The sequence below is a fragment of the Acinetobacter johnsonii ANC 3681 genome, from assembly GCF_000368805.1.
GTDB classification, from domain to species: Bacteria; Pseudomonadota; Gammaproteobacteria; order Pseudomonadales; family Moraxellaceae; genus Acinetobacter; species Acinetobacter johnsonii.
This window is the reverse complement of the sequence record NZ_KB849705.1, coordinates 1,384,218-1,441,888: the sequence shown is the minus strand read 5'-3', so window position 1 is coordinate 1,441,888 and position 57,671 is coordinate 1,384,218. Positions and strand designations below refer to the sequence as shown.

Below are 57,671 nucleotides of genomic sequence, written 5' to 3'. Positions count from 1 at the left end.
CCATACCAATAATCGCGGCGGCAGCGGCAGCACGATAGTCCATATTCAGTTCTTTGCGTTTAGCTAACGCAATCACCAGCAGGGCAGTCAGTACCGTACTCATGGCCCAGTTAATCAGCGAAATTAATAAACTGACCGTGGCAACAAGAACGATTGCACCGCGACCACTATGGGGAATTCGGGCCATTTTTTGAATCAGCAGCTCTACAGGCTTTGAAACAGAAACCACATAACCAACCACAATCAGCATACACATTTGTAAGGTAAAAGGGATCAGACTCCAAAAACCATCTCCGAAGGAAACCGCGACATCTTTGGCAGGCGCACCAATACTGATAGAGGCAATCGCAACAATCACGACACCCAATAGGGCAAAAATATAAGAGTCTGGGAACCATTTCTCCGACCAATCACTGACGCGTAGTGCAAAACGTTGCAAAATATTTTGAGAGTTTTCCATGCATTAATTCCATTTTTATCTATGAGGTATGAATTTTTGATTCAGCCTATCCGTGCTGATAGAAATGCCTTTAAAACAGGATCGCTGCTTTAAAGGCATTGGATTATTTTTCTATTGTATAAATGATGTCGGATTAGCGGATCAGAGCAACACCCGTCACTTTTTGAATGTCTTCAAAACTGACATCTTTCGCCAGTTCAACCAATTTCACACCTTCCTGCGTAATGTCCATGACACCGAGATCAGTAATTACACGATGTATGACATTTTTGCCTGTAAGGGGAAGGCTACATTGCTCGACAATTTTCGGCGTACCATCTTTTGCAGAGTGTTCCATGAGCACCACCACTTTTTGTACTCCAGCCACCAAATCCATCGCACCGCCCATGCCTTTGACTTTTTTACCCGGAATCATCCAGTTGGCCAAGTCACCATTTTGTGAGACTTCCATGGCCCCTAAAATGGCGATATTGACATGACCTCCACGGATCATGGCAAAAGAATCTGCACTAGAGAAAAATGCGGCGCCCTGACGTGCGGTAACAGTTTGTTTTCCAGCATTAATTAAGTCGGCATCGACCGTTTCCGCCGTTGGAAACTCGCCAATACCCAATAATCCATTTTCAGATTGCAACCAGACGTTGACATTTTCAGGAATATAGTTGGCTACCAGTGTGGGTAAGCCAATACCTAAATTGACATAAAAACCATCTTCCAGCTCAAGCGCTGCACGTTGTGCCATTTCATTACGAGACCAAGCCATGGGTTTAAGCCTCCTCTTTTAATGTGAGTTGTTCGATACGTTTTTCAGGGTTTGCATTCAGCACAATGCGATTGACATAAATACCCGGCAGGTGAATCTGGTCTGGGTCTAAAGCGCCAATTTCAACAATTTCCTCAACTTCGACAATGCAGACTTTTCCAGCCATCGCACATACTGGATTAAAGTTTTGTGCGGTTTTACGGAAAATTAAGTTACCTGCAGTATCGGCCTTGTATGCCTTCACGAGTGCAATGTCAGCGGTGAGCGAGTTTTCTAGAATATATGGTTTGCCATTAAACTCACGTTCTTCTTTGCCTTCAGCGATGAGCGTACCTACGCCTGTTGCGGTAAAGAAGGCAGGGATACCTGCACCTCCAGCACGGAGTTTTTCTGCCAGCGTGCCTTGAGGGGTAAGCTCCACTTCAAGCTCACCACTTAAGAACTGACGTTCAAATTCTTTGTTTTCACCTACATAGGAAGCAATCATTTTTTTGATTTGTTTGCTTTCTAATAAGAGACCTAAGCCGAAACCATCGACGCCTGCATTGTTTGAAATACAGGTGAGGTTTTTCACGCCCGTTTGTTTTAAGGCGGCAATCAGACTTTCTGGAATACCGCATAAACCAAAGCCACCAACCGCTAAGGTTTGACCATCTTGAACCACATCTTGCAGTGCATCCTTTGCACTTGAATAAACTTTATTGACCATAGTGTTCTCGTTATCAATTGAATGGCTTAGGCACAGCGCTTTTGCCAGTAGGCATTGGCATAATTAGATGGATTGGTGCGTTGTAGTACTTGGCTGATGTTTTGGCTGGCAACCATCAGTGCATCAAGATCAATCCCTGTGTCATAACCCATGTTGGAGAGTAGGTAGTAAAGGTCTTCTGTGGAGACATTGCCCGATGCGCCTTTGGCATAAGGGCAGCCGCCTAAACCTGCAATGGACGAATCAAATACACGAATGCCTTGTTCTAAAGACTGGTAAATATTGGCAATGGCCATACCATAGGTATTATGAAAATGTCCTGCTAGACTCGCGGCATCCATTTCAGCTAAACATGCCTGCCAGACTTTTTTCACGCGGTCTGGTGTCGCCGTGCCAATTGTTTCACCTAAGGACACTTCATAGCAGCCCATGTTGAGTAAACGTTGACTGACGTGTGCAACTTTGCTCGGTGCAATTGCGCCTTCATAGGGGCAGTCGACAATACAAGACACATAACCACGCACTTTGATGTTATGGGCTTTCGCCGCAGTCATGATGTCTGCAAACTTTTCAAAGCTTTCATCAATGGAGCAATTGATGTTTTTTTGGGTAAAGCTTTCGGAGGCTGCGGTAAAAACTGCAACCTCCTGACAGCCGACTGCCAAAGCAGACTCAAATCCTTTCAAGTTCGGGGTCAGTAAACTAAAATTGATATTCGGATCTTTGGGTAAGCTGGCAAAGAGTTCGTCACTTTGTGCCATTTGTGGAACCCACTTTGCAGAGACACAAGAGCCCACTTCAATGGCACTGAGTCCCGTCTGCATTAAATCTATAATCAGTTTACGACGGTCATCCAAGGTGAGCGGTATCTTTTCATTTTGCAAACCATCTCGCGGCCCGACTTCGACAATTCTGACAAATTCATTCATGCGGCACCTTCCAAGCTTGAAAACTCAACCAATTCATCGCCTGCTTTGACCTGATCACCGACTTGGAAGTAAGCTGCAGAGACAATGCCATCATGTGGAGCACGAATTGAATATTCAATTTTCATCGCTTCAAGCGTGAGGAGGACATCATCTTTTTTCACTGCGCTGTTGTTTTGTACCAAGACTTGCGTAATCACACCCGGCATTGGTGCTTTTAAGTTGTTGGCATCAGAAGCATCATCTTCAGTATTAAAGTTAGGCTTAATATGTGCAAATTTATAGCTTTGACCGTCTGCATACAGGGTTAGGCCCTGTGCATTCGAACTATAGGCATAGGTCTTTTTGCTTGTTGCATATTCAATTTTAGCTAAATGTGCCTCTAACAATTCACCCTGAATGAAAACGCTAATTCCATTGTACTTTGCTGTAAAGCCTTTTGCCGCTGGGCTGAAATAGACTTTATGTTCTTCATCGTTTAGTGCCAGTTTAATGGCATAGCTAGCATTAATATTTAAACGCCATAGAGACTCGGCTTGCCATACAGGATTTGCAGCTGTTTTATTGCTGGCAAAACGGGACAAGAGTTCAATCAATGCTGCCGTAATGATGAGCTCTGAAGAGGCTGTTTCATTATGTTGCAATAAAAACGCTTCTTCACGTTGAATTAAGTTGGTGTCTAGATTGGCGGTTTTAAAAGACTCTGAACGGACCAAACGGTCTAAGAATGCAATGTTATTGCCCAAGCCATCGACATGGAATTGACTCAGTGCATGGTGCATTTGGGTGAGTGCGGCTTCACGATTCTTTGCCCAAACAATTAATTTGGCAATCATTGGGTCGTAAAAGGTCGTGATTTCATCCCCTTCAACAATGCCACTGTCTACGCGGACATGCTCATTTTGCTGAGGGTAGTGCAGGTAGTGGATTTTACCAATTGCAGGTAAGAAACCTTTTTCAGGTTCTTCAGCATAGACACGTGCTTCTAATGCATGACCATGAATACTGAGCTCGTGTTGTTGTTTAGGCAGTGGTTCACCAAAAGCTACACGTAGTTGCCATTCCACCAAATCCTGCCCTGTAATCATCTCTGTTACAGGATGCTCAACTTGCAGGCGAGTATTCATTTCCATGAAATACGCCGTGCCGTCTTGTTCCACAATAAACTCAACTGTCCCTGCACCGACATAATCCACTGCACGTGCTGCATCAATAGCGGCTTGGCGCATGGCTTCGAGTTTTGGCTCTGCCATTTTGGGTGCAGGCGCTTCTTCTAGTACTTTTTGATGGCGACGTTGTACCGAACAATCGCGTTCAAAGAGATGCACATAGTTACCATGTGTATCACCAAAAACTTGTACTTCAATATGGCGCGGTTGTACCACATAGCGTTCAACCAGAACATCGTCATTGCCAAAGCTTGAACGCGCCTCACTTTTACATGAAGCTAGATGGCTTAAAAAGTCTTCGCCGCGATCAACCAAACGCATGCCTTTACCCCCACCGCCAGCACTGGCTTTAATCAGTACAGGGTAGCCAATGGCATCGGCTTGTTGTTTTAAAAAATCAGGATCTTGGTTGGTGCCATGGTAGCCCGGTGTCAGCGGTACACCTGCTTTTTCCATTAAAGATTTAGAGGTGGCTTTTAGGCCCATGGCTAAAATGGCATCTACAGGTGGACCAATAAAGACAATGTTGTTTTTTTGGCAGGCATTGGCAAATTGGTCATTTTCAGATAGAAAGCCATAACCTGGATGAATTGCTTCTGCGCCTGTATCTAAGGCAGCTTGGATAATACGTTCAATTTGTAGATAGCTTTGTGCAGCAGGGGATTCGCCGATATAAATGGCTTCGTCGGCTTGTTGCACGTGCTGTGCTTGAGCGTCAGCATCTGAATAGACTGCAACGGTGGCAATGCCCATTTTTTTTGCAGTTCGGATCACACGACAAGCAATTTCACCACGGTTTGCAATTAAGATTTTATTAAACATATCGATATCCTTTCTTGTTGTTATACCGTCGTCTTGATCCAGACTGGACTGTGTTTATTTAAAAAAGCATTTAAGCCATTTTTCGCCTCTGATCCTTGGCGTATATGGGCAATATGTTGTGCTGTTTGCAATAACAATGCTTCGGTTAACACTTGCTGATCGACCATTTGGATAAGTTGTTTTGAAGCCGTTTGTGCTTCTGGCCCACCCAAAAGTAAGGCATCGACTATTTCTGCGACTTTTTCATCTAACTGTTCAGCATCGGCCACCACATGCGCCAGACCAATCTGTAGGGCTTGTTCCGCGGAAATACGTTCTGCGGTTAAAAAGTAGCGTGAAGCCTGACGTGCACCAATCGCACGAATCACATATGGGCTAATGGTTGAAGGGGCTAAACCTAAGCGCACTTCAGAGGTCGCAAACTTAGCATCACTGCTTGCGACACAAATATCACAGGCAGAAGCCAGTCCCATGCCACCACCAAAAGCAATGCCTTGTACGCGGGCGATGGTCGGCTGTTTTAATGTTGCTAAACTTTGTAGCATTTTCGCTAGTTTCAATGCATCGGCTTCATTTTCAGCCTGTGAGGCTTGTCCTGCTTCTTTCATCCAGTTCAGGTCAGCACCCGCCGAGAAGCTTTTGCCACGTCCTGCTAAAATCACCACACGGACATCATCACGCGTATTGAGTTCGCTAAAGCAGCGGTGCAGTTCTTCAATCACTTGAGTATTGAAGGCATTATGCATTTCTGCACGATTAATCCATACCGTTGCCACTTGGTCGCGTTGTTCGAGTTGTAAATATTGAAAGCTCATCGCTCATCTCCTACATGCGGAACACGCCGAATTTGGTCGGTTGAATGGGTGCATTTAAGGCTGCAGCTAAACTTAAACCGAGCACCTGACGGCTTTGTGCAGGATCAATCACACCGTCATCCCACAAACGCGCCGATGCATAATATGGATGGCCTTGGCGTTCAAATTGGTCACGGAAGGGTTGTTTAAAATCATCTTCTTCTGCCGCAGACCAAGACTCGCCACGTTTTTCGATTTGATCACGCTTTAAGGTCGACAATACACTTGCCGCTTGTTCACCACCCATGACCGAAATACGCGAGTTCGGCCATGTCCACATGAAGCGTGGAGAATAGGCACGACCACACATTCCGTAGTTGCCTGCACCAAATGAACCACCAATCACAAGGGTAAGTTTCGGGACATTTGCGGTTGCAACAGCCATGACCAGTTTGGCGCCATTTTTGGCAATGCCTTCATTTTCGTATTGGCGACCGACCATAAAGCCAGTGATGTTCTGGAGAAACAGTAGGGGAATATTGCGCTGCGTACAGAGTTCAATAAAGTGAGCCCCTTTTTGTGCAGATTCTGAAAATAAAATACCGTTGTTGGCAATAATGCCAACGGGCATGCCATAGATTTTGGCAAAACCTGTGACTAAGGTGGTGCCAAAGCGAGCTTTGAATTCATCAAAACGTGAACCATCGACAATGCGCGCAATTACTTCACGAATATCGAATGGTTTGCGTGCATCACTTGGCACAACACCATACAGTTCTGATGCATCAAATAATGGTTCTTCAATCTCTGTTGCACGTGTATGTGGTGTTTTATTCAGGTTCGCTACAATGTTACGAGCAATGGCAATTGCATGTTCATCGTTTTCAGCCAAATGATCGGCCACACCAGACAGGCGAGTATGCACATCACCACCGCCTAAGTCTTCACTGCTGACCACTTCACCTGTTGCTGCTTTCACCAGCGGTGGGCCACCTAAGAAAATCGTCCCTTGATTACGCACAATAATGGTTTCATCAGACATAGCAGGTACATATGCCCCCCCAGCCGTACAGCTGCCCATTACTACCGCAATTTGGGCAATTCCCATGCTCGACATGCGTGCTTGATTATAGAAAATACGTCCAAAGTGATCACGGTCAGGGAAAACTTCATCCTGCATCGGTAAATATGCACCACCTGAGTCAACCAAATAAATACATGGCAGATGGTTTTGCTCCGCAATTTCTTGAGCACGTAAGTGTTTTTTCACAGTTAGTGGGTAGTACGTGCCGCCTTTTACTGTCGCATCGTTGGCGACGATCATGCAGGTCACACCATTGACCTGACCTACACCAGCAACGACACCAGCCGCAGGCACATCGTCTGCATAGACGTTTTGTGCTGCCAACTGACCAATTTCAAGCAATGCCGTGCCTGCATCAATTAACTGATCAATACGATCACGTGCTAACAGTTTTCCGCGTGCCAAATGTTTTTGTCGCGCCGCTTCACCGCCGCCTAAAGCAATTTGTTCTGCTTTTTGCTTTAAGTCATCGACCAAGCTTTGCATTGCGGTTTGGTTGGTTTTGAAGTCTTCACTTCGAATATTGATCTTGCTATGTAATTGATTCATCACGAACATCCTTGTCATTTTTATTGTTGTGGAGGATTAAGCTGTTTCATTAAACAGTTCACGGCCAATCAACATACGGCGAATTTCAGAAGTTCCCGCGCCAATTTCATAGAGTTTTGCATCGCGCCATAGACGGCCTGCAGAGAATTCATTGATATAGCCATTTCCACCTAAGGTCTGAATGGTTTCACCCGCCATCCACGTGGCTTTTTCCGCAGCATATAAAATTGCACTGGCTGCGTCTTTACGTAGGCTACGGCTATGGTCAGCCTTGTCGCACTCAGCACCCACGGCATAGACCAACGCTTTACATGCCAACCAAGTTGAATACATATCGGCAATTTTGCCTTGCATTAGCTGGAACTCACCGAGCGCTTGGCCGAATTGTTTACGGTCATGGATATAGGGAAGCACGGTGTCCATGCAGGCATCCATAATGCCTAAAGGGCCTGCACTAAGAACTGCACGTTCATAGTCCAAACCACTCATGAGCACTTTCGTGCCGTTTCCTACACCGCCCATCACGTTTTCTTTTGGCACTTTCACATTGTCAAAGAACAGCGGGTAAGTGTTCGAACCGCGCATACCCAACTTGTCTAAATGTGTGCCGTGGCTAAAACCTTCCATGCCTTTTTCTACAAGGAAAGCCGTCATGCCTTTAGCGCCTGCATGCAGATCCGTTTTGGCATACACCACAAGTACATCAGCATCACCACCATTGGTGATCCACATTTTTGAACCATTTAACAGGAAGTGATCGCCACAATCTTCAGCTTTGAGTTTCATGCTGACTACGTCTGAGCCTGCGTTTGGTTCAGACATGGCAAGTGCACCGACATACTCACCTGAAATCAGTTTAGGTAAATAGCGCTGCTTTTGTTCCTGGCTGCCATTTCGGTTAATTTGATTCACACATAGGTTAGAATGTGCACCATAAGAAAGACCTATCGAAGCTGAAGCACGTGAGATTTCTTGCATGGCAATGATATGCGCTAAATAACCTAGACCTGTACCGCCATATTCTTCACTGACGGTCAGACCGAGTAAGCCCATATCGCCAAATTTTTTCCACAACTGAGCTGGAAATTCGTTGTTCTGATCGACTTTTTGCGCAATAGGAGTAATTTCCTTGGCACAAAAAGCGGCAACGGAATCACGCAGTGCAATGAGTGTTTCATCCAAACCGAAATTTAAGCTTTGTAGGGTCATTTCTTCATTCGTCCTATGAGTGTATTTATTGTTCCTGATAAAGCATTTTTGTTGTGCTTGATTTTTACAATACATCGAATTTTTAAAAAAGTGAACTAAAATTCACAAATTGATTTACAATTCATTTTATCTGGTTGAGAATAGAATTATGAGTTATAAAAGATCATCGTTGATGCAAGAACGAATGGAACAAAATCGGGAAGCGATTTTGCAATCCGCTCGTGAACTTATTGCTCAAGGGGGGATTAAAGACGCGCAAATTCAAGCAATTGCTGAACGCGCGGGTGTTTCGAGTGGTTTGGTGTATCGATACTTCGATAACAAAAGCCAAGTGTTAATTGAGGTTTTGTCTGAGGCCATTCAGCATGAGGTGAAAATTTTAAATCACATTGCTGAAAGTGAGCTCTCGTCAAAACAGAAATTGGACAAGGCGGTAACCACGTTTGTGAAACGTGCCATGAATAGCCCCCAACTTGCGTATTCACTCATGTTTGAGCCAGTCGATGCTGAGTTAGAACATGAACGTTTTCGCAGTAAACAGCTGATTAAACAGAGCATCAAAGAAATACTGGCCGCAGGGAAAATTAACGGTGAGTTTGGATTTGAAGATTTAAATACCGCAGCACTTTGTGTGGTCGGTGCCATGACTTTTGTGGTAATTGAGCCTTTAAATCCGTCTCGAAATGTGATGTTTGATCAAAACTATAAAGACTACTTTGTGAAACAAATTGCCGAATTTTGTGTCAATGCAGTTCAGGTTCAGGAGGAAAAATAGTAGCAGGTGTGAACACAAAGGCTTGGTGTTTGAAGGGAAGTAGTCATAGAACAATTAAAGTTGAATAACAAGATTACAATGAATCAAGGAGATCGATTCGATGACACAAGAACGGTTAAGTTATGCCTATGGAACGAGCAGTCAGCCCCTATTAGGCATGACAATTGGTGAGAAATTTGATCAGGCTTGTCAGCAGTATGCGGAACAAGATGCTGTTGTCAGCCTGCATCAAAATGTCAGACTCACGTATAAGGAATTACAAGCTCAGGTCAATGCGTTTGCCTGTAGTTTACTAAAACTGGGCTTGAAGAAAGGCGATCGACTTGCGATTTGGTCACCGAACTGTGTGGAATGGACGATTACCCAGTTTGCTGCGTTTAAAGCAGGTATCATTTTAGTCAACTTGAACCCTGCCTATAAAAGTAATGAGCTCGAATATGTGTTGAATAAAGTCTCTTGTAAGGGCTTGGTCATTGCATCGCAATTTAAAAGTACGAATTATCAAGATATTCTAATGAAAATTGCACCTGAAATTAAAGGTGCTGAAAATAAAGTGTTAAAGGCAGAACGACTGCCGCATTTGAAATATATTATTAAAATTGATGAAGAAGAGCATACGGGTTTGCATCGTTTTAGTGACTTGCTCACAGCTCCCAGCAAAAGACAGCTCAATCAATTAGAGCTCGTTGCAAGCGAATCTCAGTTTGATGAAACCATCAATATCCAGTTTACTTCGGGCACCACAGGTAACCCGAAAGGCACAATGCTGACACATAATAATATTCTCAATAATGGTTATTTTGTTGGTGAAGCCATTCACTTAAGTCCTGCCGATCGAGTCTGTATTTCTGTACCGCTCTTTCACTGTTTCGGTATGGTGATGGGTAATTTGGCCTGTATTACGCATGGTTCAACCATGGTCTATCCATCGGCGGTGTTCAATCCTTTAGAAACGTTAAAAGCCATTCAGCAAGAAAAATGTACGGCCGCATACGGTGTACCGACCATGTTCATTGCCATTTTAGAGCATGAACAGTTTGATGATTTTGATCTTTCTAGTTTACGTACAGGCATTATGGCGGGTAGTCCGTGCCCACGTGAAATTATGCAACGTGTTATTGATCGGATGCATATGTCTGAAATTACCATTTGCTATGGTATGACTGAAACGGCACCTGTCAGTGCACAAAGTTCAACCTCCGATTCAGTTGAACAACGGGTCGGAACTGTGGGGCGTGTCCATCCACACCTTGAAATTAAAATTGTAGATGAGCAAGGCAAAGTTGTACCGCGCGGTCAGTTGGGTGAACTGTGTGTTCGTGGCTATTCGGTAATGTTGGGTTATTGGGAAGACCATGAAAAATCGCACGAAGTGATTGATTCAGCACGCTGGATGCATACAGGTGACATCGCAGAAATGGACGAAGCAGGCTTTGTGAAAATTAAAGGCCGGATTAAAGATGTGGTCATTCGTGGCGGAGAAAATTTATTTCCGAAAGAAATCGAAGACTTTTTATACACTCATCCTGATGTCAGTGATGTCCAAGTCATTGGTCTGCCCGATACACGTTATGGTGAAGAATTATGTGCTTGTATTATTTTACATGAGTATCATGAAATTACTGAAGAGTCGATCCGTCAGTACTGTGCGGAACACATTTCACACAATAAAGTTCCACGTTATGTACGGTTTTTTAATGAGTTCCCAATGACGGCTTCGGGCAAAGCGCAGAAGTTTAAATTGCAGGAATTTATGCGTAATGAACTGGATTTGAAAGAAATCGCATAAGGTTGAAGACGGACTTTCCTTTGCTGGGTTAAAGCCAAAGGAAAGTCCGAAGTGAAAAGCAAAAGGAATAGCATATGCACCTGAGAAATGATTGGACTCGCGATGAAATACAAGCACTCTACCAACAGCCTTTTTTAGATTTGGTCTTTCAAGCACAGCAAATTCATCGTCAGTACTTTGAAGCGAATGCCATTCAAGTCAGTACTTTGCTGTCGATCAAAACAGGAAAATGCCCTGAAGACTGCAAATACTGTTCACAGTCTGCGCGCTATGACTCAAAGCTTGAAGCTGAAAAAAGAATTGCGGTTGAAAAGGTTATTAGCGAAGCACAGCAGGCGAAGGCCTCAGGTTCTACTCGGTTTTGTATGGGCGCGGCATGGCGAAATCCACATGAGCGCGATATGCCTTATGTCTTGGAGATGGTGCGTGAAGTGAAAGCACTGGGTTTAGAAACTTGTATGACTTTAGGCATGTTGAATGCTTCACAAGCCGAACGTTTAAAAGGTGCAGGACTCGATTATTACAACCATAACTTAGACACGTCTCGTGAGTACTATCCCAATGTGATTAGTACGCGTAGCTTTGACGACCGTCTAGATACCTTAAGTCATGTCCGAGAGGCAGGCTTAAAAGTGTGTAGTGGCGGGATTGTTGGCCTAGGTGAAGAGACCAAAGATAGAATTGGCTTATTGTTTGAATTGGCGACTTTACCGATACATCCCGAATCTGTGCCGATCAACATGCTGGTTCCAATGCAAGGTACGCCTTTGGCAGAAGTTGACAAGTTAGATGTGACTGAGTGGATTCGCACTATTGCGGTAGCGCGCATCATTATGCCGAAAAGTTATATTCGTCTGTCCGCGGGACGTGAATCGCTGTCCGATGCAGATCAAGCTTTGGCTTTTATGGCCGGTGCAAACTCATTGTTTTCTGGTGAAAAATTGCTGACTACGCCAAATACAGCACAAGGCAAGGATCAACAACTCTTTCAAAAACTGGGTCTACATGCAGAAAAAGCCAAACCGCAACTTGCTGAGTTAACAGTCGATGCTATGGCTGTGGCTTAAATGCTAGAACATGCGGTCATGAAAGTGTAGATTTAGGGCGACGAATAAAAGTAGATGAGTGAACAATAAAATGGCGAAAGACTTTCAGAGTCAAACTGTAGTGGATGGTTATGATCAACATATTCGTAAGCTCATTCCAGGTTATGAGTTGGTTCATCTGCAAATTCAAGCCATTTTAAAAACACATCTACCAGAACATGCGCATGTATTGATTGTGGGATGTGGTACAGGTTATGAGCTTTCATATTTGTTGGCGCAGCATCCAACGTGGAGTTTTACCGCTGTTGACCCATCTTTAACCATGATTGAAAAAGCGCAGCAGTTATTGAGCGAGACCCATAGTGATTTAACGCGGGTTCACTTTGTTCATGGTGATACGATGGCATTACAGGAAAGTGCACAGTTTGATGCCGCTTTAGCCATATTGGTGGCGCATTTTATTCCACTTGAAGCAAAGTCATTCTTCTTTGCCGATATTTTACGCTGTCTTAAGACGCAAGCCATTTTATTGAGTTATGACCTGATGCGTTCTAGTGATGACACTGAACTCAAGGTTCTACAAACCTTATGTCAGAGCAATGGTTTGACGGTGGTACAGAGTGAAAAAATGATTGAGCGTCTGCAACAAGATTTTTATTTGGTCTCGGCCAGCCAGATGCGAGAGCTTCTGACTAAAGTTGGATTTCATGAAGTACGAACTTATAGTCAACTGTTGAATTATTATGGTTTTTTTGCACAAAAGTAAAAACCAATAGCAGTGAAAAGATACATTTTAAAGATAAGAATGAAGGAATACACATGGTAGCCTATTATCAACTTTTAAATCGTGAACAGCACAGTGATGGGAGCTGTACAGCGTCGTATCTTTCCAATATTCATGCACAAGGCGCATGGAACCCGCATGAACAGCACATGGCACCAGCAACAGGTGTTTTGTGTACGGAGTTAGAGCAGTTTCAACCACGCGATGAGATGCGCATTGGACGCGTGAGTTTAGATATTTTTGGACTGATTGCTTTTGGTGAGTTTACGGTGCATACCCGTGTCATTCGTGCTGGAAAAACCATTGAACTGATCGAGGCGGAAATGCAGGCAAACGGGAAGACTTGTATTGTGGCCCGTGCTTGGAAAATGATGAAGCAAGATACCAGTGCAATTGCAGGGCTAGAAGATCAATTGATTGTACATCCTGAAACTTTGCCAGTATGGGATGGGATGAAATGTTGGCCGGGTGGTTATATTCAGAGTATTGAGACACGTGCGGCAGAAGGGCACCGTGCTGGTAAAGGCATTGTCTGGTTACATAATGATTTGGACATGGTGGAAGCTCAGAAAACATCAAGTTTTGTGCGCTTATTGGGTATGGTGGATACAGCCAACGGTATTGTCCCACGTCAAAATCCAGCATCTGGATGGGGCTTTCCCAATTTAGATCTACAACTGCATTTATACCGTTTACCTCAAGGGAAATGGTTAGGTTTGGAAGCGACTCAGCAATATGGTCATGATGGTATCGGTTTAACCAGTGCAGTTTTGCACGATGAGCAAGGGCCATTTGGCCGTAGTGAACAGATTTTGACTCTGCGTAAGTTTTAGTTAGTCAGTGTCAATTTAATAAAAAAAGGATGAATTGCTTCATCCTTTTTTTATTGGCATGCTGTAGGCACTTTAAAATAGTGAAATGAAGATGCGGATCAGTTTAATTGGAGCGGGGCGGGTGGCTCATCATTTGGCCAAAGCCCTGATGTCTCAGCATGAAATCGTCAATATTTATAGCCGAAGCTTCGACAAAGCTGCGGATTTAGCGCAAGTTGCACATGCAAAGGCGGTCAGTCATTTTAAGCAGTTAAATGCTGATGTGGATTTGGTGATGATTGCAGTAAGTGATCAGTCTATTCCGAGTGTGATTTTGGCCTTGACTGAATATCTGCCGAATGTGTTGATTGTACATACTTCGGGGAGTACAGCGCTTTCAGTTTTGTCTACGAAACATGCACGTGCAGGAGTTTTTTATCCCTTACAGACCTTTAGCTTAGAACGTGAAATTGATTGGTCAAATACACCGTTGTTTGTAGAAGCCACTGAAAATACAGATCTTCAAAGACTACATACACTGGCAGAAAGCCTGAGCCAACGCGTGTATAGCTACAGCTCTGTGCAGCGTCTAAGTTTGCATTTAGCGGCCGTTTTTGCCTGTAATTTTAGTAATTATTGTTATGACATGGCAAAACAAGTGGTGGATGCAGAGCAGGTCGATTTTAATCTCTTGTATCCCTTGATCTTAGAAACCGCGCAGAAAGCCACACAGAATGACCCGAAGCAGATGCAAACTGGCCCTGCGATGCGTCAGGATCAGAATATTTTACAGATGCATCAACAGATGCTCGCGCAAGCTCAACGAGCAGATCTTGCTGACGTATATGCTTTAATGAGTCAGCAGATCAGTCAACGTCACAGTTAACATTTAAAATAATAAACGAAGAAGCGAGTCACAAAGAACAAGCAAAGCCACTGAAAACGTGGCTTTTTTTATGCCCTAAGATTCGGTACAGTGTTGCTTAAAATAAATACAAATAGAGGGTATATGCGTTCAGATTCATTATTAGAACAAGTGCAGTGGAAAGATCTCGTTCATTTAGGTCGTACCGATGTGATCAGTGAGTTATTTATCTCTTTACCGTGGTTGATCGTCTCTTTCATTTTTGCAGGTTTACAGTGGTATGTCTTGGCGCTGTTTTGCTCGTTTATGTTTTTCTTAACAGGGCTTAGACAGGTGCATAACGCTTTTCATTTTGCCTTAGGTATTAGCCGTCCTGCGACTCATTGGGTCATGTTTGTTTTGAGCATCGTCATGCTCGGTTCGATGCATGCTGTACAAATTAATCACCTCCGCCACCATCAGCACTGTATGCAGGACGAAGATATTGAAGCAAAAAGTGCAAGCATGAGGTGGTGGCAAGCTTTGCTTTTTGGCCCAGTTTTTCCATGGATATTACATAAAAAAGCCTTTGAGGTTGGGACTAAAACCCAGAAAAAATGGATGTCTGCTGAACTGGTTGCCAACGTCATTGTATTGTTTTTGGTTTCTGTGGTCTTGGATATCAGTATTTTAAAATACCATGTCAGTGCTATGTTGATTGGGCAATGTATGACGGCATTTTTTGCGGTATGGACGGTGCATCATGATACGGAAGATCATGTGTATATGGCGCGTACTGTGCGTAATGAATTTAAACGGGTCGTGACCTACAACATGTTTTATCATGTGGAACATCATTTGTTTCCCGCAGTGCCGACACGACGTTTACATATTTTGGCAAAACGTTTGGATGAACATGATCCAACGGTTGAAATTAGGCATGTGTTCTAACAATTAAAGCATAAAAAAATAGGGCATTAGACCCTATTTTTTGAAGATCTAAAATTTATTTAATTTTCTTAAATAAGAAGTCGTTAATTTTATGACCTTCTTCGAGTCCACGACGTTCAAATTTAGTTTGTGGACGCCAGTCTGGACGTGGGTAACTGTTACCTTTACCTGCCATATTTTCAAGATTTGGACGGTTATCGAGTACATCAATCATCCACTCTGCATACGGTTCCCAGTCTGTCGCTGCGTGGAATGTGCCACCCATTTCTAACTTTTGCTCAACCAGTGGCATACGGTCATGGGATACGAAGCGACGTTTGAAGTGACGTTTTTTCTGCCATGGGTCTGGGAAGTAGAGTTGCACAGCGTTGATGCTGTTATCTGGCATTTCACGTAATACTTGAATAGCATCTGCATCTAAAAGACGAAGATTGGTTAAGCCTGCAATTCCAGCTTCATACACACATTGCGCGATCCCTGGAACATGCACTTCAATCCCGACATAGTTACGTTCAGGGTTGGCCTGCGCCATCAAGACCAATGAACGTCCCATACCAAAGCCAATTTCAACCGTGAGCGGACGCTCTGGATGTTCAAACTGTTGGCGTAAGTCACCTACAGGATATTCCAAAATCATGTGACCATATTGTTCAAGCGCAGTGCGTTGCGAGGTGTTCAGCGGAGATGAACGACGCATAAATGTCACAATTTCGCGGTGTTCATTTAAGTTGTCTAGCTCGACGACTTGCTGGTCTAATTGATCATTCGTCATAATTTTGGCAGATGTAGAAATTCGAAAGCGGTATTGTAAGTCCTGAGCAGGACAAGTCAAATTTTTTACTCAGAATTTATCAAATTCAGCACGCTCTATTTTGATTAGCCTAAAAACTGTCATCATTTATTAATCATGATGTAACGAATAAAAATTAACCTGCCATACGATTTAACCAACTGATAAAAAATGATGAAAAATTTTAAGCCACAGATATTAAGCCTGAGCCTGATTTTGGCAGGTTGTTCTTTTCCTACGTATGCACAACTATTATTTAGTCAGTATGTAGATGGAACTTCAAATAAGAAAGGATTGGAAATTTATAATCCAGATCCGACGACGGTCAATTTGGCAGAATATCAGATTAAACAGTTCGCAAATGGCAGTACCAATGCAAATTTGACAGTGAGTTTGTCTGGGCAATTGGCAACAAAGGGGTATTATCTGGTCGGGCATTCTGCTTTAAAAGAAGCGCTGGGCGATGCGGTACAACAGCAGGCGAACTTAGCTTTCAATGGTGACGATGCTTTGGTGCTTTATCATAATGGCGTTGCGATTGACCGCTTTGGCACAGTGGGTGAACGCCCAAGTACTGGATGGGGTGGTGTTGCAACAGCGAATAGTTTTAAACGCACACTATTAAGTAATCATGTTTCCAGTGCAGGGATTGACGTTACCGCACCATTTGATTTGGCATTGGCATGGGAAAAATGGTCAGATCGAAATGCATTTTCCAGTTATCTTGCTGGAAATACGGCACCACCCCTAACCACTGTGAGCTGTAGTACGACAGCCACCCCAATTGCGACATTGCAAAGTGCAGCGCAAGATGCGGAATATGTGGTGAAAGGCGTAATCACGGCTGATTATCGTTATAACAATGGTTTCTCAGGTTTCTTTGTACAAACACCAGATGTTCAAGCCAAAGCCAATACCAGTAATGCTGTGTTTGTCTATGTTCCATCTTCAAGTCGCGTGACCGGTGGGCAAGTCGGGCAGGAAGTCATTTTCAAAGGTAAGTTAAAAACCTATCAAAACCAACTGCAGCTTCAAGATTTAAGCAGCGATATTAACGTATGTAATACTTCAGCAAGTGATTGGGTTCAACCAATGGTGATCAATTTGCCCTTTGATAATTTGACTGAAATGTCAGGCCATGCACCGAAACGTTATCAGGGCATGTTGGTCAATATTCCTCAAACTTTAACTGTCAGTGAAAACTATGACTATGGACGTTATGGTCAGTTGGCTTTAAGCCCTGCGCGTTTATATATTCCAACCAATCTATATCCTGCCCATTCAACCGAAGCCAAAACACTGGCACAACAGAATTTACGTTCTAAACTTATTTTGGATGATGGCTATAATAATCAGAATAGAATGCCGTGGTTGCCAACGACCTTTAGTGCTAAAAATACCTTACGTACAGGTGTACAACTGCAAAATGTACAAGGCATTTTAGAGTACCGCTATAACCAATGGCGAATTCAACCTGTGCTTGGGGCAACAGCGCCACAAGTCTTAGACGCGACAAACCCACGTGCAAGCGTTCCAGCAAAGGCTACACAGCAAGTTCGTGTCGCAGCATTTAATGTACTGAATTATGACAATGGTTTGGCGCAAGGTTTTCCTACGGAACGTGGTGCAAGTTCTGAGGCTGAGTTTAAAAAGCAACATCAGAAAATTGTCAGTGCATTAAAAGCGATTGATGCGGATGTTTATGGCCTGATGGAAATTGCCAACAATGGTTATGGTGAGCGTAGCGCAGTTGCTTATTTAGCTCAGGCGCTGGGGAGTGATTGGAAATATGTAACGCCTCCGAATGCTGACAAACTTGGAACCGATGCGATTGCTGTTGCCATTATTTATAACGCCAAGCGGGTCAAACCAATCAATGTTGCAGCGGTCTTTGATGACCAGAGCCAGAAAAACCGAGTCACGATGGCACAAACTTTTCAAGCCTTATCTGGCGGGAAGACTTTTACAGTTATTCCGAACCATTTGAAGTCTAAAGGTAGCTGTCCAGATGATAAAACCTCAATAGAGGCAGATCAGGGCGATGGTCAAGGTTGCTGGAATCCAACCCGCGTTAAAGCGGTACAAGCGTTAATGCAGTGGGTTGCGAAGAATCCAACACAGGTGAGTAAACCGAATGTCTTACTGTTGGGTGATCTGAACAGTTATGCCAAAGAAGATCCAATTCTGGCGCTTGAACAAGCCAACTATAAAGTCTTGTTGAATGATGAAAAAATTGGTCAGGGGAAAGCAGCTTATAGCTATATTTTTGGCGTAGCCAGTAATGCTCAAGGTTATGGTGGTGCAGGAAATCTAGATCATGCGATTGCCGATGCAGCACTTTATCCTTTGGTGAAAAAAGCATTTGCATGGCATATCAATGCAGATGAACCGACCGCATTAGACTATAACGAAGAATATAAAACTGAGGATCAAATTGCTGCATTCTATGCAGACGATGCTTACCGCTCTTCTGACCATGATCCTGTGATTGTGGATTTAGACTTAAACGATGCAGTGCTTAACGATGATGATAAAACCAGTGCGGGAAGTACAGGGCTGTGGTCTGCTTTAGGATTAATTAGTTTGACCTTGTATAGTAGCCTAAGACGCCGCAAGAATCAGTCTTAACTTGCTTTATGGATAATAATAAAAGGGCGTCATCGCCCTTTTATTTTGTCTATGGTTTCAACTTTATGAGCTTATACGGTCAATGAGGGTGCTGCTGGCTTCATTTAAACCTAACACCTCGACCACAACACCGTGGACTTCAAACTTTTCAACTACCGCATTTAACATTTGGACTGAAGTCATATCCCAAATATGTGCATTACTGAGTTCAATTTCAACCTTCTGAATATGTTCGTTAAAGTCAAAAAACTGAAAGAATTTCTCTGAACTACTAAAGAAAATTTGACCGCTTACCAGATAGCGACGGGTATGGTTATGCAGTTCAGACTGGACATGAACTGTACTTTCCAGCTTGTTGATGAAAAATAATGCGGACAGTAAAACTCCGACAAAGACGCCCAAGGCAAGATTATGTGTGGCTAAGACAATCATCACGACACTGAGCATCACCACATTACTTTGTAGCGGATGTTTAGAGAAGTTTTTAACCGAGTCCCATTGAAAGGTTGTAAATGCCACCATGATCATAATGGCAACCAAAGCTGCCATTGGAATATAGGACAGCCAGTCTCTAAAAAACACCACCAAACACAGTAAAAACACACCAGCCACTAAGGTTGAAAGCCGAGTACGTGCCCCAGAGCTGACATTAATCACAGACTGTCCAATCATGGCACAGCCTGCCATACCGCCCATAAAACCGCTCACAATATTGGCCATGCCTTGTCCGCGACATTCTTGATGACGGTCACTTTCAGTGCCTGTAACTTCATTTACCACCGTGGTGGTCATCATTGTTTCAAGCAAACCGACGGTCGCTAATGTGATGGCGTAAGGGAAGACAATTTGCAGCGTTTCAAGGGTTAGTGGAATATCAGGAAGTAGAAAAATAGGTAAAGTATCGGGAAAATGCCCTAAGTCACTGACCATACGCATATCCGTGCCTAAAAACAGCGCCAAAGCGGTCAGGACGAGAATACAAATAAGCGGTGAGGGAATGGTTTTCCCCACTTTAGGCAGATAGGGAAACAAATAAATTACCGCTAGGCCAAGTGCGACAAATGCATAGCCCCAGTGATTCATTTGGCTGAGTTCTGGAAGTTGTGCTATGAAGATTAAAATCGCCAGTGCATTTAAAAAACCATACACCACCGACTGCGACACAAAACGCATCAGTTTGGCAACTTTAAAATAACCCGCAATGATTTGAATGACACCTGTGAGAATGGTTGCCGCCAGTAAATACTGTAGGCCATGCTCTTTGACTAGCGTGATCATGAGTAGTGCCATCGCGCCAGTTGCTGCTGAAATCATGGCTGGACGGCCACCAAAAAAAGCAATGCTCACTGCGATACAAAAGGAGGCATACAGTCCGACTTGAGGGTCTACACCTGCAATTGCTGAAAAAGCAATAGATTCGGGAATTAGAGCAAGTCCTACCACTAAACCTGCTAGAACATCGGTACGAATGTTAGAAAACCATTCATCTTTTTTAAGGCTAATCACAGATCAAATTCATTTTAGGGTCAAGGGGGCTATGTTAAAACAACTCTGTTGCAAATTGCAGTGTTGTTGTACTTGAAAAAAAATGTGAATTAGACAATATTCAATAGGCGAACGAATGATTTTTCGTTTACGCTTTTTTGCAATTTACAGGTTTTGATCACTTGAAAGTTTGTTAGAAGCCATTTAAAACAGAGAATAGAGTTATAACAAGGATCAGATATGAAGCTTTATTATGCACCGGGTGCGTGCTCGCTTGCGGCGCACATTATCCTCAATGAAATTAATGTTGACTTTGATTTAGTCCGAGTAGATTTAAAAACACATAAAACAGAAAAAGGTGCTGATTATTACGAAATTAATCCAAAAGGATATGTACCCGCTTTAGAAATTAATCCAGGTTTGATTCTGACTGAAAATGTAGCCATTTTGCCATTTTTAGCACAACATGATCCAAAACAAGATCTTATTCCGCCATCGGGTTTGGGGCGTGCCAAAGTTTTAGAATGGTTAGGTTATTTAAACTCTGAATTGCACGATGCTTATGCCGTTTTCTTTGGTGCGCCATTAGATACAGCTGCCAAAGAAAAAGCTTATGCAGAGATTGATCGTTTACTCAGTTATATCGATAAACAAATTGGTGAGTCGGATCATGACTATTTGGTCGATGATAATTTTGGCCCCGCAGATGCGTATTTATTTGTCCTCACCAATTGGTCAAATGGCATCGAACATGACTTATCACCATATAAAAATATTATCTTTATCCGTAATAAAGTGGCTGAACGTCAGTCGGTACAAATAGCAATGCGAGATGAAGGTCTAATTCCTTAATTTTGATGCATTGAAGAAGCGCCGAAAGGCGCTTTTTTTATACTTTAAAGTTTATTGTTGATATTTAGTCAATAATATTTTGCAGATTCACTACTTATTGGCGCTGAACAGAGTCTATATAGTGCCTGCATAGATTTTGGTTTTTAGGCTCTTCCCATGAAAAATATTTTATTAGTTAACGGTGCGAAAACTTTTGCACACTCGAATGGTCAGTTAAACGATACCTTAACTGAACTTGCACAAGAGGTCTTGTCAGACTTAGGACATCAGGTTCAAGTGACCCGTGCCGACAGCGAATATGATGCAAAAGCTGAAGTGGAGAAATTTCTGTGGGCAGACACCGTGATTTACCAAATGCCGGGTTGGTGGATGGGTGCACCATGGACTGTGAAAAAGTATATCGATGATGTCTTTACCGAAGGGCACGGTAGTCTGTATGCCAATGATGGTCGCTCACGTTCGGATGCTTCAAAAAAGTATGGTTCAGGCGGTCTGATTCACGATAAAAACTATATGCTGTCGTTGACATGGAATGCACCGATGGATGCATTTAACGACGCTGAACAATTTTTCCATGGGGTTGGGGTCGACGGGGTTTATTTACCTTTTCACAAAGCCAATCAATTTTTAGGGATGCAAACCTTACCGACGTTTATTGTCAATGATGTGATTAAAGCCCCTGAAGTTGAAGCTTATATGGCACAGTACCGTGAGCATTTGACGCAAGTTTTTGCTTAATCGGGAGAAGTGACCATGTTAACTGTCATTGCTGAAATTATTTGTCATTCAGAGCAAGATTTTACAACGGTTCTTGATTCATTCAACAACATCCGTGAGCAGGTATTACAAGAGCCCGGTTGCTATCTCTATGATGTGCATATCGACCATCCTGCTGTTGAGAGTGCATTACAAACCAAAGTACCGTTTTCAATCATGATGTATGAAAAATGGGAAAGCATGCAGCATTTAGAAACACATATGCACAGTATCAATATGCAGCAACATGCCCAAGCAACTGAAGGTGCAGTTGCTCATGTACAAATTCGTATTTTAGAAGCGCAATAAGCTACGCATATGAGTTTGACAGCGCTTTTCTTCGCTCTGTTTATTTAAACTCCAGTGGCTCATTGAACTGAACCTGTTCGAATTTCAATGTGTAGCGCTGTTTGAGTGTTGTCCATTGAACTTTGACAGGTTGTGTTGTTTCAGCAAACTCATTTTCACCTGTCGTACTTTTTACTTTACCTGTCATAAAGTTGATACTTCGCGACGTGATGTCGCCTGATGCACGGTGGAAATCATCGACATCATAACCAATCAGCTTAAATGCACGGTCTTGGTATCGGAAAGTATACGTGTGATTGGTCACATACCACGAACCACAGCTTAGCCAGTAGTGCAGATGAATTTTGAGCACACCTTTTTGAATGCTTAACGCTTCAGTCTCACCGAGTGGATCAGCGAGGCAAGGGGACTCTATGTCACCTTCTGTCGGCAAAGTAGTATTAGTCGCCGAAAGTTGATAACCATGCGTTTGCTTCAATAAAACCAAAAGCTTTCGTTCATTGATATTGAGGACATCACTCCCTAAGCGATCATTTTTAACGAAATGTTCAGGATTGGTGTCTTCAATAATCAGGGCAATATCCGCTTGACCATCTTGGTTTAAATCGCCTTGGACTTTTTCTAAAATCTTCCAGTTTGTTGGCACAAAAGATTGGTAGCTCGTTTTGAGAGTCGGTTTTTCCTCTACTTTGGCCCAAGCATTGCTTGTGAGTGTTATGAAAAATAGGGTGTTGAGTATGAGTGTTGGTCTGATCCATTTTTGCATGGGCATCGTTTCCTCTCATTTTTATATGGTTATAGCTGTTAATAAATAGGATTGAGTGTATCAAAGCGTGTGGTGAAATGTCCCTATAACCTAGATCAGCATAAAATACTATCTTTATGTTGAAATAAATAAAAAGGACTCCGAAGAATCCTTTTTGATTGCTTAACAAAGATCAAGAGATTATTTAAAGAAATAACCTGTTTCTGGTGAGCTTGCATTGGCCATACGTTTGCGAGGCATACGACCTGCGAGGAACGCTTCTCGACCTGCTTCAACTGCTTTTTTCATTGCAGAAGCCATTAAAATTGGATGTTGAGCGGCAGCAATCGCGGTATTCATCAACACGCCATCACAGCCGAGTTCCATGGCAATGGCTGCATCACTTGCAGTTCCTACACCAGCATCCACCAACACAGGCACTTTGGCATTTTCTTTAATAATAGAAATCGTGTGTGGATTCAAAATTCCTAAACCAGAGCCAATCAAACTGCCTAAAGGCATGATGGCAACGCAGCCCATGCTTTCAAGCTCTTGTGCCACAATTGGGTCATCCGAGGTATAGACCATGATTTCAAAACCATCGTCAATCAAGGTACGTGCCGCTTTCAATGTTTCGGTAATGTTTGGATATAGCGTTTTTTCATCGCCCAATACTTCAAGCTTGACCAAGTTATGACCGTCTAATAATTCACGCGCTAACATACAGGTACGCACGGCACTATTGGCATCAAAGCAGCCTGCTGTATTTGGGAGAATGGTGTATTTTTCAGGTGGGACCACGGACAATAAGTTTGGTTGATCAGGATGCTGACCAATATTGACACGACGAATTGCAACGGTCACGATTTCTGCGCCACTGGCTTTAATGGCCAAATCGGTTTCTTGCAGGTCTTTATATTTACCTGTGCCCACCAGTAGACGAGATTGAAATGATCTAGAACCAATGATGAGAGGGCTGTCTTGCATGTGAACTCCGTATTAACCGCCACCGACGGCATGAATAATTTCAATTCGATCCATTGCACAAATTGGAGTGTGTTCCAATTTACTTTTACTAATAATGTTTTCATTTTGCTCAACAGCAAAACGTTTGCCTTCAAGTGCAAAGGTTTGCACCAGTTCAAGCAGGTTTTTACATTCGGTGTGCTGTAGTTCGCCGTTTAAATAAATTTGCATGGTGCTCATCTCTAGTTGTTTACTTGGCATATTTCATGGCATTCCATGCCAGAACCAACCAACCTGCAATCATCAATGCACCACCAATCGGGGTAATCGCACCTAGGCCACGCGGTAAGCCCAATGCCATGACATACAGGGAACCGCAGAAAAAGAAGATGCCGACTTGGATCAGTAAAAAGCTGGTTTTGATGGGAAGTTGAGGAATAACTTTGGCCAAAATACCGAGTGCCAGTAAACCAAGTGCATGGTAAAAAAAGTAATCAGTTGCAGTTTGCCACCAAGCCAATTGGGCTTCAGTAGCACGTGCTTTGAGACCATGTGCGCCAAAGGCACCTAATATAACGGCAAACGCTAAATTCAGCGCTGAAATCGCAATCCACATATGCAATGCTTTACTTATATCACTGTGCGCAACAAAGTAGCATATTTTGAAGAAAGGTTAAAAGACAAAAAGCCTCATTTATTAGTAAAAAGAAAAGGGCATTTCGCCCTTTTCTGTATTGGTATCATCTTAGTTTGATGACATTGCCACTTTAATTTTTTCCATGGCATTTTTTTCAAGCTGACGAATACGTTCGGCTGAAACATTATATTCAGCAGCCAGTTCGTGCAGCGTCGATTTTTCATCATCTAACCAACGGCGCTGTAAAATATTACGCGAACGGTCATCAAGCTGTTCCATCGCATCATGCAAAGCATTGGTGCTCTGTTCTTCGTAATCTTCTTCTTCAGCCAAACGCGCTGGGTCGTAGCGGTTATCTTCAAGATAGAGCGCAGGTGCAACATGGGTTGAACCTTCATCGTCATCATCGCCCTGAGCTTCAAACGCTGCATCATAAGCAGTTAAACGACCTTCCATTTCTAACACTTGTTCAGGTGTTACATTGAGGTCATTTGCAATCGATTGTGCTTCTTTTAAGGTGAGCTTTTTAGACGATTTTTTTAGACTACGTAAATTAAAGAACAGTTTACGCTGTGCTTTAGTTGTCGCAATTTTGACAATACGCCAGTTACGAATCACATATTCGTGAATTTCTGCTTTAATCCAGTGCACCGCAAAAGAAACCAAGCGTACGCCCATGTTTGGGTCGAAGCGTTTAACGGCTTTCATTAAGCCCAAGTTACCTTCTTGAATGAGGTCACCTTGAGGTAAGCCGTAGCCTGCATAACTGCGGGCAATATGAACCACAAAACGCAGATGCGACATGACTAAAAGTTTAGCAGCATCGAGGTCTTGGTCATAATAGTAGCGTTCAGCTAACTCTTTTTCTTGTTCCGCTGTCAAAATCGGGATTTGGTTGACAGTACTAATATAAGCGCCCAAGTTTACACCTGGTGCCGATAATGACAGGGGCATCAATTGATTGCTGCTGTCACTCATGTGTTCTCCTTAGGGATTTCATTTTTACCCAACAATTGAATTTATCTTAATCCAATCTTCCACTGAATAATGGAAAATTGGGTATAGAAATGTAAACTTTTATGCAAATGTGAATAGACTTAGTGTAATTGAAAAGAATTAAGATTCAATGAGGTAGTGAAATTCATGCTCATTAATTTGTTTCAAAACGCAAGTTAAATGATGGATTTCGCAATACCGCGTGATATCGATCTGACTGTGCGGATCAGACGATTTTAATAAAAAATGCTGCGCCGGACTCTTCTTAAGTGCGCGTTTAAGCAACAACAGAGGCATAGGACATGGTTGCCCCATTGCATCAATAATGTTGGTATTTTGTTCGATATCACTCATATAGATAAGTAAGGCTTCACAACATTTAGGTGGGTAGAAATATTAGCAAATTCAGTGCCAAAACCCAAATATTTCATGTGTTATAGGCCTATAGTCGCTATATCTAAAATTACAAATAACTAGTTAAAAAATATGCTGAATTAAAAAGACGATTAATCAAAAAAAAGGGTATGAATTGTTTTTAACCCATGTTAAGCTCGTCGCGTACTGGGATTTAACACAACCATAAATTGTTTTAAATCCTATTTTACAAATGGATGTAACCGGGATTTTGTTAATAGTTATACAGAATGATTACAAGCTTAGAAATAATAAATATTTTTAAACCTTGTTTGGTCTGCTGTTTGCAACACCGGGTGGTCCTTCTTTTAGATACAATGAGGATTAACTTATGACAGCTCGTGAACAAGGCGTAGTTAAATGGTTCAACGACACTAAAGGCTTCGGCTTTATCCAACGCAATGGCGGCGACGATGTATTCGTTCACTTCCGTGCAATCCAAGGCGACGGCCACCGTTCACTACGTGACGGCCAACGCGTTGAATTCAGCGTTGTAAAAGGTCAAAAAGGCTTCCAAGCTGAAGAAGTACAACCTTTAGACTAATTGTCTGAACGTACTTTAAAACGCCCCAATGTAAATTGGGGCGTTTTTGTTTATACTACAGATCAATTTTCGTGATTTTTCGTCAGAGCGCACTTATATGTCATCAGGTTTTGAAACCTTAAATTTACATCCTCAACTTAAACGAGCTATTGATGCTTTAGGTTTTAAGGATATGACGCCTATTCAGCAAAAGGTTTTAAAATTCACTTTGGCGGGACACGATGCAATTGGTCGTGCGCAAACGGGAACCGGTAAAACAGCGGCATTTTTGGTGAGTGTGATTAACGACTTGCTGAATAACCCAATTCAAGAGCAGCGCTACCGCGGTGAACCTCGCGCCTTGATTTTAGCACCGACCCGTGAGCTTGCACTGCAAATTGAAAGCGATGCGAAAGAACTCACAAAATTCTCAGATTTACATGTCGTGACGCTTTTAGGCGGCGTTGACTTTGATAAACAAAAAGCACAACTCGATAAAAAACCTGTCGATATTATGGTGGCGACGCCAGGTCGTCTGATTGACTTTGTTGAGCAAAAAGAAGTTTGGCTCGACCAAATTGAGTTTTTGGTGATTGATGAAGCCGATCGCTTATTGGATATGGGCTTTATTCCTTCAGTAAAACGTATTGTTCGTTTCTCACCGCGTAAGGAACAACGTCAGACTCTGATGTTCTCTGCAACGTTTAGTTACGATGTTTTAAACCTTGCACAGCAGTGGTTGTTTGAACCTGTAACTGTTGAAATTGAGCCAGAGAAGAAGACCAATGCAGATGTTGAACAACGGGTGTACATGGTCGCAAAGTCAGATAAATATAAATTGCTACAAGACATTCTGCGCGATGAGCCTATTGAAAAAGTGATGATTTTCGCAAATCGGCGCGATCAAGTGCGTAAACTCTATGACAACTTAAAGCGTGATGGCTATAAAGTGGTGATGTTGTCAGGTGAAATCGCACAAGACAAACGTTTGAAAATGCTAGATCAATTTAAAAATGGTCAACATAACATCATGATTGCAACTGATGTTGCGGGGCGTGGTATCCATGTGGATGGTGTATCGCATGTGGTGAATTTCACCTTGCCTGAACAGTCGGATGACTACGTACACCGTATTGGTCGTACAGGCCGTGCAGGTACAAGTGGTGTGAGTATTAGTTTTTTATCTGAAGATGATGCGTTCTATCTACCCGAAATTGAAAAAGCCATTGGGCAAAAACTACCACTGACACGTTTAGAAGGTTATTGCTAATCGTTTGACGTGATTGGTGTAAAAAAAACCGCTCAGATAAGCGGTTTTTTTATGGCATCTTTATTTTGCTTTACACGAAAAAGTCAGGATTGTTTGATAGTCACTGTCTTGGTTAATGCCTGAGTTTGTGCCCGAAATAGAACCCAGTACAGATGCGGCTGCTTGGATCATTTTTCCAGTTTCGTCACTCACTACGCCTTTTAAAGCACCTTGATATTCGGTTTTTTCATCACTCACAATCGCCGTTGCTTTAGAGCCACACGTTTTAGCTGCTGCTTCAATGGCGTTGTTTTTTGCAATCAATGCAGTTTTACCAATACCCGTAACTTCGTATTGATTGTCAGCTTTTTGGATCGCTAAAGAGTTGCTTGGTGTTGATGCGCAAGCGCTTAGAAGTAGTGTTAGTGCTGCTGCTCCAGCAATAGCGATATTCTTTTTCATTTCATACCCCAGTCATGTTTTATTAAATCATTGTTTATTGGAACATAGCTTGTAGGATGAATCATGTAAGAAATGTATGAAAAATGCAGTCTTATCGAATAGTTTGAAAAGTAATCAAGATTTTAAAATTAGTTTTGTCGAAACTGGGTATTTCATACTGAAGCGCTAGAGCAAACTTTTCAGAGTGTGCTACTCTAAAACGTATTGTTTAATTTGAAAGATTAAGAGCCTAATGACGGAACTCGCGGTAGATATCGTTCACCAGAATATGCATCAACGTCAATCGATTGGCCATTTGGTCGAGCCTGCTCCCAATGCAGAACAATTAGAGCGGGCATTTCAAGCCGCATTGACTGCACCAGACCATCATCGTTTAAAGCCGACATGTTTTATCGTAATTGCTGAAGATCAACGTGAGGCATTTGGTGAGTTATTGTCACAAGCCTTGGCAGATTTGGGTGAGACTGAGTCAGCACAGTTAGAGCGTGTTAAAAATCATCCTTTTCGTGCCCCCTTACTGGTTTTGGCACTGACCAAATTTCAATCGCATCCGAAAGTCCCTAATTTTGAGCAGACTTTAAGTAGTGGGGCTGCTATTCAGAATTTTATTTTGTCCTTACAAGCTCAAGGTTTTTCGAGCATGTGGCGTAGTGGGGCAGTGGTGGAATCGGTGCATTTCAAACAGGCTTTAGGCCTCAGTGCAGATGATTTGATCTCAGGTATTTTATATATTGGTACGGCAGTTAAAGCGATTCCGTCACGTGCCGAAATTCAAACCCAAGATTATGTAAGTTATTGGAATCAATAGTTCCATTTTAGGATATAAAAATAATGTCAGAGTTAAAGTTTTCAGATTTGGTTGAACCTGTAGCAGTAGATCAAAAAACGGCACTACGTATTACAGTTTTGGGTGGTGGTAGTTTTGGGACGGCCATGGCGAATACCGCGGTTCGTAATGGCTGCGATACCATGATTTGGATTCGTGATGAAGCCGTTGCAGCTGATATCAATGCGACGCACGTAAATAAACGCTATTTGCCCGATTTTAAACTTGAAGATGGTTTACGTGCAGTTTCAAATATAGAAGAGGCTGTTCGTGATCGCGACATTATTTTGGTGGCGATTCCGAGTCATTCTTTCCGTGATGTACTCAAACAAATTAAACCGTTTATTACTTCGCAAGCAGTGGTGTCTTTGACCAAGGGTATTGAAGCGAATACTTTTAGTTTTATGAGTGATATTATTCGCTCAGAGCTACCAGAAGTGCCTTATGGCGTGTTATCTGGGCCGAACTTGGCCAAGGAAATTGTGGCAGGACAACCAGCGGGAACAGTGATTGCAAGCCAGTCTGACTTGGTGCGTTATGCGGTACAGCAAGCTTTACATAGTGCCTTGTTCCGTGTTTTCGCCAGCGATGATGTGCATGGTGTAGAGCTCGGTGGTGCGCTTAAAAATATTTATGCGGTCGCGATGGGAATGGCTGCTGCGTATAAAGTCGGTGAAAATACCAAAAGTATGATTTTGACCCGTGCTTTGGCGGAAATGAGCCGTTTTGCTGTGAAGTTGGGGGCAAATCCACTGACCTTCTTAGGATTGTCTGGTGTCGGAGATTTATTCGCAACGTGTAGCAGTCCACTCAGTCGCAACTATCAAGTCGGTTTTGCATTGGGTCAAGGCAAGAGCTTGGAACAGGCAACCACTGAATTGGGGCAAACAGCAGAAGGCATTAACACCATTGTGCAAGTCAAAGCACGTTCCGAAGAGTTGGATGTGTATATGCCGATTACTAGCGCTTTATACAGTGTTATTTTTGAAAATGCTCCACCAATGACAATTGCATTATCCTTAATGAAAAATGGACACCGCAGTGATGTGGAGTTTGTTTTGCCGCATCATGAGGTTTAAAGTCACTTAAAAAACGAAATAAAATGAGCGTTTAAGTGGGTAGAATGACTGAATTGTCATAAAAATTAATTAAAATAATCAGGATTTGAATAAGGGTTTTTTATGCAACTGACTTTGGTCCGTCATGGCGAAGCTGCACCACCGATCATGGGGAATGACACTAAACGCCCACTCACTGAACGTGGGCATGCACAGGCAGAGCAAACTGCTGACTTTTTAAAGTCAAGGATTCAACCTGATGTCTTTGTGGTTAGCCCCTTGCTGCGTGCGCAGGAAACATTGGCACACATCAAACAGCACTTTGCGGATGTGCCTGTCGTAATCTGTAATACCATTAAGCCAGATGATGATGCAAAAGCGGCTGTGGAATGGTTATCACATTTGCCGTATGAGTCTATTGTGGTGGTGTGCCATATGAATGTGGTGGCACATATCGCCTCGATTTTGGTGACAGAATCTTTCAATCCTTATGCTTTGGCTGAAGCGCGGATTTATGAGCAAGCAGTTATCGCGGAAGGCTTGTCGACACAAACAAAAGCATTTATACCTAGCATATAAAAACCAATTAAAACGGCAGAATATAATACATGTTGCAAATTTGGATGCCCGAAGCCGATGGAACATGGCACTGGTCTATAGGGGAAAGATGGCAATCTGCTCATACACTTGAGCAATTGATCCAAGATATACAAGCGCATCATGGTGAGGAAGCAACTGTTTTCTTTCCAAGCCGTGATGTGCAAATTATTCAGCAAAATATGCCTAAGGCCCAATACAAGCAGTTGGGGGCTGAAGGTGTGAAGTATTTGCTCGAAGAATATGTATTGAGCTCAATCGATCAGATGAAAGTATTACATCACTTTCAAGCGCCTGAACAACTCACTGTTTTGGGTATTTCAAAGCATCGTTTAGAGACTTTGCAGCATGCCTTGAGTTTGATTCCTGTGAAGCTGGTCAGTCTATTGCCTGATTTTCTGATTTTGCCTGTACCTGACGCAGAACAGGTAATCTTGGGTTGTATTGAAGAGCGACTCTTATTTCGCTCTAATACTTGGTTGGGCGGATCAAATGATGATCTTGCTGTATTTTTAGATTATCAAGCAGCCAATCAAAAATATAAGATTTGTAACTTGAGTGCTTCACACATGCATAGCTTAAACGCCAGTGTGACGCAGGAGCAGCTTGAGTCTTTCCATTATGAATGGGTGGTATTGCCAAGAGCAAAACAGCATCCATGGAATCTTTTGCCGAAGGTGAAAGAGCAACATGTTTCAACGGGCTATTGGAAAGCCTGTGCAGCGGTATTGGTTGCGTTGATTGTGACCCAACTGACCTACGATGCGACGCGTTGGTATCAAAATAAAAAGCTTGCAGAGCAAGTGGCTGTGCAAGTAGTCGATCAATTTAAATATTGGTTTGGTGCGAACTATCCTGTGACCGAGCAAACCCTGCGAAGCCAGTTTGAATATCAACTGAATATGAATAAACAAGCGGATGCGCAAGCTTTGTCTTTATTGAGTCGCGTTGGGCCTGTGCTCATGCAACAGCAAATTGTGGCGAATCAGGTGGTGTATGAAGCGAATAGCCTAAATATGCAACTTAAAGCCAACTCGGCAGAGGCTTTACAGACACTCACTCAGCAGCTTAATCAACAAGGTTTTCAGGTTGAATTAGGCAATATTCAGCCGACCACGGGTGGGGCAATTGGAATGGTGAAAATACAATAATGAAAGCCATGCAAAATTTACAAACTGTTTTGGATCAGCGTTTAGAGCTGATCAGTACTTATTTTGATCGTCTTACACCGCGCGACCGTGTATTAGCCATCTTCTTGGTCATTTTCGTATTGGTGAGCTCGATAGGGGCTGCACTTTGGTATACCCATGCTGCGGCAGAGAAACAGCAAAAACGCGTGAACCAGCTCAAAGAAACCATGACATGGATGCAGAGCAATGCAGTCACCATGAAATCGAGCTCAGATGGGCAACTGACTCCGATGGAGCAGATTCAACGTATTGCACAGCAGCAAGGTTTGTCGGTTGCTTCGCAGCAGAATGCTGAACAAATTCAGTTGGTGGTAAGCCATGCAAACTATGTGGTGTTGGCCAACTTTTTGACCCAACTAACGCAAAATGGTTTGAGTATTGAAAAAATGGAGTTGGTCTCAGATGCAGGGCAGATTAAATTATCGGCTAGCGTTAAATAATCGCTAAAAATAAAGCCAGACGAAGCATGGTGTTTTAGCTAGGCTATGCCTATAATATGGCGACTTAAAAAGCAGTAGACTTTTACAGATATGTTGTATTCTCTTGCCCGCCCTTTGTTGTTTACTTTAGCACCAGAGCGTGCACATGAGCTAACACTATCGCTATTGAAATCAACGCATAAGCTAGGCTTAATGCGTCAAAATATAGCGGCTAAACCGGTGACATGTATGGGCATCGAGTTTCCCAATCCTGTAGGTTTGGCTGCTGGTCTAGATAAAAATGGTGCTTATATTGATGCACTGGCAGGTCTAGGGTTTGGTTTTATTGAAATTGGAACCATTACTCCACGTCCACAGCAGGGTAATCCTTTACCGCGTTTATTCCGTATCCCACAAGCTAAAGCCATTATTAACCGTATGGGTTTTAACAACGCTGGTGTGGATCAATTGATTGAAAATGTCAAAGCGGCAAAATTTAAAGGTGTTTTGGGGATTAATATCGGCAAAAATGCGGATACCCCAGTCGAAAAAGCAGTAGATGACTATCTCATTTGTTTAGAAAAAGTCTATAACTATGCGTCTTATATTACTGTTAACATTTCTTCTCCAAATACTAAAAACCTGCGTAGTTTGCAAAGTGGTGATGCTTTAACCGAGCTGCTAGAGACGCTGAAAAAACGTCAGTTAGAGTTGGCTGAAGAGCAGCAGCACTATGTACCCTTGGTGTTGAAAGTTGCGCCGGATTTGGAAGCGGAAGATATTCAATTTATTGCGAAACAACTGCTTCAGTTTAAAATTGATGGGTTGATTGTGACCAATACGACTTTGTCTCGTGAAGGGGTGGAAAACTTACCTTTTGGTGATGAAGCGGGTGGTTTATCTGGTGCGCCTGTGTTTGAGAAAAGTACAGCGTGTTTAAAAGCCTTTGCTGAGGTTTTAAGCGGTCAGATTCCTTTGATTGGTGTGGGTGGGATTTTGTCGGGTGAGCAGGCGCTTGCAAAACAAAATGCAGGGGCAAACCTTGTACAAGTTTATAGTGGCCTCATCTATACAGGACCAACCTTAATTCAAGACTGCGTCTCTGCAATGAAAACAACATGAATGCCATTGATATCTTCATATTGATTGTATTGCTCATTGGAGGGCTCAACGGTTTGCGTCAAGGATTTGTTAAAGCCTTTGCGAACTTGATAGGATGGATTTTAGCGCTAATTGTTGGTGCTAAATTTGCAAGTGTCCTAGCACCTTCGATGGTCTCACTCAGTGAAGATCCAGTGGTTCAAAAAATTGCAGCTTTTGCATTTATTGTATTGGTTATTGTGGTTTTGACGTGGATAGTCACGGCATTACTGAATAACATATTGAAGAGTTTAAAACTCGGGCCTTTGAATCGATTAGCCGGCGGTGCTTTTGGTTCATTAAAAGGGTTGTTAATTGTTCTGATTACGATGCAAGGTGTGGGTTCTTGGGTTGAAAGCTCTCCATATTGGAGACAATCCAAATTTGTCCAAACACTTTTGCCTTACGCGCCTTGGGCGATGGAGCTTTCTAAAGAGGCTGCAAGCGAGGCGATGTCACATATCAAGTCTAAAGATACACATGTATCTTCAGATTCTTCACCGAAAATTTCCTCGAAAAATGCTGAGGGACAGGGTGAGTCAACAAATAATCCTTTTTATTAATCCTAGCTTGTCTGCGAGGTTGCTATGTGTGGAGTAGTTGGTATAGCTGGTAAATCAGCTGTTAACCAAATGTTGTTTGATGCATTAACGATGTTACAACATCGTGGGCAAGATGCAGCTGGGATAGTAACCTGCCACGAAGGTCGTTTATTCTTACGTAAAGACAATGGCATGGTTCGTGATGTGTTCCACACTCGCCATATGCGTGCATTACAAGGTAACTATGGTATTGGGCATGTGCGTTATCCTACTGCGGGTTCATCGAGCAGCGCTGAAGCGCAGCCCTTCTATGTGAACTCACCTTACGGGATCACGTTAGCGCATAATGGTAACTTAACCAATGCTGAAGAAATTCATGACGATCTGTTCAAAACAGACTTACGTCATATGAATACGGATTCAGACTCAGAAGTACTGTTAAACGTGTTTGCGCATGAGTTGCAAAAACGCGGCAAATTGATGCCTACAGCAGACGACATTTTTCATGTAGTTAGTAAAGTACATGAACGCTGTAAAGGTGGTTATGCTGTAGTTGCAATGCTTACTGGGCATGGCTTAGTGGGCTTCCGTGATCCAAATGGTATTCGTCCACTGATTTACGGTTCGCGTGAAACTGATGCGGGTATGGAATATATCATTGCATCTGAGTCTGTCGCTATTACGGCACTTGGCTTTAAAGTTGAGCGTGATATTGCGCCGGGTGAAGCGATCTTTATCGACTCACAAGGGCAGATGTTTACCAAGCAGTGTGCTGAGGCGCCTGAATACCGCCCATGTATTTTTGAATATGTTTACTTTGCGCGTCCAGATGCGATCATTGATGGCATTTCAGTCTACAAAGCACGTTTAAAAATGGGCGAAAAGCTTGCTCAAAAAATCTTGACGGAGTGGAGTGAAGAGCACGATATTGATGTCGTGATCCCAATTCCAGATACCTCGCGTACCTCTGCACTTGAACTGGCAAATATGTTGGGCGTGAAGTTCCGTGAAGGCTTTATGAAGAACCGCTACATCGGCCGTACCTTCATTATGCCAGGTCAGCAATTACGTAAAAAATCAGTACGTCAAAAGTTGAACCCTGTTGAACTCGAGTTCCAAGGTAAAAATGTACTTTTGGTGGATGACTCGATTGTGCGTGGTACTACGTGTAATGAAATTATCCAGATGGCACGTGATGCGGGTGCGAAAAAAGTCTTCTTTGCTTCTGCTGCGCCGATGGTGAAATATCCAAACGTGTATGGCATTGATATGCCAGCAAAAGAAGAGTTGATTGCATCTGAGCGTACAGTTGAAGAAATTCGTGAAATTATTGGTGCAGATCGTCTAATTTTCCAAGATTTGGAAGACTTAAAAGCAGCTGTGCGCACTAGCAAAGTACCAGATTTACAAGAGTTTGATTGCTCGGTATTTGATGGTAAATATGTTGCTGGTGGTATTGATGAAGCTTATTTAGATGAATTACAGGCGAAACGCCGTGAAACATCGAAAAAGAAAGACAGCTATATTGATGTCAATATTGATGCAGCTTCCGTTGATTTGACGGGTGTGAAAGAAGTCTAATTGATTTAGATTTGAGAAAAGCGGGAGTTTCCCGCTTTTTTCATTTATGATGGTTTGATTCAAACAATGTAAGAAAAGGGATTTACATTGAAGGGTGTAAGTTATTCAATCATAAAGAATAAAAATATGTTGTGGTCTGCCAGTATCTGTTTGCTTGCGGTACTTTTGTCGCTATTTATTTTAAATACTGTGGCTGGACTGCTGGTTTTTTATTTTGATTCGAGTCAAAGCATTTTTTGGCATAGCTTAAGTATTTATATCATTGGTTTATTGCTCTTGGTGATGAGTTATTCCGTGGTGTATGAGCTGTATGTGTTTCGTTCAGGTGGACATAGTCTGGCCAAGCAACTGCGTGCACGACGTCTAAGTTTGATTGAAAGTACACCTGAAGAAAGTATTGCACTGAAAATTACAGAAAAACTAGCGGATACTTTTTTAATTGAAACACCTGCTGTCTATGTTTTGCCCGATGAGGTGGGGGTAAATGCCTTAACCGCTGGTTTTTATCCCAAAGATATTGCGATTATTTTAACGTGGGGCGCACTGCAAAACCTCGATGAACTTGAGCTGACGGGGTTATTGAATCATGAGTTTAATCAAATTTTATCTGGTGAGACCGCTGAAAATACACGGTTAAAAATTCTATATAGTGCCCTCACCACCTTTAGTCAGTGGGGCAGTAAAATTGCTAAATTGGGATTTTCAACTCATCATAAAAAGTCGCAAAGTTTTGAAACTACTTTTGTCGCAACAGGTGGTGTGATCTGGTTGATTGGTAGTTTGGGGGTGCTGGTTACCCGCTGTATTAAGTTTCTGACGTTGGGGGGGCGTACTTTAAAAAATGATATGAAAACACGTCGCCTGATGCAAAATGATGCCAATATTCAAACCCTGATGCGTATCTATGTGCATCACGCAGGTTCACAAATTCACAGCGAATATTCTGAGTCGATTGCACACATGTGTTTTGCCAACTCATTAAGTGCGCAAAGTTGGATGAATATTCATCCAAGCATTGAAGAGCGTATTTATGAAATGAATCCGAATTTGGTTCAAGATATACAGTTGGAAAACCTAGAAAAACTGCGCAACCGTCCGCTATTTGGCTTGTTTCGTTCCTTAGAAGAGCAGTACGCGGATTTCCAAGCCCCTTGGACTTCACCGCAGCCTTTGCCCTTATTACGACTGTCTCCGATTAGTTTTGCCATTAAAGATGCGATTAAACCGCTCAACCCTGAAGTGCGTGCGCATATTGAACGTCCAGAGTTAATTCAGCGTGCTTTACAGACCGCAACAGGCTCACGCGAGCTGATGGTCGCAATTCTCATGATTCGCCAATTCCGTGAGTTTATTCCTGTTGAGGCTGAAGTCAGCCGTGCCATTGTTGATTCATTGTTAAACCTAGATGGTCGTGTTCATATTTCAATTTTCCATGAGGCATGCCGAAATATTGGTGGCATGCCAGCGACAATTGCACGCCAGTTTTTATTAAAGTTGGCGAGGATTATTCAGGAAGATGGTGAAATTGGACTGTTAGATGCGCTGTTACTCGAACGAGTTAAGTTTGAGCTGAATTTGTTGCCTGTACATACACCTGCGGCCCTAGATGAAGTTAAACCGCAGATTGTGCGTTTAATTGATGCTTTGTTACATGTGCAACAAATCAATAGTGAAACACAGCTGGAAGTACGAGAGAAAATTTTACGTCGAGTTTTAACAGTGCAAGAGTTGGAGCAGTATGCGGAAATTTCAGATGAGCCGATTGATTTGGCCGAAATTTTAAATGATATGGCAGGGTTGCTGCTACGGGATCGTTTGAGTATTTTGGGAGTGGCTGAAATTTGTTTATGGAATGACCGCATTATTACTCAAGATGAGCAGGATGTTCTGGAGTTGCTCTATTGGCGTCTCGGTTTTGACAGTGAAGAGATCGTTGAGCAAATGCAAAAGAAAAATCGCTTGATGATTGTTTAATTGAGTGGTGAATTTTGCATTGAGCATGTTCTTGATGTTTGCCTAGTGTCTACGCGAATAAAATGTGAAAAGAACAGCATCTCTAGGCATTTCTCGATAGAATATGCACTGAATGAAGTGTGAAGGTAAAAGATGATCGGGCATCAGCGTGAGGTTTTGGCGAGTTTAGGAATTGATTTGTGGGTTCCTGATTTTTTGCCGTCTCAACAAAATGTAGCCACATCGATTTGGCGAGATCAAAGCGCGACTGAGATTATTTCTGAAAGTGTGCGACCTCAATCTCAGCCCAAAGCCAAAAGCATTCCTGAACATCCACTTGTACAGAATAAGCGTCCACATCCAGCGCCTCCTGCTGAAATTGCAACGCAGCCGATTGAACAAGAAGTTGTTACAGCATTAAAAGAAGAAATTGTCCGAGAGGCCATCCATGTTGAGGCTTTTCAGTTGCAAGCTGTTTCCTTGGAGCACTGCGCCTTGGTCATTGAAGCGACACAATTGAGCGTGGAGCAGCAACAGCTGTGGCAAAATATTGTGCAAGCCTTACCTGCGCAAAAGTATGCGCTGAATTGGCCTTTTCCTTTGTTGAATTTCCAAGATGGGCGCGGCGTTCAGAGTTATATTCAAGGTTTCATTGATGGTGTAAGTCAGGGTAAAACTGTTATTGCATTGGGCTTTATACCAAATGCTAATAGTATAAAAGTCACACAATCAGCAAGCTTACAAGAAATGCTTGATCAGCCATTACTTAAAAAAGCCCTGTGGCACATGATGCGAGCAAAACAACAAAATATGGAATAGGTATGAAGCAGAAAGTCGTTGTTTTTAGTCAAATAGATGCAGAAGTATTACAGTGCTTAGAGCAGCGTTATCACGTGGTGGTCATCAACCCGAAAGCAGGTGATGTAAATACGCAAATCCGTGAGCAAGTTGCGGATGCGGATGCCATGATTGGTGCAGGGCGTTTACTGAATCAAAACAACCTAAAAACTGCGAAACAGCTCAAAATTATATCTAGTGTTAGTGTTGGCTATGACAATTATGATCTGAACTACTTAAACCAAGCAAAAATTTGGCTCAGCCACACCCCTCATGTGCTAACTGAAACCACTGCCGATTTGGCCTTTACGTTGTTGATGAGTGCGGCGCGTCAAGTGCCTTATTTGGATCAATGGACCAAAACAGGTCAGTGGTCGCGTACTGTCGGGCAGGCACAATTTGGTCAGGAAATTTTTGGTCAAACATTGGGTATTATTGGCTTAGGAAATATTGGTGCGGCAATTGCGCGACGTGGTTTTCATGGTTTTAATATGAATATTTTGTATCACGGGCGCCGAGAAAAATTAGAATTGGCTCAGCCATTAAATGCACGTTTTTGCGAATTAGATGAGCTGTTGGAGCAATCGGACTTCATTGTTGTGGCGGTTGATCTAAACGCGAATACGCAGCATTTGATTGATGCAGAAGCATTTAAGAAAATGCAATCTCATGCCGTCTTTGTAAATATTTCGCGTGGTGCCGTAGTAGATGAGCAGGCACTCATTCAGGCCTTGGAACAAAAGCAAATTTTTGCAGCTGGGTTGGATGTTTATGAAAAAGAACCCTTGCAAGATTCAGCACTGTTCCAGCTGCATAATGTGGTAACGCTGCCGCATATTGGTTCTGCAACGTCTGTAACACGTAAAAAAATGTCAGAGTTGGCTTACCAAAACTTGGTGAAAGCATTGGAAGGTGGTCAACCTCAATATGTGGTGAATCCTGAATTTAGATAAAGAATTGATAACACTTCATTGCATTTTCATTCAATTATCAATGTTATAGTCATTCGATTCCTTTAAATAAAGTCGGGGTGAGGGTTGAAGCGTTTTCTGTGTGCGTGCAGTTTAAGTCTTATTTCGACTGTTGGTTTTGCAGAAGGTCAATTTCTTACGAATGCTCCACAGTTTAATGTGCCTGAGATTGGTTCAGGTATAGGTTTTATTGATCAATATAATGAGCGCTATATTGGTGAAAAAGTTTATCGTGAAGTGCAGCGTCAGCTACCTGTTACGCAAAATCCGTGGCTAGAAGATCAACTGATGAATGCTTTTTCAAGCATTTTGAGTCAAACCCAACTTGGTCAACCGATTGGTCTGGTGGTCATTAATGACCCGCAAATTAATGCCTTTGCAGTTCCGGGTGGATTGTTTGCATTAAACGCTGGTTTGATTACCAATGCCAATAATATGGATGAAGTTGCCGGCGTAATGGCGCACGAAATTGCGCACGTCACACAGCGCCACTACAGTCGTTCGCAAGAGGCGTTTAAGGGGCAGGGATTACTCGCGCTGGCAGGGATTTTGGTTGGTGCTTTGGTTGCATCTCAAGCCGATGGTGATGTCGGTTCAGCGGTCATGGTTGGTACGCAAGCCGCACTCATGGACAAGCAGCTGTCTTATAGTCGTAACCAAGAGCGTGAAGCTGACCGTATAGGGATGCAGTACATGTATAGCGCTGGTTATAATCCACAAAGTATGGCTGATTTTTTTGAAGTGATGCACCGTGCAACCAGTCGAGTGAGTTTTTTACCTGACTTTTGGTTCACACACCCACTCACGACTGAGCGAATGAGTGAAGCGAGACTTAGAGCGAATCAGTTGCCTAAAGTGAAATCTACTTGGCGTGATGAAGACTTTGAAATCTTGAAGCTGTATACCGCGGTGATCTCGAATCAGGCGACAGAACAGCAACTACAGATGTTGGTGAGTCGTAACAGCTATGCAGCACAACTGGCTTTGGCCAGTTTTTACCTTAAACAAGGTGACTATAAGCTTGCTCAACAAGTGTTAGATCAGGCCAAGTCGCATCAGAAATTACATAATCTACAAATCTTGATTCAAACTGATATTTTACTTGGACAAAATCGGGTGAATGAAGCTCTTACCGTGATCCAATCACCTGCGAGCATCATGCCTGAAAATCGGGCTTTAAATTATAAATTGGCTGAAGTTTATATACGTCAGAATCGACCTGAGCTTGCGCAGCCTGTACTCAATCGGTTTTTGAAAAATAATCCGCGTGATGTGAATGCGTGGAGAATGATGCAGCAAGCAGCGAGTTTAGATAAAAAGTCACCAATGCGTACCATTAATGTTTTGCGCTACCGGGCTGAAGTGCAGTTTTGGTCGGGCTTTGAAGAAGAGGCGATTAAATCTTTATTGCATGCTCAACGTTTAGCGAAAGATAATGGATCAATGTCAGCGACCATTAAAACGCGTTTAACCCAAATGCAAAAGGATCGACAATTTAGAGCTTAGAAAAGTGGTATTGCAAATAGAGGGGTAAAACAGAGATAAATCAGGAGTTGTTTTAAAGCTGAGAATGAATAGATAAAATAAAAAGAATAATAATAATTTTTATATAAAGTAGAACTTTGAACTGCCTTTTTAAGGTCAGTTCAACGTAATCGATTTAAAGATTTTTAAATTAAGCCAGTTTTGCTTTAATTTTTGCTGAAACTTGAGAAGGATCGGCGCGCCCGGCTATGAGCGGACGCAGAGAATTCATCACCTTACCCATATCTTTCATGCTAGTAGCTTCTTGCGCTGCAATCGTTTGCGCAATCATGGAATCAAGTTCTTCCTCAGTCATAGCTTCTGGTAGAAATTGAGATAAAACCTCAAGTTCGGCTTGTTCCTTACTAGCTAAATCTTCTCGACCAGCGCCTTCAAAGGCTTTGATCGATTCTTTACGTTGTTTAATTTGTTTTTCAATGACCGCAAGAACTTGAGCGTCGTCAAGTTCTTTGCGCTCATCGACTTCGATTTGCTTAATTGCCGCCTGTAGACCACGAATTACCGTTAACTTATCCATTTCTTTAGCACGCATAGTGGCTTTCAAAACTTCAGTTATTTGGCTTTTTAAAGTAGTCATTATTTAGTCCAGGCAGTCAATCACAAATTAATCTTAGTAAAGGCGAGTAGTACGTACTGATTCACGCGCCAATTTCTTTTGGTAGCGTTTAACAGCAGCAGCTTTTTTGCGCTTACGTTCTTGAGTTGGTTTCTCGTAGAATTCGCGCTTACGAACGTCAGCTAAAACGCCCGCTTTTTCGCATGAACGTTTGAAACGACGGATAGCTACGTCTACTGGTTCGCCTTCTTTCAATTTAACTTGTGGCATGAAGAATCCTCATTAAGTTATGGATAAGATCTGGGCGACATTGCCCTGATCACAAGTGAAGGTCAGTATTTTACTCATTTACATCTCATACCACAAGTCTATAATGGTTCACGCAATAGATTTGATACAGGTTATAGGCAGTTTAATGATCGTTTTAGGCTTAGAAACATCTTGTGATGAAACAGGACTTGCCCTTTATGACAGCGAGTCGGGTTTACGTGGGCAAGTGCTGTACAGCCAAATTAAACTGCATGCAGAGTATGGTGGTGTGGTACCAGAGTTGGCATCGCGTGACCATGTGCGTAAGCTGATTCCATTGATGAATCAACTGCTTGAAGAAAGTGGTGTAAAAAAATCTGAAATTGATGCCGTGGCATATACGCGTGGCCCAGGTTTGATGGGCGCGCTGATGACAGGTGCGCTGTTTGGTCGAACTTTGGCCTTTGCTTTAAATAAACCTGCAATTGGTGTGCATCATATGGAAGGGCATATGTTGGCACCACTTTTATCGGAAACACCGCCAGAATTTCCTTTTGTAGCACTTTTGGTCTCAGGTGGACATTCTCAACTGATGGCTGCCTATGGTATTGGGCAGTATGAATTGTTGGGGGAGTCGATTGATGATGCTGCAGGTGAGGCCTTTGATAAGGTTGCGAAAATGATGGGATTACCGTATCCAGGTGGCCCAAATATTTCAAAACTGGCTGAGCAAGGTGATCCGAATGCCTTTGCTTTCCCACGTCCAATGCTGCATCAAGGTTTGGAGTTTTCATTTAGTGGTTTAAAAACAGCCGTATCTGTGCAAATGAAAAAATTAGGTGACGAAAACCGTGATGCGGATATTGCAGCGAGTTTCCAAGAAGCCATCGTAGATACCTTGGTTAAAAAATCTGTGAAAGCGTTGAAGCAAACAGGTTTAAAACGCTTAGTGATCGCAGGTGGGGTGAGTGCCAATGAACGTTTACGTGAACGTTTGGAAGCAGATTTAACCAAGATTCGTGCTCAGGTTTACTATGCTGAACCTGCACTTTGTACGGACAATGGCGCTATGATTGCTTTTGCTGGTTATCAGCGCTTAAAAGCAGGGCAGCAAGATGGTTTGGCTGTGACGACTACACCACGTTGGCCAATGACGGAACTGACCAATCCAACTGAAGTTTAAGACTGTTATTTGATCAGTCTAAAGCCCGACTAACTAAATGTTGGGCTTTTTTATCTCTTGGTTTTGGGCTATGGTCATTGAAGTCTTTGTTAAGGGATTATTTAAAATAATCTGTTTAGACTTAAAAATATTTTGGCTTACTTAAATGTAGCTTAGCACCAAGTTAAAAGTATTTACCCATAGGGTTATCCATAGAAAATGTGGATAAGTATAGAATGTGTAATTTTAGATGACCCATGATGCTGAAACTACAAAAACCTATAAATTAAATTGAAAGTCTATTTTTTATCTTATTTTAAATACATGATTAATATATTAATTTTAATAATATTTGTAAGATTTTATGAGTTTTCATGAATAGGTATAAAACCATAAATTACGATTACAAGTCTTAACATGATTTAGCTTTCTGAGTGCATAATTATTTATTAGTTCATATGAAAGACAGATATAGATTTTATAAAGAATAGATCTTTGGTTGTATAAATTTTAATTATATAACGGTCTGTCTTAGGAACTTTCATGGCAACAATGGAAGTACACAATTAAAAGAAAAGTTTAGAGGTGTTACTTATGGCAGCTACTAATGGAATGTTAGACCCTGATGATTCGATAATTTTGCTGATTGATCATCAAAGTGGACTCTTTAATACCGTACGTGATTTACCTGTACCCGACTTACGAAATTATGTGATTGCAATTGCAATTGCAAAAGCGGCGACGCTATTAAATATACCGGTCATCACCACGGCTTCTGTACCAGACGGACCGAATGGCCCTTTAATCCCTGAAATTCACCACTTTGCCCCTCACGCAGTTTATGTACCACGTACTGGACAAATTAATACTTGGGACAATCCCTTATTTGTGGATGAAATTAAAAAAACAGGAAGAAAGACTTTAATTATTGCTGGAACACTAACCAGCGTATGCATGACATTCCCAGCTGTCAGTGCACGTAAAGAAGGCTATAACGTCTATTGTGTTGTCGATGCCTCAGGGAATTGGAACAAAATGGCAACGGATACATCAATTGCTCGTGTCACCCAAGCAGGTGCGATTCCAACCGATACCTTTGCGATTGTGGCTGAGTTAATGCGCACTTGGAACCGTCCAGAAGGCTCGCGTTTTGCTGAAATTATTTCGGAACACATTTGCCCAGAATATAAATGCTTGATGGAAAGTTATGCAAAAGCACAAGCTGTGGTCAAAGATGGGCCAGAAACAAACTTGGATAAATATCAATAATCAGACCAAACCTATTTTAACTGAAATTCATCCCTAATTTTTAAAGAAACAACCCAAATTCTGATGCGGAATTTGGGTTGTTTCTTTAATTAGGTTGAACTATTAAATATAAAAATAATTAAACTAAAATAGATACTTAAGCGCCGATCAGTGTTTTTATCCTAAAGTTGCTTTAATTGTTGTGAACCGACCCAGTGTTTAGAAAATTGATAGGCTGCACGTCCAGAGCGTTGTCCACGCGCTTGACACCAACGAAGAGCTTCGGCTCGTACCATATCGTCCATGACGATTTGAGCTTTTGCTAAGTAGTGATGAACGATGTCCAAATATAAGTTTTGATCCATTGGATAAAAAGACAGCCATAATCCAAAACGATCGGAGAGTGAAATTTTTTCTTCAATGGCTTCTTGTGGATGTAGTTCAGTGTACTGCGGTACGTCGACTCGAGTCACAGGCATGTTTTCATGCATAAACTCTGGCAGTAAATGACGACGGTTACTGGTGGCATAAATAATAAAATTACTTGAACCTGACTGCAAAGACCCATCCAGCACACTTTTTAAACTGCGATAATTTTCATCTTCGGCGTTAAAAGCCAAGTCATCACAATATACAATAAACTTTTCAGGACGCTCTGCGATCAGCTTTTGAATTTCAGGCAGTTCGGATAAATCATCACGTTCAATTTCAATCAGCCTTAAGCCTTGCTCTGCGTATTCCGTTAATAAAGCACGCACAATAGAGGACTTGCCTGTCCCGCGAGAGCCTGTAAGCAGGACGTCATTGGCAGGTAAACCATTGAGAAATTGTTCTGTATTTTGCAGTACTTTTTCTTTTTGACGCTCAATGCCTTTTAAATCATTTAATTCGATTCGTTTGAGCTGATGAATGGCTTTTAACTCGCCATTTTCCCATTTAAAGGCAATCGCTGAAAAATCAGGTGCTTGTTTAACTTCTGGTAGGCTTTGCTGTAGTTGTTGGAGTACAGTCGATAGTGCTTCTAAGATATTGTTCGGTAGGTCAATGGTCGCCATGATTAATCAGCTTATAATTACACTTGTCGTCGATCTTAACATCCGATCTAGCCGCATCAAACCCTTAACGTGGTGCAGATTTGCCAATTTTAGGGTTGAAATGGCAATTGTAATGCTCACATAATTTGCACATAGTCAGTTAGACTGACGGTTGAACGTGTCAGTGAAATTTTAGGAAAACAAAAAAAGTGGGTGAGGATGAATATGTTGTTTAAAGATTTCACACGGGAAATCAACCCGCACCAAGCCTATCGAATCAAAAAACTGAAAAACCAATTGGCTCAGGCAGACAACTATACTGAGTGGAAAAGCATTGCGCTTAGAATTGATGAAGAGTCAGGGGCGCAAGAGTGGAAGTATGACAACTGTTCACCTTATTTCGATGCAGAAGTGATTACCCATCGTTTAGGGTTGTTGAAACGTTATCGCCAACAAAAGCGTACGACCGATTTGATGTACCTGCTACGTGAAGGTTTGAGTTACGACATTGCCAATATTGCTCACCCCATGTTGTTTACTGCAACCTATGTCGGCACCAAAAAAATTATTGAAGACTATATTGAAGAAGTTAGTCGAGGTTTAGCATTTGTAGCATCTACGGATTGCCAGTGTTTAGATAAACAGCAAAAAATTGAATTTTTTCAGCACTGCCAAAAAGCCTTTGGGCAACCGGCCATGATGTTTTCAGGTGGTGCAACATTAGGGTTGTTTCATACAGGTGTGTGTAAAGCTTTGCTTGAGCAAGACTTGATGCCGAAAGTGCTGTCTGGTTCAAGTGCAGGTGCCATTATGACAGCGATGCTGGGGCGAGCGACTCCTACAGAAATGCTGAGCATCTTAAATGGTGAAAACTTTTTCACCGATGCCTTTCAGTTTCGTGGTTTTCGTGAAGTCTTAAAGGGCAATGGCGGCTTAGCGGATGTAAAACATCTAAAAAACTTTTTAATTGCAAATTTGGGTGACGTTACCTTTGAAGAGGCATTTAAGCAGTCAGGCTTATATAACAATGTCGCGGTTGCGCCTTATGATGCCTCACAAAATCCGCGCATTATGAATACCTTTACTTCACCTGACTTATTGGTGTGGAGTGCGGTGCTCGCGTCTTGTGCAGTGCCGATTCTATTTCCACCAGTCAAGCTCACCAGTAAGCGACATGATGGCTTATATACTCCCTATATGTCTTCCACACGCTGGGTCGATGGCAGCGTGCGTAGCGATTTCCCTCAGGAAAAAATGGCGCGTTTATACAATTTAAACTACACCATTGCCAGTCAAGTGAACCCGCATGTGGTGCCATTTATGCAGTCAGATGAAGCGCGTTTTCGTAAAGATATGTTGAGCTGGCCTGAACGGATTGTACGCAGACAAGGCAAAGTGATTAGTAAAGGGGTGATGGACTTTGCCCGTGAGCGTGTGGGAATGATTCCACCGATCCGCCGTTTACTGGATCATGGTTATGGCGTGGTCGATCAGCGTTATTATGGCGATGTAAACATTGTGGGGAAATATGGCCTGCGCCATTATAGCTATATGCTGCAAAATCCAAGACCACACTTATTTAAACTCTTACAACGTGAAGGCGAACGTGCAACTTGGCCAAAAATCTCAATGATTGAAACACATGCTCGTGTTGGGAAAACTATACAACATTGTTTAGAGGTCTTAACTGCATTGGATACGGCAGAGATGAATGAATCCGAATTCTTGGCAGTTTGATCGTCAAGAATTAAATACTCTCGCGATGTCGCTTCATACCCCGACTCAGCGTTTGGGTTGGGGGCGCAGGCTTTATCGCTTTGAAGTTGCAGAGCAGGGGTATTGGTTAAAGTATCAGTCACTATCAGAGCATGCGGCGCTAATTAACGGCTTTGACGCTGAACTTAGTTTTTATCAACATGCACTTGCGATGCTGCAACTGCCGAAGTTCTTGCCTGAAGTGCAAATCTTTGAAAATTTTGAGTTTCACTCAGAGCAGGTGAAAGCCGCACTCATCTTAAAAGATGTCCCATCATTAGTTATGGCGAATCCCCTTCAGTTGAGTCGAGATCATGTCATTCATATCATCTTTAAAATGCTGAATGCAGTTGAAGAATTACATCAGATGGGGTGGATTCATGCTGACTTAAAACCTTCACATTTTTTGTTAGATGGCTCTACATGTAAGTTAATTGATTTTGAGCAGAGCCAAAGAATTGGTGAAACTGCGCGTCAAAAGGGTCTAACAGCGACACCGCGCTATATGGCACCTGAGTTATTTCATGGTGAAGCAAAGACCGTACAAACAGACTTGTATGCACTTGGGATCATTCTACTTGAGTGGTTGACTGATCAACGTTTGCAGGCAGCAAGCTACCAAGACTGGGCGTATTTACACTGTCAGTCTTTGAAGATAGCACTTCCAGAACCTTTTCAGGGTTTTAGTCCACTTTTACAGGGACTTTTAGCTAAGCAAAAAAGCCAAAGATGGCAAAATACCATGGCTGCAAAACGATGCTTAATGACTGAAATTGAATGAGAAAAAGCCAAGTATAAAGTTTTTGTTTCTTATTTAATCAAATGAGTGTGTTTTTCTTAAAAATTGCTTGTCATGCGAAAATGATCCCTATAGTATACACAGCCATTGGGGACGTGGCGAAATTGGTAGACGCACTGGATTTAGGTTCCAGCGCCGCAAGGTGTGAGAGTTCGAGTCTCTCCGTCCCCACCATAAATCATTTGAATTAAGATGGTTTATAAGGCAATAGAGGATTGGTGTAATGGTAGCATGACGGTCTCCAAAACCGTTCGTCAAGGTTCGAGTCCTTGATCCTCTGCCAACTTAAAGTCTAACGCAAAGTTAGCACCCTGATGGGGACGTGGCGAAATTGGTAGACGCACTGGATTTAGGTTCCAGCGCCGCAAGGTGTGAGAGTTCGAGTCTCTCCGTCCCCACCATCAGTAATGAAGCAAGGTATAAAGCCTTGCTTTTTTATTGCCTAAAATTTAGTGAAGAACTGAATAGCCTTTTTATATAGATAGAGCATAAAAATAGATTCAACTGCCGATTTTATGACAGAAAAGCGGGTGATTGCTTATAAAAGCGCTTGTCATATAGTGTCTATCGCTATAATATACACAGCCATTGGGGACGTGGCGAAATTGGTAGACGCACTGGATTTAGGTTCCAGCGCCGCAAGGTGTGAGAGTTCGAGTCTCTCCGTCCCCACCATCAGTAATGAAGCAAGGTATAAAGCCTTGCTTTTTTATTGCCTAAAATTTAACAGATGATTCATATATAAAAAAAGCCCCTTTAAGGGGCTAAATTTTGATTCATCACGCGAAGTAAGTATGGAGCAATTTTAGGCTTTCAAATGGTCTTCGAATTCTTCACCGAGCTGCATGGCCAAGTTATTGCCCGCTAGGTCGCAAGTCACCAGTCCATATTCTTTTTTAAAGCTAAAAGTAAAGCCACGGTTGTCTGCTAAGGTTTTAACTGAATAACCTAATTTCTCTAGCCAAATACGAAAGGCGATGAGGTTTTTTGCTTTCACTACTTTTTTCACGAGGATATTCCTTTTTCACTGATAAATTATTAATAGGGATATTTCACGCTTTTTTAAAGGGGATTTTTTTATATATTTTTGTTTTTGTCTCTTTTTAAAGCAATCTAAACTAAGGCGAAATCGTATAGAAAGCATAAATGAGAGTATTTCATTGTTTAAAATAATTTTATCATGATGAAAAATAAGAATATTTTGAGATGAGTCTCAATACTTTAGAATTATGTGCGTTCGTTGTAGAGAAATATTTTGTCGTAAATAGAAATGTAATGATTTTTTTCAAAGGCTGGGTACTTTGAGACAGTAATGCCATTCAGTCTTGCTCGTGATCATTTGATTCTGGCATCGTGTGGCTTGAAACTGCATTGGTTGAAATTTTGAGAGCTCAAAGGTTAAGGGTAGAAGCCCCAACTGATCGTTTTAACTCAATTGAAGCATACATAATAGGAGACTGCGTTAGTCAGCAGTCTCTAGAAGGGGGAGACCAATTAAAATTGATCCTTCAGATCACGTAGTCTTTTAAACTCTTCCACATTTTCTGTACGTAAAAAAGGATTGGTTTCAAGTTCGATTTCAATACTGCTAGGCAGGGTACATTGGCCCAAATAGCGCATGGTTTCGACACGGTCTAAACGCTCTTGAATAGCGATATTGTCTGGTTCGACTTGGTTGGCAAATTTCGCGTTAGAGAGCGTGTATTCGTGCGTACAATAGACTTTTGTTTCGGCAGGCAAAGCCGCTAAACGATTGAGCGAATGGTACATCTGCTCATGTGTACCCTCAAACACTCGCCCACAGCCCATAGCAAACAGGGTGTCACCGCAAAATAAAGTCTGAATAGATTCAATAAAGTACACAATATGGCCCAGTGTGTGGCCAGGAACTGCTAAAACGTCGACATGTAAATCATGAAATGAGAAATAGTCATCATCCATCAATGCATGGGTGATGAATGGAATTTTAGATAATTCCTCACGTGGTCCATACACAGGAATATTTTGACTCGCAATCAGGTCAGCGACACCACCAATATGGTCTTTATGCCAATGAGTCAGCCAAATTTGAGCAATGCTTAAGCCATGTTCAGTGCAATAGTTTTCAACTAATCCTGCTTCAGTAGGGTCAACCACCACGACTTGCTTTGATGAGGTGTGTTCCAGTAGCCAAATATAGTTTTGGAGTTGGTTTTTCACATCAATCATATGAACTTGATAAGTCATTTTTCTTCTTCAAAGAGCTGCATATATTCACTCTACTGTAGCGGGTACAAGCACTGAATTCCAGTCATGAATCATTTACAGCGCATAGAGGACAGGCATTTATTGTTCTGTATTTTTCTCTTTCTTGTCATATTGTACTGTTATCTTGGACATAAAAAACCACGCTAAAAAGCGTGGTTTTTTATGTGTTCAATCTAATTTAGATTAGATTTTACCTACTAGGTCGATTGAAGGAGCAAGAGTTGCTTCGCCTTCTTTCCATTTAGCTGGGCAAACTTCACCTGGGTGAGCGTGAACGTATTGAGCTGCTTTAACTTTACGAAGTAATTCTTGAGCATCACGACCAATACCACCAGCGTTGATTTCAACGATCTGGATTTTACCTTCTGGATCGATTACGAAAGTACCACGGTCAGCAAGACCAGCAGCTTCGATTAGAACGTCGAAATTTTTAGATAGAGTCCAAGTTGGGTCGCCGATTAATGGGTATTGGATTTTACCAATAACTTCAGAAGTGTCGTGCCAAGCTTTGTGAGTGAAGTGAGTGTCAGTAGAAACACCGTAGATTTCCACGCCTAATTTTTGGAATTCAGCGTAGTTGTCAGCAAGGTCACCAAGTTCAGTTGGGCAAACGAAAGTGAAGTCAGCAGGGTAGAAGAATACTACAGACCATTTGCCTTTAAGATCTGCTTCAGTTACGTCAACAAATTGACCGTTGTGATATGCAGTAGCTGCGAATGGTTTTACTTCAGTATTAATCAAGCTCATCATTGTCTCCATGATTGGGGTTTGTATTTAATGTTGAATAGGGTATCGAAATTTTTGTTATTGCTGAAACAGTATTTTTACATTACAAGAATCGGAAAAACCGAATCTTACTCCAGACTATTTCAGCGAATGTGATCATTCTGTTCATTTAGCATGATAAATATGATGACTAAATGACAAAATCATCTATTCCGCAACTCGTCTACAGACATGATGTCCCTAGGCTTAAAATTCAAGGGGATTTTTGAAAAAAAGTTAAAATTAAAAAATTATGCTGTACTTTCGCTTCGTTGTATTACCACGTAAACTAAGCGATTGATGTTTTTGATGTGGGTATTTTTTCTGTGCAGCGTCCTTTAAATATAGAGCAATTGGTGATGGTCAAAGACCGTCATCGTTTAAACCGACTCAAAAAAGGAAAAGATGCCAACGAAAAGCAATATCAAGCATTATTTGAACAGTCGCATTTAAAAGTTCTAGAGCGTATTGAACGCATTCCGAATATTAAACTGAATCAAGACCTGCCTGTTACGCAGTATGCAGATAAGTTAATTGATGCCATTCAAGAGCACCAAGTGATTATCGTTGCAGGGGAGACGGGTTCGGGTAAAACCACACAGCTACCGCAAATTGCGATGTTGGCGGGTCGTGGTTTAACCGGTCTGATTGGTCACACACAGCCACGTCGTTTGGCTGCACGTAGTGTGTCCCAGCGTATTGCGGAAGAAGTTGGTGAGAAACTTGGCGAGTCGATTTCTTTTAAAGTTCGTTTTAATGAACAAGGGTCGCAGGATTCGATCATTCGCTTGATGACGGATGGTATTTTGCTGGCAGAGTTGGCCAATGACCGTTATCTCAATAAATACGACACCATTATTATTGATGAAGCACATGAGCGTTCGCTCAATATCGACTTTATCATGGGTTATCTCAAACAGCTCTTGCCCCGCCGTAAAGATTTAAAAGTCATCATCACTTCGGCAACTTTAGATGTAAACCGTTTTAGTCAGTACTTTAACAATGCACCTATTTTTGAAGTAGAAGGTCGTAGTTTTCCAGTCGAACTACGCTATCGCCCTGTCTCTGAAATGAGCATTGTTGGTAGTGATGATGATGAGTTTGATGACTTTGAAGAAAACCTACCTCGCGCTGTCGTGCAAGCCGTAGAGGAGTGTTTTCGGGATGCACAAGAAAAAGGCCATCCTGAATATGCCGATACTTTAATTTTTGCCAGTACCGAACAAGAGATTCGTGAATTACAAGAAACTTTGCAAAAGCATGGGCCGCGACATACAGAAATTTTACCTTTATATGCACGCTTGGCCTTGGCTGAACAACAAAAAATATTCAATCCATCGGGTGGCGGGCGACGCATTATTATCGCCACCAACGTTGCAGAAACAGCGCTGACTGTACCCAATATTCGTTATGTGATTGACAGTGGTTTTGCGCGTATTTCTCGCTATAACTATCGTTCACGTGTACAGCGTTTACCGATTGAAGCAGTTTCTCAGGCCGCAGCAAATCAGCGAAAAGGTCGTTGTGGTCGTATTGCTCCAGGTGTATGTATTCGTTTGTATTCTGAGGAAGACTTTCAAAGCCGCCCTGAGTTTACCGAACCTGAAATTAAGCGAACAAACTTAGCTTCAGTGATTTTGCAGATGCAAAGTTTAGGGCTGGGTGCTTTAGAAGATTTTGATTTTATTGAGCCGCCAGATCATCGTTTAGTCAACGATGGTCGTAAGTTGTTGGTTGAACTTGGGGCAATGTCTGATAAGAATCCGCCAAAAGTTACAGATGAAAAGCAATCCGTAACATCTTCTTCTGTGGGTAAAGGAGGCATACAAGGTGGATTAACCAAAATTGGTCAACAAATGGCCAAAATGCCAATTGATCCACGTTTGGCCCGTATGATTTTGGGTGGGGCACATTTTGGTGTGTTGAATGAAGTCTTGGTGATCGTTGCTGCCTTGGCCGTACAAGACCCACGTGAACGCCCTGCGGATAAACAAATGCAGGCAGATCAAAAACATGCATTGTTCCGTGAAGCCGATTCTGACTTTTTATTTTATATCAAACTTTGGGAAGCACTGGTTGCCAACCGTGACATGAGTGAAAACAAACGTCGTACTTTTGCGCGTAATCACTTTTTAAGTTGGTTGCGTCTACGTGAATGGAAGAAAACTCATGAGCAATTGGTCGATTTAGCAAAAGGCTTAAAGCTGTCTTTTAATGAGAAAAAAGCCAGTTATGAAAATTTACACCGTGCACTTTTAACAGGTCTATTGTCTTTTATTGCCAATAAAACCGATGAACGCAATGTGTTTATGGCGGTGCGTCAGCAAAAGGCTCGCATTTTTCCGGCATCTACCTTACATAAGACCAATACGCCTTGGGTCATGGCTTTTGAGATGGTAGAAACCTCACAGGTCTACATTCGGACACTAGCAAAAATTGAACCTGAGTGGATTTTGCTTGCAGCAGGTGATTTGCTGAAGCACCACTATTTTGAGCCGCACTGGTCGAAAAAAGCAGGTGTGGTCAATGCCTATGATCAGATTTCATTGTTTGGCTTAATTATTGAGCCGAAACGTCAGATCAATTATGAAAAAGTCGACCATGTTGCAGCACATGAAATTTTCCTTCGAGATGCACTGACGACAGGGCATTTGGGCATTACGCCACCATTTTTAAAACACAACCTGCTTAAACTTGAAGAAGTAGAGCGGGTCGAGGATAAGCTACGCCGCCGTGATTTGGTGGTGGATGAAGAGACTATTTACCAGTTTTATGCGGCTAAAGTTCCTGAAGAGGTGGCAAGCCGTCGTAGTTTTGAAGACTGGCGCGCAACGGTTGAGCCGCAAAACCCACGTTATTTGTTTATCGATGATGATGCACTGTGGATGAACGACCGTCCAACCACGCAGCAGTTTCCCGATTTTTTACGCAATGGCGAACTGCGCCTTGCGGCCAGTTACCGTTTTGATCCAAGCCATGACGAAGATGGTGCAACAGTGAAAATTCCGTTGCAAGCCTTGCCTCAGGTGGATGAAAACTTGTGGTCGTGGGGCATTCCCGGCTGGCGTCAGGATTTAATGGAAGCCTTACTCAAAGCATTACCTAAAGATAAACGTCGTCACTTGGTGCCTATCCCTGATACGGCTGCAAAGCTAATGGCGAAAGTAGATGCGATGCATTTGCAGCAGCATATTTTTAGTTTTTTAGCCTTCCAGCTACGTGGTGAACAAATCACTGAAAAAGACTTTAGCTTTGATCGGGTTGAACAATATTTATTGCCGCTGATTAAAGTCATTGATGACAAAGGCCGTGTGATTGAACAAGGTCGTGACTTGTCTGAGTTAAAAGCGCGTTGCCGAACAGAAACTCATAGTCCAGTCAAACAGCTCAAAGGGGAGTTCCAAGCTTTTCCTGAAAATTTTGTGTTTGAAGCATCACAAAAAGTGACCGGCGTGGTGGTGAAGCAGTATCAAGCTTTAGTCCCGACCAAGGCATTTGCAGCACTGGAACAAAAGGATGAGTCTGGTGTCGTGATTCAGACTTTTAATGATCAAGCTGAGGCGATTAAACAGCACCGCGAGGGTGTACTTCGTTTGGTGCATATACAACTGGGGGATTTGGTCCGTCAGTTGAAAAAGCAAATTTCCAAACCGTTGGCATTGGCGTATTCACCTTTGGGCGATAAGGCGCAGCTGGAGCAAATGTTAGTTTATGCCACACTACAAATGTCGATTAATGAACTGCCTGTTAATGCGCAAGAGTTTGAAAACTTAGTTGCAAATGTCAAAAAAACTTTTCTGACCCATGGGCAAAAAGCACTGGCAGATGTGACAGAGATCTATATTCAATGGCAGGATATACGTCGAAAGTTGTTGGTCTTAGATGATGCAGTGTTTGGGAAAAATATTGATGATGTTGAAGATCAGCTAGATTTGATGTGCTTATCAAACTTTGTTTATGTGAAATCTTCCGACATCTGGCTTGAATTTCCTCGATATTTGAAAGCATTGGTCTTGCGTTTGGAGCGCCTGCCCAATAACCTACAGAGGGATAATTCTGCCATTGATCAAGTTGACCCGTGGATGGAAAAATTATTTAAGTTTAAAAATGACACTCGCCTTAAAGAATTGTATTTCATGGTTGAGGAGTTTCGGATTTCTTTATTCTCTCAACCGATGAAGACAAAGATGCCCATTTCTCCGACTCGCTTGCAAAAAGTATGGGAAAAACTTGGAATCAGTTAAGATATAGGTAATTTAAAGAAGGAGTTTTACATGGGCATCCGCATTACAGGTACGGGTCTTTATCATCCCGAAGACATCATTACCAATGAAGAGTTAGTTGAAAGTTTAAATGCTTATGTGGAACAGTATAACCTAGACAATGCTGACAAAATTGCTTCGGGCGAGTTGGAAGCCCGTCGTGGGTCAAGCGCAGAGTTTATTGAAAAAGCATCTGGTGTAAAACGTCGTTATGTGGTTGAGAAAACAGGGATCTTAGATCCGAAGCGTTTACGTCCATTGTTACATGAACGTTCAAATGATGAACTCTCGATTCAAGCCGAATGGGGCGTGATCGCTGCAAAACAAGCGATGGAAAATGCAGGCGTGACTGCAGAAGATATCGATGTGGTAATTTTATCGTGTTCTAATTTACAGCGTGCTTATCCTGCTGTTGCAATTGAAATCCAAACAGCATTGGGTATTCAAGGCTATGCCTACGACATGAACGTGGCATGTTCAGCCGCAACCTTTGGCATTAAACAAGCGTATGATGCGATTAAAGCGGGTGGACGCCGTGTATTATTGGTGAATGTAGAAATCACCTCTGGTCATACCGACTACCGTTCACGTGATTGCCACTTTATCTTTGGTGATGTTGCAACGGCTTCAATCATTGAAGAAACCGACAGCAAAACTGGTTTTGAAATTGAAGACATTAACTTATTCACCCAGTTTTCAAACAACATCCGCAATAACTTTGGTTTCCTAAACTTAAGTGAAGTCGATGCAGACATTGAAAATAATCGTTTCGCTCAAGACGGTCGTAAAGTGTTCAAAGAAGTTTGTCCACTGGTTGCCAAAATGATTACAGCGCAACTTGAGAAAAACAACATTGCACCGACTGATGTGAAGCGTTTTTGGTTACACCAAGCCAATGCCAGCATGAATGAGCTGATTTTGAAATTGGTCGTAGGCAAAGAAAATGCTCAGCCTGATTTAGTGCCGATCATTTTAGATGAATTTGCAAATACCTCTTCAGCAGGTGTCATCATTGCGTTGCATCGCACAGCAGACCAAGTCAATGACGGTGAATACGGTGTCTTGTGTTCATTCGGCGCGGGTTACTCTGTTGGTGCTGTGCTTGTGAAAAAACACGTCGCATAAGCCCGTATGTTGCAGGTTGAACATGATGCAAAATGGATTAAACGCCTGAGTGCTTTATCCAAAGTTTATTTCACACCGACATTTATCGGTGCTGAACAGTTAGATGCATCACAACCTGCAATGTATGTAGGAAATCATTCCTTATATGGTGTGCTTGATTCACCTATGTTGATTGATTATCTCTACAATGAGCATCAAGTGGCTGTGGTCAGTATTGCTGATCATAGCCATTTTTATTTGCCACTGTGGCGCAGTGTGGTGAAAAAATTTGGTGCGGTCGATGGCGTCCCAGCCTATGTGCGTGAAGCCATGCAACAAGGCTATTCTATTTTGGTTTTTCCTGGTGGCGGACGCGAAGTTCTAAAACGTGAGGGCGAACAGTATCACCTGATTTGGAAACAGCGCTACGGCTTTTTAAAGCTCGCTCAAGAATTTGGCTATGACATCGTGCCGTTTGCCGCGTTAGGCGGAGATGAAGTCTTTGATATTGGTTTTGATGCAAATAAAGTGGTTCAGCACCAATATTTTCAAAAGTTGCTACAAGTGCCACAGTTGAGTCGCTTGCTGCGTAAAGGGGAGGTGATCCCATCTTTACCGAAACATTTGATTCCGAAACGCTTGCCTTTTTATTTTAAGTTTATGCCCAGACAAAGTTTGATGCATATTGAAAACCTAGAACAGTTACAGCAGTTCCGAGACCTGATTGCAGCAGAAATTTATACTGGGCTTGCAGACTTAAGAGTATTGCGTCAACAGCAGCATGGTGACCGATTTGATTGAGCATTTACAGGCGTAAAATCTGCTTAGTCTTCTTGTAAATCTTTCAACAAATGTGCAATTTTTAAAGTATGGGTCTTATTCCCTTTGACTTCCATAACCTTATTTTCCACCCACCATAAATATTCAAAAATTTCAGTTTCACTGGCTTGTTCACAAATGAATCGGAATAAACTAGGTAAGTATTCCTCATACTCATCTTGTAGTGCAGGATTGCGATAGATATACAGAGGATCCCAGTCTTTAATCAGTATTTTGTTAATCGCATGTAATAAAGAAACATGTCGATTTTCCTCGGTAAACATAATACACCCCGCTGTCCTTGGGTTAGTTTGACGTTTAAAAAAGAAGTTGTGATGAAGATTATTTATCTATTGTTTTCATGTTTTAAAAGATCTTAGCGTGTTTTTCGCATGAGTAAATAGCACGCTCAGATAAATGGAAGCTAAAGAAAAATGTTTAATAAAGTGGCAGTAAAGTTAGATCGCAGATTTACTTCAAAATATTTTTCAGAATAAATGTTTCAAAATAGTGCGTAATTACGGATTAAGTAACATATAGTAATAATTTAAAAATCAAGTATTTGTTTGAATGACGCAATTTTCACTAATGCTGTGAATTTCATCACTATCTAAATTTATATCATCCCATTTTTGCATTTGCTGTGTGAGCCAAACAAAATCCGAAACTTGCGGCTGGGCTTGTTCTGGAATAAAACCACGAATGATGTTCTGA

Annotated in this window: 57 protein-coding genes and 4 tRNA genes (2 of these 61 cut by a window edge); 36 read left to right on the top strand and 25 right to left on the bottom strand. The window is 42.2% G+C overall.

All coding sequences use genetic code 11. From position 1 onward, the window contains the following. The 8 genes from F946_RS11095 to F946_RS11060 all read right to left on the bottom strand — a co-directional run. Window positions 1–460 carry the 5' portion of a short-chain fatty acid transporter gene (locus F946_RS11095; protein ID WP_004982290.1) on the bottom strand. Its footprint begins 950 nt before the window's first position, so 460 of the gene's 1,410 nt are visible here — the first part of the coding sequence; it begins with the start codon at window positions 458–460; its stop codon lies off the left edge, out of view. Window positions 461–593: 133 nt separating this feature from the next. After that, the gene (locus F946_RS11090; RefSeq protein ID WP_004982285.1) at window positions 594–1,223 is read right to left on the bottom strand and encodes a CoA transferase subunit B; all 630 of its coding nucleotides are present in this window, start codon (window positions 1,221–1,223) and stop codon (window positions 594–596) included. A 4-nt stretch (window positions 1,224–1,227) separates the two neighbouring features. Next, on the bottom strand, window positions 1,228–1,932 hold the full coding sequence (locus F946_RS11085; protein ID WP_004982282.1) for a CoA transferase subunit A: 705 nt from the start codon (window positions 1,930–1,932) through the stop codon (window positions 1,228–1,230). Window positions 1,933–1,958: 26 nt separating this feature from the next. Next, window positions 1,959–2,861, bottom strand: coding sequence for a hydroxymethylglutaryl-CoA lyase (locus F946_RS11080; protein WP_004982278.1), 903 nt, complete (start codon window positions 2,859–2,861; stop codon window positions 1,959–1,961). Further along, the gene (locus tag F946_RS11075; protein WP_004982275.1) at window positions 2,858–4,849 is read right to left on the bottom strand and encodes an acetyl/propionyl/methylcrotonyl-CoA carboxylase subunit alpha; all 1,992 of its coding nucleotides are present in this window, start codon (window positions 4,847–4,849) and stop codon (window positions 2,858–2,860) included. Before F946_RS11075 ends, F946_RS11080 begins: the two co-directional genes overlap by 4 nt. A gap of 20 nt (window positions 4,850–4,869) precedes the next feature. After that, window positions 4,870–5,664 (bottom strand): enoyl-CoA hydratase/isomerase family protein, encoded by a 795-nt coding sequence (locus F946_RS11070; RefSeq protein WP_004982273.1) that lies wholly within the window; start codon window positions 5,662–5,664, stop codon window positions 4,870–4,872. Window positions 5,665–5,674: 10 nt separating this feature from the next. Continuing rightward, window positions 5,675–7,276, bottom strand: a complete 1,602-nt coding sequence (locus tag F946_RS11065) for a carboxyl transferase domain-containing protein (RefSeq protein WP_004982272.1) — start codon at window positions 7,274–7,276, stop codon at window positions 5,675–5,677. Window positions 7,277–7,312: 36 nt separating this feature from the next. Continuing rightward, a complete protein-coding gene (locus tag F946_RS11060; RefSeq protein WP_004982270.1) occupies window positions 7,313–8,485 on the bottom strand; it encodes an isovaleryl-CoA dehydrogenase in 1,173 nt (390 codons plus the stop codon). A gap of 148 nt (window positions 8,486–8,633) precedes the next feature. Here F946_RS11060 and F946_RS11055 point away from each other — a divergent pair, with 148 nt between their 5' ends. From F946_RS11055 to F946_RS11025, 7 genes are all read left to right on the top strand, one after another. Further along, window positions 8,634–9,260 carry a TetR/AcrR family transcriptional regulator gene (locus tag F946_RS11055; protein ID WP_004982268.1) on the top strand — a complete coding sequence of 209 codons (627 nt, stop codon included), beginning with the start codon at window positions 8,634–8,636 and terminating at the stop codon, window positions 9,258–9,260. Between the two features lie 100 nt (window positions 9,261–9,360). Further along, window positions 9,361–11,049 (top strand): AMP-binding protein, encoded by a 1,689-nt coding sequence (locus tag F946_RS11050; protein ID WP_004982267.1) that lies wholly within the window; start codon window positions 9,361–9,363, stop codon window positions 11,047–11,049. 74 nt (window positions 11,050–11,123) lie between these two features. Further along, window positions 11,124–12,116: a biotin synthase BioB gene (bioB, locus tag F946_RS11045; protein ID WP_004982265.1), complete on the top strand. Its 993-nt coding sequence runs from the start codon at window positions 11,124–11,126 to the stop codon at window positions 12,114–12,116. 70 nt (window positions 12,117–12,186) lie between these two features. Further along, window positions 12,187–12,861, top strand: a complete 675-nt coding sequence (locus F946_RS11040) for a class I SAM-dependent methyltransferase (RefSeq protein WP_004982262.1) — start codon at window positions 12,187–12,189, stop codon at window positions 12,859–12,861. Window positions 12,862–12,914: 53 nt separating this feature from the next. Next, on the top strand, window positions 12,915–13,712 hold the full coding sequence (locus tag F946_RS11035; RefSeq protein ID WP_004982261.1) for a thioesterase family protein: 798 nt from the start codon (window positions 12,915–12,917) through the stop codon (window positions 13,710–13,712). 91 nt (window positions 13,713–13,803) lie between these two features. After that, window positions 13,804–14,577, top strand: coding sequence for a Rossmann-like and DUF2520 domain-containing protein (locus tag F946_RS11030; protein WP_035326739.1), 774 nt, complete (start codon window positions 13,804–13,806; stop codon window positions 14,575–14,577). Window positions 14,578–14,700: 123 nt separating this feature from the next. Then, complete coding sequence (locus tag F946_RS11025; RefSeq protein ID WP_004982257.1) at window positions 14,701–15,486, top strand: fatty acid desaturase family protein; 786 nt, start codon at window positions 14,701–14,703, stop codon at window positions 15,484–15,486. Window positions 15,487–15,541: 55 nt separating this feature from the next. On the opposite strand, the gene trmB is transcribed toward F946_RS11025, so the two are convergent. Continuing rightward, window positions 15,542–16,258, bottom strand: a complete 717-nt coding sequence (gene trmB / locus F946_RS11020; RefSeq protein ID WP_005400603.1) for a tRNA (guanosine(46)-N7)-methyltransferase TrmB — start codon at window positions 16,256–16,258, stop codon at window positions 15,542–15,544. Window positions 16,259–16,450: 192 nt separating this feature from the next. Here trmB and F946_RS11015 point away from each other — a divergent pair, with 192 nt between their 5' ends. Further along, window positions 16,451–18,904, top strand: coding sequence for an ExeM/NucH family extracellular endonuclease (locus tag F946_RS11015; RefSeq protein WP_035326967.1), 2,454 nt, complete (start codon window positions 16,451–16,453; stop codon window positions 18,902–18,904). Window positions 18,905–18,967: 63 nt separating this feature from the next. Here F946_RS11015 and F946_RS11010 read toward each other — a convergent pair whose 3' ends face one another. Then, window positions 18,968–20,410 carry a SulP family inorganic anion transporter gene (locus F946_RS11010; RefSeq protein ID WP_004982254.1) on the bottom strand — a complete coding sequence of 481 codons (1,443 nt, stop codon included), beginning with the start codon at window positions 20,408–20,410 and terminating at the stop codon, window positions 18,968–18,970. A gap of 219 nt (window positions 20,411–20,629) precedes the next feature. Here F946_RS11010 and F946_RS11005 point away from each other — a divergent pair, with 219 nt between their 5' ends. The 3 genes from F946_RS11005 to F946_RS10995 all read left to right on the top strand — a co-directional run bounded on the left by F946_RS11005 (window position 20,630) and on the right by F946_RS10995 (window position 22,306). Beyond that, window positions 20,630–21,241 carry a glutathione S-transferase N-terminal domain-containing protein gene (locus tag F946_RS11005; RefSeq protein WP_004982251.1) on the top strand — a complete coding sequence of 204 codons (612 nt, stop codon included), beginning with the start codon at window positions 20,630–20,632 and terminating at the stop codon, window positions 21,239–21,241. A gap of 156 nt (window positions 21,242–21,397) precedes the next feature. Continuing rightward, a complete protein-coding gene (locus tag F946_RS11000; protein WP_004982249.1) occupies window positions 21,398–21,979 on the top strand; it encodes an NAD(P)H-dependent oxidoreductase in 582 nt (193 codons plus the stop codon). 15 nt (window positions 21,980–21,994) lie between these two features. Further along, complete coding sequence (locus F946_RS10995; RefSeq protein WP_004982247.1) at window positions 21,995–22,306, top strand: putative quinol monooxygenase; 312 nt, start codon at window positions 21,995–21,997, stop codon at window positions 22,304–22,306. 40 nt (window positions 22,307–22,346) lie between these two features. Here the strand turns inward: F946_RS10995 and F946_RS10990 are convergent, their stop codons facing one another. From F946_RS10990 to F946_RS17070, 6 genes are all read right to left on the bottom strand, one after another. Beyond that, window positions 22,347–23,072 (bottom strand): hypothetical protein, encoded by a 726-nt coding sequence (locus F946_RS10990; RefSeq protein WP_004982246.1) that lies wholly within the window; start codon window positions 23,070–23,072, stop codon window positions 22,347–22,349. 180 nt (window positions 23,073–23,252) lie between these two features. Next, window positions 23,253–24,038 (bottom strand): thiazole synthase, encoded by a 786-nt coding sequence (locus F946_RS10985; RefSeq protein ID WP_004982245.1) that lies wholly within the window; start codon window positions 24,036–24,038, stop codon window positions 23,253–23,255. 12 nt (window positions 24,039–24,050) lie between these two features. Next, entirely contained in the window at window positions 24,051–24,248 is a 198-nt protein-coding gene (gene thiS / locus F946_RS10980; RefSeq protein ID WP_004696245.1) for a sulfur carrier protein ThiS, read from the bottom strand. A gap of 19 nt (window positions 24,249–24,267) precedes the next feature. After that, a complete protein-coding gene (locus F946_RS10975) occupies window positions 24,268–24,633 on the bottom strand; it encodes a DUF423 domain-containing protein (protein WP_004982244.1) in 366 nt (121 codons plus the stop codon). 129 nt (window positions 24,634–24,762) lie between these two features. Beyond that, a complete protein-coding gene (gene rpoH / locus F946_RS10970) occupies window positions 24,763–25,632 on the bottom strand; it encodes an RNA polymerase sigma factor RpoH (protein ID WP_004982243.1) in 870 nt (289 codons plus the stop codon). Between the two features lie 138 nt (window positions 25,633–25,770). Next, the gene (locus F946_RS17070; RefSeq protein ID WP_004982242.1) at window positions 25,771–26,004 is read right to left on the bottom strand and encodes a sulfurtransferase TusA family protein; all 234 of its coding nucleotides are present in this window, start codon (window positions 26,002–26,004) and stop codon (window positions 25,771–25,773) included. A gap of 391 nt (window positions 26,005–26,395) precedes the next feature. Here F946_RS17070 and F946_RS10965 point away from each other — a divergent pair, with 391 nt between their 5' ends. Together F946_RS10965 and rhlB are read left to right on the top strand one after the other, a co-directional pair. After that, window positions 26,396–26,608 (top strand): cold-shock protein, encoded by a 213-nt coding sequence (locus F946_RS10965; protein ID WP_004648643.1) that lies wholly within the window; start codon window positions 26,396–26,398, stop codon window positions 26,606–26,608. Window positions 26,609–26,705: 97 nt separating this feature from the next. After that, window positions 26,706–27,857, top strand: a complete 1,152-nt coding sequence (gene rhlB, locus F946_RS10960) for an ATP-dependent RNA helicase RhlB (protein ID WP_004982241.1) — start codon at window positions 26,706–26,708, stop codon at window positions 27,855–27,857. A gap of 60 nt (window positions 27,858–27,917) precedes the next feature. Here rhlB and F946_RS10955 read toward each other — a convergent pair whose 3' ends face one another. Next, window positions 27,918–28,298 (bottom strand): hypothetical protein, encoded by a 381-nt coding sequence (locus F946_RS10955; RefSeq protein WP_004982234.1) that lies wholly within the window; start codon window positions 28,296–28,298, stop codon window positions 27,918–27,920. Between the two features lie 232 nt (window positions 28,299–28,530). Here F946_RS10955 and F946_RS10950 point away from each other — a divergent pair, with 232 nt between their 5' ends. The 12 genes from F946_RS10950 (at window position 28,531) to F946_RS10895 (ending at window position 40,918) form a co-directional block, all read left to right on the top strand. Then, window positions 28,531–29,106, top strand: coding sequence for a nitroreductase family protein (locus F946_RS10950; RefSeq protein ID WP_004982232.1), 576 nt, complete (start codon window positions 28,531–28,533; stop codon window positions 29,104–29,106). A 23-nt stretch (window positions 29,107–29,129) separates the two neighbouring features. After that, window positions 29,130–30,203 carry an NAD(P)H-dependent glycerol-3-phosphate dehydrogenase gene (locus F946_RS10945; RefSeq protein WP_004982230.1) on the top strand — a complete coding sequence of 358 codons (1,074 nt, stop codon included), beginning with the start codon at window positions 29,130–29,132 and terminating at the stop codon, window positions 30,201–30,203. A gap of 102 nt (window positions 30,204–30,305) precedes the next feature. Then, the gene (gene sixA, locus F946_RS10940; RefSeq protein ID WP_004982229.1) at window positions 30,306–30,761 is read left to right on the top strand and encodes a phosphohistidine phosphatase SixA; all 456 of its coding nucleotides are present in this window, start codon (window positions 30,306–30,308) and stop codon (window positions 30,759–30,761) included. A gap of 29 nt (window positions 30,762–30,790) precedes the next feature. Then, entirely contained in the window at window positions 30,791–31,930 is a 1,140-nt protein-coding gene (gspL, locus tag F946_RS10935; RefSeq protein WP_004982227.1) for a type II secretion system protein GspL, read from the top strand. Then, entirely contained in the window at window positions 31,930–32,409 is a 480-nt protein-coding gene (gene gspM, locus F946_RS10930; protein WP_004982226.1) for a type II secretion system protein GspM, read from the top strand. Before gspL ends, gspM begins: the two co-directional genes overlap by 1 nt. A gap of 90 nt (window positions 32,410–32,499) precedes the next feature. After that, window positions 32,500–33,510, top strand: a complete 1,011-nt coding sequence (locus tag F946_RS10925; RefSeq protein ID WP_004982222.1) for a quinone-dependent dihydroorotate dehydrogenase — start codon at window positions 32,500–32,502, stop codon at window positions 33,508–33,510. Further along, window positions 33,507–34,091: a CvpA family protein gene (locus tag F946_RS10920; protein ID WP_004696270.1), complete on the top strand. Its 585-nt coding sequence runs from the start codon at window positions 33,507–33,509 to the stop codon at window positions 34,089–34,091. Before F946_RS10925 ends, F946_RS10920 begins: the two co-directional genes overlap by 4 nt. 24 nt (window positions 34,092–34,115) lie before the next feature. Beyond that, window positions 34,116–35,651 carry an amidophosphoribosyltransferase gene (gene purF, locus F946_RS10915; protein ID WP_004696272.1) on the top strand — a complete coding sequence of 512 codons (1,536 nt, stop codon included), beginning with the start codon at window positions 34,116–34,118 and terminating at the stop codon, window positions 35,649–35,651. Window positions 35,652–35,738: 87 nt separating this feature from the next. After that, on the top strand, window positions 35,739–37,625 hold the full coding sequence (locus tag F946_RS10910) for a M48 family metalloprotease (RefSeq protein WP_035326736.1): 1,887 nt from the start codon (window positions 35,739–35,741) through the stop codon (window positions 37,623–37,625). Between the two features lie 132 nt (window positions 37,626–37,757). Beyond that, window positions 37,758–38,423, top strand: a complete 666-nt coding sequence (locus F946_RS10905; protein WP_004982216.1) for a hypothetical protein — start codon at window positions 37,758–37,760, stop codon at window positions 38,421–38,423. Window positions 38,424–38,425: 2 nt separating this feature from the next. Then, window positions 38,426–39,394 (top strand): 2-hydroxyacid dehydrogenase, encoded by a 969-nt coding sequence (locus tag F946_RS10900; RefSeq protein WP_004982213.1) that lies wholly within the window; start codon window positions 38,426–38,428, stop codon window positions 39,392–39,394. Between the two features lie 84 nt (window positions 39,395–39,478). Then, a complete protein-coding gene (locus tag F946_RS10895; RefSeq protein ID WP_004982212.1) occupies window positions 39,479–40,918 on the top strand; it encodes a M48 family metalloprotease in 1,440 nt (479 codons plus the stop codon). Between the two features lie 169 nt (window positions 40,919–41,087). Here the strand turns inward: F946_RS10895 and F946_RS10890 are convergent, their stop codons facing one another. Then, window positions 41,088–41,534: a GatB/YqeY domain-containing protein gene (locus tag F946_RS10890; protein WP_004982206.1), complete on the bottom strand. Its 447-nt coding sequence runs from the start codon at window positions 41,532–41,534 to the stop codon at window positions 41,088–41,090. A 33-nt stretch (window positions 41,535–41,567) separates the two neighbouring features. Then, window positions 41,568–41,783 carry a 30S ribosomal protein S21 gene (gene rpsU, locus F946_RS10885; protein ID WP_001136722.1) on the bottom strand — a complete coding sequence of 72 codons (216 nt, stop codon included), beginning with the start codon at window positions 41,781–41,783 and terminating at the stop codon, window positions 41,568–41,570. Between the two features lie 145 nt (window positions 41,784–41,928). Between rpsU and tsaD the strand changes: the two genes are divergently transcribed. Together tsaD and F946_RS10875 are read left to right on the top strand one after the other, a co-directional pair. Then, window positions 41,929–42,945, top strand: a complete 1,017-nt coding sequence (gene tsaD / locus F946_RS10880; protein WP_004982201.1) for a tRNA (adenosine(37)-N6)-threonylcarbamoyltransferase complex transferase subunit TsaD — start codon at window positions 41,929–41,931, stop codon at window positions 42,943–42,945. Between the two features lie 573 nt (window positions 42,946–43,518). Continuing rightward, complete coding sequence (locus tag F946_RS10875) at window positions 43,519–44,193, top strand: isochorismatase family protein (RefSeq protein WP_004982199.1); 675 nt, start codon at window positions 43,519–43,521, stop codon at window positions 44,191–44,193. A gap of 161 nt (window positions 44,194–44,354) precedes the next feature. Here F946_RS10875 and F946_RS10870 read toward each other — a convergent pair whose 3' ends face one another. Beyond that, window positions 44,355–45,227: an ATP-binding protein gene (locus tag F946_RS10870; RefSeq protein ID WP_004982197.1), complete on the bottom strand. Its 873-nt coding sequence runs from the start codon at window positions 45,225–45,227 to the stop codon at window positions 44,355–44,357. Between the two features lie 204 nt (window positions 45,228–45,431). Here F946_RS10870 and F946_RS10865 point away from each other — a divergent pair, with 204 nt between their 5' ends. From F946_RS10865 to F946_RS10840, 6 genes are all read left to right on the top strand, one after another. After that, window positions 45,432–46,943 carry a DUF3336 domain-containing protein gene (locus F946_RS10865; protein ID WP_004982195.1) on the top strand — a complete coding sequence of 504 codons (1,512 nt, stop codon included), beginning with the start codon at window positions 45,432–45,434 and terminating at the stop codon, window positions 46,941–46,943. Continuing rightward, on the top strand, window positions 46,918–47,742 hold the full coding sequence (locus F946_RS10860; RefSeq protein ID WP_004982193.1) for a serine/threonine protein kinase: 825 nt from the start codon (window positions 46,918–46,920) through the stop codon (window positions 47,740–47,742). Before F946_RS10865 ends, F946_RS10860 begins: the two co-directional genes overlap by 26 nt. 107 nt (window positions 47,743–47,849) lie before the next feature. After that, window positions 47,850–47,934 (top strand) — tRNA-Leu (locus F946_RS10855). A gap of 35 nt (window positions 47,935–47,969) precedes the next feature. Further along, a tRNA-Trp gene (locus tag F946_RS10850) sits at window positions 47,970–48,043 on the top strand. A gap of 33 nt (window positions 48,044–48,076) precedes the next feature. Further along, window positions 48,077–48,161 (top strand) — tRNA-Leu (locus tag F946_RS10845). A 189-nt stretch (window positions 48,162–48,350) separates the two neighbouring features. Then, a tRNA-Leu gene (locus F946_RS10840) sits at window positions 48,351–48,435 on the top strand. 130 nt (window positions 48,436–48,565) lie between these two features. Here the strand turns inward: F946_RS10840 and F946_RS10835 are convergent. The 3 genes from F946_RS10835 to ahpC form a co-directional block, all read right to left on the bottom strand. After that, window positions 48,566–48,769 carry a hypothetical protein gene (locus tag F946_RS10835; RefSeq protein WP_004696295.1) on the bottom strand — a complete coding sequence of 68 codons (204 nt, stop codon included), beginning with the start codon at window positions 48,767–48,769 and terminating at the stop codon, window positions 48,566–48,568. Between the two features lie 485 nt (window positions 48,770–49,254). Beyond that, the gene (gene gloB / locus F946_RS10830) at window positions 49,255–49,986 is read right to left on the bottom strand and encodes a hydroxyacylglutathione hydrolase (RefSeq protein ID WP_004982191.1); all 732 of its coding nucleotides are present in this window, start codon (window positions 49,984–49,986) and stop codon (window positions 49,255–49,257) included. A gap of 204 nt (window positions 49,987–50,190) precedes the next feature. Then, the gene (gene ahpC, locus F946_RS10825) at window positions 50,191–50,754 is read right to left on the bottom strand and encodes an alkyl hydroperoxide reductase subunit C (protein ID WP_004982189.1); all 564 of its coding nucleotides are present in this window, start codon (window positions 50,752–50,754) and stop codon (window positions 50,191–50,193) included. Window positions 50,755–51,098: 344 nt separating this feature from the next. On the opposite strand from ahpC, the gene hrpA reads away from it, so the two are divergent. From hrpA to F946_RS10810, 3 genes are read left to right on the top strand one after another with little or no spacing between them, the layout of a single operon-like run. Continuing rightward, window positions 51,099–55,016: an ATP-dependent RNA helicase HrpA gene (hrpA, locus tag F946_RS10820; RefSeq protein WP_035326964.1), complete on the top strand. Its 3,918-nt coding sequence runs from the start codon at window positions 51,099–51,101 to the stop codon at window positions 55,014–55,016. Between the two features lie 30 nt (window positions 55,017–55,046). Next, window positions 55,047–56,159 (top strand): beta-ketoacyl-ACP synthase III, encoded by a 1,113-nt coding sequence (locus F946_RS10815; protein ID WP_004696303.1) that lies wholly within the window; start codon window positions 55,047–55,049, stop codon window positions 56,157–56,159. A gap of 6 nt (window positions 56,160–56,165) precedes the next feature. Continuing rightward, a complete protein-coding gene (locus tag F946_RS10810) occupies window positions 56,166–56,939 on the top strand; it encodes a 1-acyl-sn-glycerol-3-phosphate acyltransferase (RefSeq protein ID WP_004982181.1) in 774 nt (257 codons plus the stop codon). A 23-nt stretch (window positions 56,940–56,962) separates the two neighbouring features. Here the strand turns inward: F946_RS10810 and F946_RS10805 are convergent, their stop codons facing one another. Both F946_RS10805 and F946_RS10800 read right to left on the bottom strand, forming a co-directional pair. Continuing rightward, entirely contained in the window at window positions 56,963–57,241 is a 279-nt protein-coding gene (locus F946_RS10805; RefSeq protein ID WP_004982178.1) for a hypothetical protein, read from the bottom strand. A 270-nt stretch (window positions 57,242–57,511) separates the two neighbouring features. Continuing rightward, window positions 57,512–57,671, bottom strand: partial view of an ABC transporter substrate-binding protein gene (locus F946_RS10800; RefSeq protein ID WP_004982172.1) — the final stretch only. 836 nt of this gene lie beyond the right edge of the window; only the last 160 of its 996 coding nucleotides appear in the window; its start codon lies off the right edge, out of view; it ends in the stop codon at window positions 57,512–57,514.

Bases quoted from the DNA above. Each gene is read 5' to 3' on its own strand.
- F946_RS11090 (WP_004982285.1), bottom strand. From the start codon at position 1,223: ATGGCTTGGTCTCGTAATGAAATGGCACAACGTGCAGCGCTTGAGCTG.
- F946_RS11085 (WP_004982282.1), bottom strand. From the start codon at position 1,932: ATGGTCAATAAAGTTTATTCAAGTGCAAAGGATGCACTGCAAGATGTG.
- F946_RS11080 (WP_004982278.1), bottom strand. From the start codon at position 2,861: ATGAATGAATTTGTCAGAATTGTCGAAGTCGGGCCGCGAGATGGTTTG.
- F946_RS11075 (WP_004982275.1), bottom strand. From the start codon at position 4,849: ATGTTTAATAAAATCTTAATTGCAAACCGTGGTGAAATTGCTTGTCGT.
- F946_RS11070 (WP_004982273.1), bottom strand. From the start codon at position 5,664: ATGAGCTTTCAATATTTACAACTCGAACAACGCGACCAAGTGGCAACG.
- F946_RS11065 (WP_004982272.1), bottom strand. From the start codon at position 7,276: ATGAATCAATTACATAGCAAGATCAATATTCGAAGTGAAGACTTCAAA.
- F946_RS11060 (WP_004982270.1), bottom strand. From the start codon at position 8,485: ATGACCCTACAAAGCTTAAATTTCGGTTTGGATGAAACACTCATTGCA.
- F946_RS11055 (WP_004982268.1), top strand. From the start codon at position 8,634: ATGAGTTATAAAAGATCATCGTTGATGCAAGAACGAATGGAACAAAAT.
- F946_RS11050 (WP_004982267.1), top strand. From the start codon at position 9,361: ATGACACAAGAACGGTTAAGTTATGCCTATGGAACGAGCAGTCAGCCC.
- bioB (WP_004982265.1), top strand. From the start codon at position 11,124: ATGCACCTGAGAAATGATTGGACTCGCGATGAAATACAAGCACTCTAC.
- F946_RS11040 (WP_004982262.1), top strand. From the start codon at position 12,187: ATGGCGAAAGACTTTCAGAGTCAAACTGTAGTGGATGGTTATGATCAA.
- F946_RS11035 (WP_004982261.1), top strand. From the start codon at position 12,915: ATGGTAGCCTATTATCAACTTTTAAATCGTGAACAGCACAGTGATGGG.
- F946_RS11030 (WP_035326739.1), top strand. From the start codon at position 13,804: ATGCGGATCAGTTTAATTGGAGCGGGGCGGGTGGCTCATCATTTGGCC.
- F946_RS11025 (WP_004982257.1), top strand. From the start codon at position 14,701: ATGCGTTCAGATTCATTATTAGAACAAGTGCAGTGGAAAGATCTCGTT.
- trmB (WP_005400603.1), bottom strand. From the start codon at position 16,258: ATGACGAATGATCAATTAGACCAGCAAGTCGTCGAGCTAGACAACTTA.
- F946_RS11015 (WP_035326967.1), top strand. From the start codon at position 16,451: ATGAAAAATTTTAAGCCACAGATATTAAGCCTGAGCCTGATTTTGGCA.
- F946_RS11005 (WP_004982251.1), top strand. From the start codon at position 20,630: ATGAAGCTTTATTATGCACCGGGTGCGTGCTCGCTTGCGGCGCACATT.
- F946_RS11000 (WP_004982249.1), top strand. From the start codon at position 21,398: ATGAAAAATATTTTATTAGTTAACGGTGCGAAAACTTTTGCACACTCG.
- F946_RS10995 (WP_004982247.1), top strand. From the start codon at position 21,995: ATGTTAACTGTCATTGCTGAAATTATTTGTCATTCAGAGCAAGATTTT.
- F946_RS10990 (WP_004982246.1), bottom strand. From the start codon at position 23,072: ATGCAAAAATGGATCAGACCAACACTCATACTCAACACCCTATTTTTC.
- F946_RS10985 (WP_004982245.1), bottom strand. From the start codon at position 24,038: ATGCAAGACAGCCCTCTCATCATTGGTTCTAGATCATTTCAATCTCGT.
- thiS (WP_004696245.1), bottom strand. From the start codon at position 24,248: ATGCAAATTTATTTAAACGGCGAACTACAGCACACCGAATGTAAAAAC.
- F946_RS10975 (WP_004982244.1), bottom strand. From the start codon at position 24,633: ATGTGGATTGCGATTTCAGCGCTGAATTTAGCGTTTGCCGTTATATTA.
- rpoH (WP_004982243.1), bottom strand. From the start codon at position 25,632: ATGAGTGACAGCAGCAATCAATTGATGCCCCTGTCATTATCGGCACCA.
- F946_RS17070 (WP_004982242.1), bottom strand. From the start codon at position 26,004: ATGAGTGATATCGAACAAAATACCAACATTATTGATGCAATGGGGCAA.
- F946_RS10965 (WP_004648643.1), top strand. From the start codon at position 26,396: ATGACAGCTCGTGAACAAGGCGTAGTTAAATGGTTCAACGACACTAAA.
- rhlB (WP_004982241.1), top strand. From the start codon at position 26,706: ATGTCATCAGGTTTTGAAACCTTAAATTTACATCCTCAACTTAAACGA.
- F946_RS10955 (WP_004982234.1), bottom strand. From the start codon at position 28,298: ATGAAAAAGAATATCGCTATTGCTGGAGCAGCAGCACTAACACTACTT.
- F946_RS10950 (WP_004982232.1), top strand. From the start codon at position 28,531: ATGACGGAACTCGCGGTAGATATCGTTCACCAGAATATGCATCAACGT.
- F946_RS10945 (WP_004982230.1), top strand. From the start codon at position 29,130: ATGTCAGAGTTAAAGTTTTCAGATTTGGTTGAACCTGTAGCAGTAGAT.
- sixA (WP_004982229.1), top strand. From the start codon at position 30,306: ATGCAACTGACTTTGGTCCGTCATGGCGAAGCTGCACCACCGATCATG.
- gspL (WP_004982227.1), top strand. From the start codon at position 30,791: ATGTTGCAAATTTGGATGCCCGAAGCCGATGGAACATGGCACTGGTCT.
- gspM (WP_004982226.1), top strand. From the start codon at position 31,930: ATGAAAGCCATGCAAAATTTACAAACTGTTTTGGATCAGCGTTTAGAG.
- F946_RS10925 (WP_004982222.1), top strand. From the start codon at position 32,500: ATGTTGTATTCTCTTGCCCGCCCTTTGTTGTTTACTTTAGCACCAGAG.
- F946_RS10920 (WP_004696270.1), top strand. From the start codon at position 33,507: ATGAATGCCATTGATATCTTCATATTGATTGTATTGCTCATTGGAGGG.
- purF (WP_004696272.1), top strand. From the start codon at position 34,116: ATGTGTGGAGTAGTTGGTATAGCTGGTAAATCAGCTGTTAACCAAATG.
- F946_RS10905 (WP_004982216.1), top strand. From the start codon at position 37,758: ATGATCGGGCATCAGCGTGAGGTTTTGGCGAGTTTAGGAATTGATTTG.
- F946_RS10900 (WP_004982213.1), top strand. From the start codon at position 38,426: ATGAAGCAGAAAGTCGTTGTTTTTAGTCAAATAGATGCAGAAGTATTA.
- F946_RS10890 (WP_004982206.1), bottom strand. From the start codon at position 41,534: ATGACTACTTTAAAAAGCCAAATAACTGAAGTTTTGAAAGCCACTATG.
- rpsU (WP_001136722.1), bottom strand. From the start codon at position 41,783: ATGCCACAAGTTAAATTGAAAGAAGGCGAACCAGTAGACGTAGCTATC.
- tsaD (WP_004982201.1), top strand. From the start codon at position 41,929: ATGATCGTTTTAGGCTTAGAAACATCTTGTGATGAAACAGGACTTGCC.
- F946_RS10875 (WP_004982199.1), top strand. From the start codon at position 43,519: ATGGCAGCTACTAATGGAATGTTAGACCCTGATGATTCGATAATTTTG.
- F946_RS10870 (WP_004982197.1), bottom strand. From the start codon at position 45,227: ATGGCGACCATTGACCTACCGAACAATATCTTAGAAGCACTATCGACT.
- F946_RS10865 (WP_004982195.1), top strand. From the start codon at position 45,432: ATGTTGTTTAAAGATTTCACACGGGAAATCAACCCGCACCAAGCCTAT.
- F946_RS10860 (WP_004982193.1), top strand. From the start codon at position 46,918: ATGAATCCGAATTCTTGGCAGTTTGATCGTCAAGAATTAAATACTCTC.
- gloB (WP_004982191.1), bottom strand. From the start codon at position 49,986: ATGACTTATCAAGTTCATATGATTGATGTGAAAAACCAACTCCAAAAC.
- ahpC (WP_004982189.1), bottom strand. From the start codon at position 50,754: ATGAGCTTGATTAATACTGAAGTAAAACCATTCGCAGCTACTGCATAT.
- F946_RS10815 (WP_004696303.1), top strand. From the start codon at position 55,047: ATGGGCATCCGCATTACAGGTACGGGTCTTTATCATCCCGAAGACATC.
- F946_RS10810 (WP_004982181.1), top strand. From the start codon at position 56,166: ATGTTGCAGGTTGAACATGATGCAAAATGGATTAAACGCCTGAGTGCT.
- F946_RS10805 (WP_004982178.1), bottom strand. From the start codon at position 57,241: ATGTTTACCGAGGAAAATCGACATGTTTCTTTATTACATGCGATTAAC.